At 65.6% G+C, this 57,671-nt stretch carries 51 protein-coding genes and 2 tRNA genes (1 of these 53 running past the window's edge); 28 read left to right on the top strand and 25 right to left on the bottom strand.

The genetic code is table 11. The annotated features are described in order from the left end of the window. Positions 1-157 precede the first annotated feature (157 nt). The 3 genes from cysQ to galU all read left to right on the top strand — a co-directional run bounded on the left by cysQ (position 158) and on the right by galU (position 2,834). Positions 158-952, top strand: a complete 795-nt coding sequence (gene cysQ / locus CDV49_RS12445) for a 3'(2'),5'-bisphosphate nucleotidase CysQ (RefSeq protein WP_088215756.1) — start codon at positions 158-160, stop codon at positions 950-952. Between the two features lie 7 nt (positions 953-959). Further along, positions 960-1,772, top strand: coding sequence for a 3-deoxy-manno-octulosonate cytidylyltransferase (locus CDV49_RS12450; RefSeq protein ID WP_088215757.1), 813 nt, complete (start codon positions 960-962; stop codon positions 1,770-1,772). A gap of 168 nt (positions 1,773-1,940) precedes the next feature. Next, positions 1,941-2,834 (top strand): UTP--glucose-1-phosphate uridylyltransferase GalU, encoded by an 894-nt coding sequence (gene galU, locus CDV49_RS12455; RefSeq protein WP_088215758.1) that lies wholly within the window; start codon positions 1,941-1,943, stop codon positions 2,832-2,834. A 151-nt stretch (positions 2,835-2,985) separates the two neighbouring features. Here the strand turns inward: galU and CDV49_RS12460 are convergent, their stop codons facing one another. The 9 genes from CDV49_RS12460 to CDV49_RS12500 all read right to left on the bottom strand — a co-directional run bounded on the left by CDV49_RS12460 (position 2,986) and on the right by CDV49_RS12500 (position 9,149). Then, entirely contained in the window at positions 2,986-3,450 is a 465-nt protein-coding gene (locus tag CDV49_RS12460) for a PTS sugar transporter subunit IIA (protein ID WP_035742686.1), read from the bottom strand. Positions 3,451-3,486: 36 nt separating this feature from the next. Next, entirely contained in the window at positions 3,487-4,062 is a 576-nt protein-coding gene (gene hpf, locus CDV49_RS12465; protein ID WP_088215759.1) for a ribosome hibernation-promoting factor, HPF/YfiA family, read from the bottom strand. 11 nt (positions 4,063-4,073) lie between these two features. Continuing rightward, entirely contained in the window at positions 4,074-5,435 is a 1,362-nt protein-coding gene (locus CDV49_RS12470) for an RNA polymerase factor sigma-54 (protein ID WP_256947336.1), read from the bottom strand. A gap of 16 nt (positions 5,436-5,451) precedes the next feature. Next, positions 5,452-6,210, bottom strand: a complete 759-nt coding sequence (lptB, locus tag CDV49_RS12475) for an LPS export ABC transporter ATP-binding protein (protein ID WP_088215855.1) — start codon at positions 6,208-6,210, stop codon at positions 5,452-5,454. A 5-nt stretch (positions 6,211-6,215) separates the two neighbouring features. Next, the gene (lptA, locus tag CDV49_RS12480; protein WP_088215761.1) at positions 6,216-6,776 is read right to left on the bottom strand and encodes a lipopolysaccharide transport periplasmic protein LptA; all 561 of its coding nucleotides are present in this window, start codon (positions 6,774-6,776) and stop codon (positions 6,216-6,218) included. Beyond that, complete coding sequence (lptC, locus tag CDV49_RS12485; RefSeq protein WP_088215762.1) at positions 6,773-7,441, bottom strand: LPS export ABC transporter periplasmic protein LptC; 669 nt, start codon at positions 7,439-7,441, stop codon at positions 6,773-6,775. The genes lptA and lptC overlap by 4 nt, the downstream gene beginning before the upstream one ends. A gap of 4 nt (positions 7,442-7,445) precedes the next feature. Further along, entirely contained in the window at positions 7,446-8,408 is a 963-nt protein-coding gene (locus tag CDV49_RS12490) for a KpsF/GutQ family sugar-phosphate isomerase (protein WP_088215763.1), read from the bottom strand. A gap of 16 nt (positions 8,409-8,424) precedes the next feature. Next, on the bottom strand, positions 8,425-9,036 hold the full coding sequence (locus CDV49_RS12495; RefSeq protein ID WP_088215764.1) for a ribonuclease D: 612 nt from the start codon (positions 9,034-9,036) through the stop codon (positions 8,425-8,427). Positions 9,037-9,064: 28 nt separating this feature from the next. Continuing rightward, positions 9,065-9,149 (bottom strand) — tRNA-Leu (locus CDV49_RS12500). A gap of 172 nt (positions 9,150-9,321) precedes the next feature. On the opposite strand from CDV49_RS12500, the gene CDV49_RS12505 reads away from it, so the two are divergent. From CDV49_RS12505 to CDV49_RS12550, 10 genes are all read left to right on the top strand, one after another. Next, positions 9,322-10,308, top strand: coding sequence for a complex I NDUFA9 subunit family protein (locus CDV49_RS12505; RefSeq protein ID WP_088215765.1), 987 nt, complete (start codon positions 9,322-9,324; stop codon positions 10,306-10,308). A 43-nt stretch (positions 10,309-10,351) separates the two neighbouring features. Next, a complete protein-coding gene (locus CDV49_RS12510) occupies positions 10,352-11,155 on the top strand; it encodes an undecaprenyl-diphosphate phosphatase (RefSeq protein ID WP_088215766.1) in 804 nt (267 codons plus the stop codon). A gap of 156 nt (positions 11,156-11,311) precedes the next feature. Continuing rightward, the gene (locus CDV49_RS12515) at positions 11,312-12,748 is read left to right on the top strand and encodes an NAD(P)-dependent oxidoreductase (protein ID WP_088215767.1); all 1,437 of its coding nucleotides are present in this window, start codon (positions 11,312-11,314) and stop codon (positions 12,746-12,748) included. Further along, the gene (locus CDV49_RS12520) at positions 12,745-13,212 is read left to right on the top strand and encodes a GFA family protein (RefSeq protein ID WP_256947328.1); all 468 of its coding nucleotides are present in this window, start codon (positions 12,745-12,747) and stop codon (positions 13,210-13,212) included. The genes CDV49_RS12515 and CDV49_RS12520 overlap by 4 nt, the downstream gene beginning before the upstream one ends. 3 nt (positions 13,213-13,215) lie before the next feature. Beyond that, a complete protein-coding gene (gltB, locus tag CDV49_RS12525) occupies positions 13,216-17,751 on the top strand; it encodes a glutamate synthase large subunit (RefSeq protein ID WP_088215769.1) in 4,536 nt (1,511 codons plus the stop codon). Positions 17,752-18,207: 456 nt separating this feature from the next. Next, a complete protein-coding gene (locus CDV49_RS12530) occupies positions 18,208-18,531 on the top strand; it encodes a hypothetical protein (RefSeq protein ID WP_143413168.1) in 324 nt (107 codons plus the stop codon). Then, a complete protein-coding gene (locus CDV49_RS12535; protein WP_088215771.1) occupies positions 18,528-19,625 on the top strand; it encodes a helicase RepA family protein in 1,098 nt (365 codons plus the stop codon). The genes CDV49_RS12530 and CDV49_RS12535 overlap by 4 nt, the downstream gene beginning before the upstream one ends. A gap of 619 nt (positions 19,626-20,244) precedes the next feature. Then, positions 20,245-20,505, top strand: coding sequence for a hypothetical protein (locus CDV49_RS12540; protein WP_088215772.1), 261 nt, complete (start codon positions 20,245-20,247; stop codon positions 20,503-20,505). Between the two features lie 174 nt (positions 20,506-20,679). Beyond that, positions 20,680-21,354 (top strand): HK97 family phage prohead protease, encoded by a 675-nt coding sequence (locus CDV49_RS12545; protein ID WP_088215773.1) that lies wholly within the window; start codon positions 20,680-20,682, stop codon positions 21,352-21,354. Continuing rightward, positions 21,351-22,535, top strand: coding sequence for a phage major capsid protein (locus CDV49_RS12550; protein WP_088215774.1), 1,185 nt, complete (start codon positions 21,351-21,353; stop codon positions 22,533-22,535). The genes CDV49_RS12545 and CDV49_RS12550 overlap by 4 nt, the downstream gene beginning before the upstream one ends. Before the next feature lie 557 nt (positions 22,536-23,092). Here the strand turns inward: CDV49_RS12550 and CDV49_RS12555 are convergent. Both CDV49_RS12555 and CDV49_RS12560 read right to left on the bottom strand, forming a co-directional pair. Continuing rightward, a complete protein-coding gene (locus CDV49_RS12555; protein ID WP_088215775.1) occupies positions 23,093-23,845 on the bottom strand; it encodes a DUF3800 domain-containing protein in 753 nt (250 codons plus the stop codon). Further along, on the bottom strand, positions 23,845-24,075 hold the full coding sequence (locus tag CDV49_RS12560; protein WP_218821965.1) for a helix-turn-helix domain-containing protein: 231 nt from the start codon (positions 24,073-24,075) through the stop codon (positions 23,845-23,847). The genes CDV49_RS12555 and CDV49_RS12560 overlap by 1 nt, the downstream gene beginning before the upstream one ends. An 86-nt stretch (positions 24,076-24,161) precedes the next feature. Here CDV49_RS12560 and CDV49_RS12565 point away from each other — a divergent pair, with 86 nt between their 5' ends. The 6 genes from CDV49_RS12565 to CDV49_RS12590 all read left to right on the top strand — a co-directional run bounded on the left by CDV49_RS12565 (position 24,162) and on the right by CDV49_RS12590 (position 27,448). Next, on the top strand, positions 24,162-24,356 hold the full coding sequence (locus tag CDV49_RS12565) for a hypothetical protein (protein WP_088215777.1): 195 nt from the start codon (positions 24,162-24,164) through the stop codon (positions 24,354-24,356). 45 nt (positions 24,357-24,401) lie between these two features. Continuing rightward, complete coding sequence (locus tag CDV49_RS12570) at positions 24,402-25,205, top strand: hypothetical protein (RefSeq protein ID WP_088215778.1); 804 nt, start codon at positions 24,402-24,404, stop codon at positions 25,203-25,205. A gap of 152 nt (positions 25,206-25,357) precedes the next feature. Beyond that, complete coding sequence (locus CDV49_RS12575; RefSeq protein WP_088215779.1) at positions 25,358-25,951, top strand: helix-turn-helix domain-containing protein; 594 nt, start codon at positions 25,358-25,360, stop codon at positions 25,949-25,951. Further along, the gene (locus CDV49_RS12580) at positions 25,941-26,138 is read left to right on the top strand and encodes a hypothetical protein (protein ID WP_088215780.1); all 198 of its coding nucleotides are present in this window, start codon (positions 25,941-25,943) and stop codon (positions 26,136-26,138) included. Before CDV49_RS12575 ends, CDV49_RS12580 begins: the two co-directional genes overlap by 11 nt. A 60-nt stretch (positions 26,139-26,198) precedes the next feature. After that, entirely contained in the window at positions 26,199-26,378 is a 180-nt protein-coding gene (locus tag CDV49_RS12585; RefSeq protein WP_088215781.1) for a hypothetical protein, read from the top strand. Between the two features lie 290 nt (positions 26,379-26,668). Next, positions 26,669-27,448, top strand: a complete 780-nt coding sequence (locus CDV49_RS12590; RefSeq protein ID WP_256947329.1) for a tyrosine-type recombinase/integrase — start codon at positions 26,669-26,671, stop codon at positions 27,446-27,448. Positions 27,449-27,468: 20 nt separating this feature from the next. Here CDV49_RS12590 and CDV49_RS12595 read toward each other — a convergent pair. Then, positions 27,469-27,543, bottom strand: a tRNA-Glu gene (locus CDV49_RS12595). 165 nt (positions 27,544-27,708) lie between these two features. Between CDV49_RS12595 and CDV49_RS12600 the strand changes: the two genes are divergently transcribed. Together CDV49_RS12600 and CDV49_RS12605 are read left to right on the top strand one after the other, a co-directional pair. Continuing rightward, the gene (locus tag CDV49_RS12600; RefSeq protein ID WP_088215856.1) at positions 27,709-30,138 is read left to right on the top strand and encodes an ATP-dependent helicase; all 2,430 of its coding nucleotides are present in this window, start codon (positions 27,709-27,711) and stop codon (positions 30,136-30,138) included. Between the two features lie 39 nt (positions 30,139-30,177). Further along, positions 30,178-30,861: a M48 family metallopeptidase gene (locus tag CDV49_RS12605; RefSeq protein WP_088215783.1), complete on the top strand. Its 684-nt coding sequence runs from the start codon at positions 30,178-30,180 to the stop codon at positions 30,859-30,861. A 604-nt stretch (positions 30,862-31,465) separates the two neighbouring features. Here CDV49_RS12605 and CDV49_RS12610 read toward each other — a convergent pair. The 3 genes from CDV49_RS12610 to CDV49_RS20495 form a co-directional block, all read right to left on the bottom strand. Then, entirely contained in the window at positions 31,466-32,011 is a 546-nt protein-coding gene (locus CDV49_RS12610; RefSeq protein WP_088215784.1) for an RSP_2648 family PIN domain-containing protein, read from the bottom strand. Positions 32,012-32,037: 26 nt separating this feature from the next. Continuing rightward, on the bottom strand, positions 32,038-33,225 hold the full coding sequence (locus CDV49_RS12615) for an RSP_2647 family RNA methyltransferase (RefSeq protein ID WP_088215785.1): 1,188 nt from the start codon (positions 33,223-33,225) through the stop codon (positions 32,038-32,040). A gap of 126 nt (positions 33,226-33,351) precedes the next feature. Next, positions 33,352-33,519, bottom strand: coding sequence for an RSP_7527 family protein (locus tag CDV49_RS20495; protein WP_179209195.1), 168 nt, complete (start codon positions 33,517-33,519; stop codon positions 33,352-33,354). Positions 33,520-33,740: 221 nt separating this feature from the next. Between CDV49_RS20495 and edd the strand changes: the two genes are divergently transcribed. Beyond that, positions 33,741-35,549: a phosphogluconate dehydratase gene (gene edd / locus CDV49_RS12620; protein WP_088215786.1), complete on the top strand. Its 1,809-nt coding sequence runs from the start codon at positions 33,741-33,743 to the stop codon at positions 35,547-35,549. Between the two features lie 24 nt (positions 35,550-35,573). On the opposite strand, the gene dusA is transcribed toward edd, so the two are convergent. Further along, positions 35,574-36,539: a tRNA dihydrouridine(20/20a) synthase DusA gene (gene dusA / locus CDV49_RS12625; protein WP_256947337.1), complete on the bottom strand. Its 966-nt coding sequence runs from the start codon at positions 36,537-36,539 to the stop codon at positions 35,574-35,576. A gap of 218 nt (positions 36,540-36,757) precedes the next feature. On the opposite strand from dusA, the gene CDV49_RS12630 reads away from it, so the two are divergent. Beyond that, a complete protein-coding gene (locus tag CDV49_RS12630; protein WP_088215788.1) occupies positions 36,758-37,051 on the top strand; it encodes a hypothetical protein in 294 nt (97 codons plus the stop codon). A 711-nt stretch (positions 37,052-37,762) separates the two neighbouring features. Here the strand turns inward: CDV49_RS12630 and ychF are convergent. Continuing rightward, complete coding sequence (ychF, locus tag CDV49_RS12635) at positions 37,763-38,860, bottom strand: redox-regulated ATPase YchF (protein ID WP_088215789.1); 1,098 nt, start codon at positions 38,858-38,860, stop codon at positions 37,763-37,765. A gap of 103 nt (positions 38,861-38,963) precedes the next feature. On the opposite strand from ychF, the gene CDV49_RS12640 reads away from it, so the two are divergent. Both CDV49_RS12640 and trpA read left to right on the top strand, forming a co-directional pair. Then, a complete protein-coding gene (locus tag CDV49_RS12640) occupies positions 38,964-39,422 on the top strand; it encodes a VOC family protein (protein WP_088215790.1) in 459 nt (152 codons plus the stop codon). Between the two features lie 133 nt (positions 39,423-39,555). Next, on the top strand, positions 39,556-40,347 hold the full coding sequence (trpA, locus tag CDV49_RS12645; protein ID WP_088215857.1) for a tryptophan synthase subunit alpha: 792 nt from the start codon (positions 39,556-39,558) through the stop codon (positions 40,345-40,347). 845 nt (positions 40,348-41,192) lie between these two features. Here trpA and carB read toward each other — a convergent pair. After that, the gene (gene carB, locus CDV49_RS12650) at positions 41,193-44,522 is read right to left on the bottom strand and encodes a carbamoyl-phosphate synthase large subunit (protein ID WP_088215791.1); all 3,330 of its coding nucleotides are present in this window, start codon (positions 44,520-44,522) and stop codon (positions 41,193-41,195) included. A 160-nt stretch (positions 44,523-44,682) separates the two neighbouring features. Here carB and CDV49_RS12655 point away from each other — a divergent pair, with 160 nt between their 5' ends. Continuing rightward, complete coding sequence (locus CDV49_RS12655; protein WP_179209196.1) at positions 44,683-45,348, top strand: CPBP family glutamic-type intramembrane protease; 666 nt, start codon at positions 44,683-44,685, stop codon at positions 45,346-45,348. Positions 45,349-45,350: 2 nt separating this feature from the next. On the opposite strand, the gene CDV49_RS12660 is transcribed toward CDV49_RS12655, so the two are convergent. Then, positions 45,351-46,595 (bottom strand): SAM-dependent methyltransferase, encoded by a 1,245-nt coding sequence (locus CDV49_RS12660; protein WP_088215793.1) that lies wholly within the window; start codon positions 46,593-46,595, stop codon positions 45,351-45,353. Positions 46,596-46,742: 147 nt separating this feature from the next. On the opposite strand from CDV49_RS12660, the gene aspS reads away from it, so the two are divergent. After that, complete coding sequence (gene aspS / locus CDV49_RS12665) at positions 46,743-48,515, top strand: aspartate--tRNA ligase (protein WP_088215794.1); 1,773 nt, start codon at positions 46,743-46,745, stop codon at positions 48,513-48,515. Further along, a complete protein-coding gene (locus tag CDV49_RS12670) occupies positions 48,512-49,306 on the top strand; it encodes a BglII/BstYI family type II restriction endonuclease (RefSeq protein ID WP_256947330.1) in 795 nt (264 codons plus the stop codon). Before aspS ends, CDV49_RS12670 begins: the two co-directional genes overlap by 4 nt. A gap of 504 nt (positions 49,307-49,810) precedes the next feature. Here CDV49_RS12670 and CDV49_RS20245 read toward each other — a convergent pair. The 6 genes from CDV49_RS20245 to CDV49_RS12700 all read right to left on the bottom strand — a co-directional run. Next, positions 49,811-50,191, bottom strand: a complete 381-nt coding sequence (locus CDV49_RS20245) for a hypothetical protein (protein ID WP_143413169.1) — start codon at positions 50,189-50,191, stop codon at positions 49,811-49,813. Between the two features lie 406 nt (positions 50,192-50,597). Continuing rightward, positions 50,598-51,230, bottom strand: a complete 633-nt coding sequence (locus CDV49_RS12680; protein ID WP_035708349.1) for an MT-A70 family methyltransferase — start codon at positions 51,228-51,230, stop codon at positions 50,598-50,600. Positions 51,231-51,316: 86 nt separating this feature from the next. Next, complete coding sequence (locus CDV49_RS12685; RefSeq protein WP_179209197.1) at positions 51,317-52,690, bottom strand: sigma-54-dependent transcriptional regulator; 1,374 nt, start codon at positions 52,688-52,690, stop codon at positions 51,317-51,319. Beyond that, entirely contained in the window at positions 52,687-54,195 is a 1,509-nt protein-coding gene (locus CDV49_RS12690) for an ATP-binding protein (RefSeq protein WP_088215797.1), read from the bottom strand. The genes CDV49_RS12685 and CDV49_RS12690 overlap by 4 nt, the downstream gene beginning before the upstream one ends. Before the next feature lie 93 nt (positions 54,196-54,288). Next, the gene (locus CDV49_RS12695) at positions 54,289-56,178 is read right to left on the bottom strand and encodes a propionyl-CoA synthetase (protein ID WP_088215798.1); all 1,890 of its coding nucleotides are present in this window, start codon (positions 56,176-56,178) and stop codon (positions 54,289-54,291) included. Positions 56,179-56,251: 73 nt separating this feature from the next. After that, on the bottom strand, positions 56,252-57,671 hold the 3' portion of the coding sequence (locus tag CDV49_RS12700) for an NADP-dependent malic enzyme (protein ID WP_088215799.1). The gene runs 860 nt beyond the window's last position; the window shows 1,420 of its 2,280 coding nt (coding positions 861-2,280); its start codon lies off the right edge, out of view — the gene reads right to left on this strand; the stop codon is at positions 56,252-56,254.

Below are 57,671 nucleotides of genomic sequence, written 5' to 3' on the forward strand. Positions count from 1 at the left end.
CGGTTTGCTCCCGCGACACTGACCCTATGAGGGGGCAGGGCGCGCTGCCGTGTCTCCTTGTGTTTGCTGGCGTTTTTTCGCAGGACTTCGTCATCTGCCTGCTTGCCCCGCATGGCTCCGCGGCGCTATCAGACGCGGAGCGGAGGAGTGAGACGCCATGGACTTCGACCTGATCGAGCGTGTCTTTCGCGACCTTGCCCTTGCGGCGGGGCGGGAGATCCTCGCGATCTATGACAGCGGGACGCTCGGCACACGGGCCAAGGCCGACGAGAGTCCGGTAACGCTGGCCGATCTCGCCGCCGACCGTGTGATCTCCGAAGGGCTGCGCGCTGCCTTCCCGGAGCTGCCGCTGGTGACGGAGGAGCAGGCCGCGACCCACGCAGCGCAGGCGCGGACCTTCCTCATCGTCGATCCGCTGGACGGGACAAAGGAATTCGTGCGCAGGCGGGCGGATTTCACCGTGAACATCGCTCTGGTGGAGGAGGGCCGGCCCGTTCGCGGCGTGGTCTATGCCCCGGCGCGGGAGCGGCTCTTCTACACCGACGCCGCAGGCCGCGCGGTGGAGGAGAAGGGGCCGTTCGGCCCGCGCCCTGGCCCGCTCCGCCGGCTGCAGGTGCGCAGGCCCGACAATGACGCGCTGATCGTCGTCGCCTCCAAGTCCCACAGGGATGCGGCGACGGAGGAGTATATCGCGCGCTACAGGGTTGCCGCGTCGGAGGCCGCGGGGTCTTCGCTGAAATTCTGCCTCGTCGCGGCGGGGGAGGCGGATCTCTATCCGCGGCTCGGCCCGACGATGGAATGGGATACGGCGGCGGGGGATGCCGTTCTCCGTGCCGCGGGGGGGGAGGTGGCGCGTCTCGACGACCTCTCTCCGCTGACATATGGCAAGCCGGCGTTTCGCAATCCGACCTTTGTCGCCTACGCTCCGGGCGTCGCCCTCCTTCCAGCCTGAGGTGTCCATGAAGACGCTCATCGTCATTCCAGCCCGCTACGCCTCCACCCGCTATCCGGGAAAGCCGCTTGTCCCGCTGACTGGGCCGGACGGGGTGCCCCGCACGCTGATCCAGCGGTCATGGGAGGCGGCAATCGCTGTGGGCGGCATCGACCGGGTGGTGGTCGCCACGGATGACGACCGGATCAGCGCAGCGGCGGAGGCCTTCGGAGCGGAGGTCGTGATGACCCCCGATACCTGCCGGAACGGCACCGAACGCTGCGCTGCGGCACATGCGGCGCTGGGCGGTGGCTACGACATCGTCGTCAACCTGCAGGGGGATGCGCCGCTCACACCCCATTGGTTTGTGGAAGACCTGATCGCCGGTCTGAAACAGGCGCCGGAGGCGGAGATCGCGACACCGGTCCTGCGCTGCGATGGCGCGATGCTGGAAGGGCTGCTGGCCGATCGCCGCGCGGGCCGGGTGGGCGGCACGACCGCGGTCTTTGGCGCGGGGGGGAGGGGGCTCTACTTCTCCAAGGAGGTGATTCCCTTTACCTCTCAAGCCTATGAGCCGCAGGACGCGACTCCGGTCTTTCACCATGTGGGCGTCTATGCCTATCGGCCTGAGGCGCTGGCGGCCTATCCCGGCTGGGAGATCGGCGCGCTGGAGACGCTCGAAGGGCTGGAGCAGCTCCGGTTTCTGGAGAACGGCCGTGCGGTGCTTTGCGTCGAGGTGGCGGCGCGCGGGATGGAGTTCTGGGAGCTCAACAACCCGGAGGATGTTGCCAAGATAGAAGCGATGCTGGCCCGGCGGACGGGAGTTGTCCGTGCAGGATAGGCAACATCTTGCCTAAATTGTCAGCAACTTTTGTGGCAAAGCGGCGTTTGGATGCTACTATCTTTCCGCGCATGCATAACTGCGTCGTCCCGTCACAGAATGCGCTATAGTGTTGGTGTAGTCGCGTCGGAATTGGCCGGCGCTGAACGCCACAGTTCGGAGACCCGAATGAAGACCAAGGTTACCAAGGCCATTTTCCCCGTCGCGGGCTTGGGAACGCGGTTCCTCCCCGCGACCAAATCCGTGCCGAAGGAGATCATGACCCTCGTTGATCGTCCGCTGATCCAGTATGCGATCGACGAGGCGCGGGCCGCGGGGATTGAAGAGTTCATTTTTGTCACCTCCAAGGGCAAGAGCGCGCTCGAGGACTACTTCGACAACGCGCCCGAGCTTGAGAATTCGCTCCGCAAGTCGGGCAAGACCGACCTGCTGGAAATCCTTCAGTCCACCTACATGGATTCCGGTGAGATCGCCTATATCCGCCAGCACAAGGCGCTCGGCCTCGGCCATGCGGTGTGGTGCGCGCGCAACCTCGTCGGCGATGAACCCTTCGCGGTTATCCTGCCCGATGACGTGATCGCGGCGGAGCGGCCCTGCCTGCAGCAGATGGTGGAAGCCTATGCCGAAACCGGCGGCAACATCGTCGCGGCGATGGAAGTGCTGCCTGAAAAGGCATCCTCCTACGGCGTGCTCGACATCGCCGATGACATGGGCTCGCTGGTAAGGGCGAAGGGCATGGTGGAGAAGCCTAAGAAGGGGGAGGCTCCGTCGAACCTCGCCGTGATCGGCCGCTACATCCTGCAACCCAAGGTCATGCAGCATCTCAACGAGAAGAAGGAAGGCGCGGGCGGGGAAATTCAGCTCACCGATGCCATTGCCCGCGAGATCACCGAATCCGGCAACGTCTATGGTTTCCGCTTCCGTGGCCAGCGGTTCGATTGCGGCTCCAAGGCGGGCTTCCTTCAGGCCACCGTCGCATTCGGGCTGGCCCGGGAAGAGCTGCATGACGAATTCGCCGATTATCTGAACGAGATCGTTCCGGTCCAGAAGGCGGCACAGTAAGCGGCGGGGTTGCCGCACCGATCTGTCGCGGCTCCCGAAACCTTCCCGGCACCGGACCCGGGAGCCCAAAACAAAAGGCCGCTCGGAAAGAGCGGCCTTTTCATTGTTTCCAGCGAGTTTGCACTGAGGCGCGGGCCTCTTCCCCGAGGCGTCAGCCGGCTGCGACCGGGCGTGCTTCGGTCAGGATCGCGTGCAGCTTGGCCGGATCCACATTGGCGCGGAGCTTGGCGCAGATCTGCGGGTCGCGCATCGTGCGGGATACCAGGGCCAGCGCCTTCAGATGCTCGACCCCGCTGTCCTTCGGGGCAAAGAGCGCGAAGATCAGGTCCACAGGCTGCCGGTCCACCGCGTCGAAATCCAGCGGTTTCTCCAGCCGGACGAAAGCGCCGACCACCCTGTCCACCCCGTCGAGCCGGGCATGGGGCAGGGCAATGCCGTGACCCACGCCCGTCGGGCCAAGGCTTTCCCGCTCCTGCAACGCGTCGGTCGCAGACGCGGCGTCCAGATCATAGGCCGCCGCGGCGATTTCGCCGAGTTCCTGAAACAAGCGCTTCTTGCTTGTCAGATGACCGATGACCTTGACGGCCCCGGGCTTGAGAAGGCTCGATATATCCATGGAGCTCTTTCGTCCGGCGCCGCCGGTCAGGCAGCGCTACCTCGTGTTACGCGGGTCGATCCAGCCGATATTCCCGTCATCGCGACGATATACAACGTTCACGCCGCCGTGTCCTTCATTTCGAAAGACCAGAAGAGACGATCCCGCCAGTTCCATCTGCATCACCGCCTCGCCCACGGATACGGAGGGTATGCGCGCCTCCATCTCCGCGATGATCATCGGTTGCAGCGTATCGGGTTCGACATCCTCGGGTCCGTCACTCGCGGCGAGGATATACGAGGAACCCCCGTCAAAGACAACCGGCTGCGCGCGGTTCCTCTGATGCGCCTTCAGGCGGCGGCGATAACGGCGAAGCTGCTTTTCCATCTTCTCCGTGCAGGCTGCGCAGGCGGCATAGATTTCCGTCGCCGTTCCCTTGGCCTGAATGGACAGGCCGCTGGGAAGGTGGAGCGTCGCCTCGCAGGCGAACTCATAGGAATTGCGGGAGAATGTGACGAGGGCATCCGTCGGCTCCTGCGCATATTTGAGCGCAAGGGCGTCGATCTCCGTCCGCACATGCGTCTGGAGTGCTTCGCCGATGTCGAGCTGCTTGCCGCTGATCTGATAGCGCATGGTCTCTCCTTTCAGGCTCCAGAGGGAAACCCGCGCGCGCCGCGCCGGTTCATTTCCCCGTGGTCGTTACCCCGGTCCCCGTCACTCTCCTCCATCCGGGTCAGGCGCACCGAACGGCGGCGCTGCGCTGAGGACGGTATCCGCATGCTCTCGCGGTATTTGGCGACGGTTCGCCGGGAAATGTCAACGCCGCGACCCCGGAGAAGGTCGCACAGCATGGCGTCGGAAAGGGGGGTCTGGGGCGGTTCTGCGGCGATCAGACGCAGGAGGTGCTGCCGGACGGCGGCGCTCGACACAGATGTGCTTTCAGCGCCCTCCGTGGCGGGAAGCGCGCTGGAGAAGAACATGGAGAGCGGCAGCAACCGGCCTCCGAAGATCAGCGACTTGGCGGTGATCGCCCGCCCGAGCGTGGAGGGGTGCAGGGCCAGTTCTTCCGCCAGCGTCGTCCGTGTAAGGGGCCGGAGCGCGTCGGGACCGGAATGAAAGAAGTCGGCCTGCCGGGCAAGGATCGCTTTCCCGATGCGGAGCAGCGTGGCCTGCCGCCACTCCACCGCGGCGATCAGCGCGCGCGCCTGCGCGAGCCGCGCCTCGACGCTCTCCCCGCCGCGAAGCGCCTGCACAAGCCGCGCGTCGAGCGACAGGGTGAACGACCGTGCCCGCTCCACGAGAAGGCTTCCGTCGTTCTGGCGCACGATGCGCAGGTCCGGCAGTGCAGGCCCCGAAGGCGCTGGCGACGCTTCCCCGACCGGGGCGTTCGGCAGGCGCCGCAGAAGGGCACGGATCCGTTTCAGGAGCGGCGGGGGCAGATCGGGGAGGGACGGGAGCGCGCGTCGCTGGCGGAGACGTCCCGCAGGCGTGGCGACAAGCGCGGCTATGCGATGGGCGGTCGGCTGGTCGATTCCGTCTTCTTCCAGCCGCGCGGCGAGGAATTCCGCGAAACTGCGGGAGCCGACCCCTGTCGGCTCACAGGTCTTCAGCACGGTCACCGCTGCTTCGGCGAGGTCTGCGGATTGTCCGGCCGCTGCCAGCAGGGCTCTGGCCTCTCCCTCCAGATAGCCGTCCGGCCCGACATGGGCGGCCAGCGTCAATGCCGCGCGCGAGAGTGTCGGGGGCAGCGCCTTCATGCTGATCTGCGCCGTCAGCTCTTCCGTCAAAGGGCGTACCGCCGCCACGGTGCCGAGCGCGAGATCATAGAGGGCGCCACCGCTTTCCTGCCGGCGGGCGCGGAACCTCAGGAAGGGGTTCTCTGCCGCTTCCGCTGCCAGCGTCTCCATCAGCCCCAGAGCGGGCAGCGCGAGCAGGCCGATCGACTGACGCAGTGCCGGCGTCAGCGCGAGCCGTTGCTGGTGTTTCAGGCCGAGCCTGGGTGTCACGGCCAAGTCTGCCCCCTCAGCTGTAGGTGAAGGCCTCCCCGAGATAGACGCGTCGCACGTCGGGGTTGCTGACCACCTCTGCCGCCGTGCCGCTCATCAGCACGGTTCCATCATGGAGGATATAGGCGCGATCGACGATTTCCAGTGTCTCGCGTACGTTATGGTCGGTGATGAGCACGCCGATGCCCCGCGCGCTCAGATCCTTCACCAGATCCCGGATATCGGAAATGGAGATCGGATCGACCCCAGCGAAGGGTTCGTCCAGCAGCAGGTAACGGGGATTGGCCGCGAGGCTCCGCGCGATCTCCACCCGCCGACGCTCCCCACCCGACAGGGCGAGCGCGGGCGAATTGCGCAGATGGGTGATGGAGAATTCCGAGAGCAGCTCCTCCAGCCGTTCGCGGCGGCGGTGGCGGTGCTTCTCCGAGATCTCCAGAATGGCGAGGATGTTGTCCTCCACCGACAGGCCGCGGAAGATCGACATCTCCTGCGGCAGATAACCGATGCCAAGCCGCGCGCGGCGATACATCGGCAGGCCGGAGGCATCCCGCCCGTCGATGATGACCTCGCCCCCGTCGGCCATGACCAGACCGGCGATGGCGTAGAAACAGGTGGTCTTGCCGGAGCCGTTCGGACCGAGCAGCCCGACCACCTCCCCGCGGGCGAGGTGGAGGGAAACATCGCGGATGATCGTGCGCTTGCCATAGCTCTTGCGCAGGCCACGCACGACAAGTCCGCTGGGCGAGGCCGGCTGCGGCGGTGTGGGGCGGGGCATCCGCATCAGCGGTTGCTCCGGCCGGATGAGGGGCGGGATGGGGTGCCGGGCGGGTTGCCGGACTGGATGACGGTGCGGACGCGCCCCTCCATCCGGCCCGTGCCGCTGCCCACATTGACGACGAGACGCTGGCCGGTGATCGTGCTTCCCGCCTGCGTGACGACGACGCTGCCGGTCATGACGATCTGGTCCTCAGCCATGGTATAGACGGCCTCCGCCCCCTGAACGCCAAGGTCGCCGGAGGCGATGAGCACGTTGCCGGTCGCGTGGATGGTGGAAATACCGCCCTCCGCCCCGTCCGCTCCCGCGGCATAGGTCGCCTCCACCCGGTCGGCGCTCATCCGCGTGGTGCCCTGCGTCACCACCACATCGCCGGTAAAGACCGCAGTGCCCTTGGCCTGATCCACCTCGAGCTGGTTGGAGGTGATCTCCACCGGCTGGCCCGGATCCTGCTTCATCTCGTTGAACTGGAGGCCCACGCCCTGCGCGAGGACGGGCTGGCTCAGGAGAGGGGCGAGCGGGAGGAGCAGTAACGCGCCGAGAGCCGCGCGCAGGACAAGGGTCATGGGGTCTTCCTCTCCTCGGGAGCCTTTGGCTGATACACTATCCGCACGCCTTCGGTGAAAACCAGCCGGTAGTTTTCGCCTCCGCCGTCTCCCCCGGTTTTCTGGCGGAAGACCTGCATCGCCCCGGCCTGCAGCGTGCCGAGCGGGCCGCGCCCGTCCACGGGGCCGGTGGCGTCGAGCTGGCCCACGTCAAGAAGCGCCGTGACGGTGGGGGCATGCATCTCGTATCCGTCGGACCGGTTGACATCCACGCCGCCGCTCAGCCGGAGGGTCTTGGCGCCTGTATCGACGATCCCCGTCGGGGCGGTCACGACAGTCTCCGCGCCGCCCGGTTCCTCCAGCCGCGCGAGCACGTTTTCCGCTGTCGCATGGCCCGGATCCTCCCGGTCGGGCCGGGCGGTATAGGCGGCGATGGTGACCATCGTGCCGTCGGAGGTCATCCCGGCATAGGTCGGATTGGTGATCCGCTGATCGCGGATCAGCGCCTCCACATCCAGATTGGCCTCTGCAAAGGGAATGCCGGAATTCGGGTCGATCCGGTGGGAGATCAGGAAGATGGTCGACAGGATGCCGAGCGCCACGAGAGGCAGGATGACCTTCGCCCAGGCGACGAAGCGGGAATAGGTGATCCTGCGGGTCGCGCGGGCGGCGGCGGCCTCTGTCATTGCCTCACACCACGCCCGCGCGGAGGCAGTCCTGAATGTGGATGAGGCCCACCGGGTTGCGGCTGCCCTCCGGCTCCACTACGAAGAGCACGGTGATGCGCCGGTCCTGCATCACCGCCAGCGCGCGCTCCGCCAGCGCGTCGGGGCCGATGGTGCGGGGGGCAGGGGTCATCACCTGGTCCGCGCGCCTGTCCAGCAGTCCGGCCATGTGGCGGCGCAGGTCGCCGTCGGTGATAATGCCGGCGAGGGTGCCGTCCGCCTCCGTCACCCCGGTGACGCCGAAGCCGAGCCGGCTCATCGTCAGGAGTGCATCCGACATGGGCGCGTCGCGCGGGACGAGCGGGAGATCGGTGTGCATGAGGTCGCGCACCTTCAGCAGCCGCGCGCCGAGCTTGCCGCCGGGATGGAAGACGCGGAAATTCTCCGCCGTGAAATGCCGGTGTTCCATCAGCGCGATGGCAAGGGCATCTCCCAGTGCCAGCGTCATGGTGGTGGAGGTGGTGGGCACCAGCCCTTCGCCGCCCGCCTCCGGCGCGGGAGGAAGCAGAAGCGCCACGTCGGATTGCCGCAGCAGCGTGGACTCCGCCCGGCTCGCCACCCCGATCAGCGGAATGTCGAAGCGGCGGGTATGGGCGAGGATATCGGCCAGTTCCGGCGTCTCGCCGGAGTTGGACAGCACGAGCGCCACATCCTCCCGCGTGATCATGCCGAGGTCGCCGTGGCTGGCCTCCGCCGGATGGACGAAATGCGCCGGCGTGCCGGTGGAGGCAAGCGTCGCGGCGATCTTCCGCGCGACATGGCCGGATTTCCCCATGCCGGAGACGATCACCCGCCCGCGGGTGGCGAGTATCGTCTCCACCGCCCGCGCGAAACTGCTCCCGAGCGTATCCGCGAGCAGGACAAGCGCCTCCGCTTCGCGCAGGATCACGCGGCGGCCCGTCTGGATGAAAGTGTCGGCCTCCGTCATCTGTTGTCCTGCGAGGTCAGTGCGAGAACAGGTCGGGCTCCGCCCAGCCCTTCAGGTCGAGGATGGCGCGGGTCGGCAGGAAGTCAAAACAGGCCCGTGCCAGCTCCGTCCGGTCTTCCCGCGCGAGCCGACGGTCCAGTTCTTCCCGCAGGCGGTGCAGGTAAAGCACGTCCGATGCGGCATATTCGAGCTGCGCCTGCGTCAGTGTTTCGGCGCCCCAGTCGGACGTCTGCTGTTGCTTGGAGATGTCCACGCCCACCAGCTCGCTCACCAGATACTTCAGCCCGTGCCGGTCGGTGAAGGTGCGGATGAGCTTGGAGGCGATCTTGGTGCAGTACACCGGCGCCGTCAGCGTGCCGAACGCATTGTAGAGCGCAGCAATGTCGAACCGCCCGAAATGAAAGAGCTTCAGGACGTTCGGATCGGCCAGCATGCGCTGAAGGTTCGGGGCGCTGGTCTGCCCCTTGCCGATCTGCACCAGATGCGCCTCGCCGTTCCCCGCGGACAGCTGAACGAGGCACAGCCGATCCCGCCGGGGGTCAAGCCCCATCGTCTCCGTATCAATGGCCACGACCGGACCGAGATCAACTCCGTCCGGCAGGTCACCCTGATGAAGATGGATCGCCACGTTCTCACCTTTCCTCGCGGGGAGGGGGTGGTGCCCAGGAGAGGACTCGAACCTCCACGCCTTGCGGCACACGGACCTGAACCGTGCGCGTCTACCAATTCCGCCACCTGGGCCGGTGTCGTGGAGGGCGATGTATCGGGGCTGCGGGGGAGTGTCAACGGCCCTCGTGCGAATTTTTCGTTTCCCGTTCAGATTGCGCGGCGGTGCAGCATCCGGGGCGCGTTTGCGGCTTGTCCGGGGTGCGGTGCGGGAGTAATCAGGGGCAAGACGATGTCGGAGGCAGTCATGCAGAAGCTGGTCACGATCTATGGCGGATCCGGGTTTGTCGGGCGCTACATCGCGCAGCGGCTCGCGGCTGACGGCTGGCGCATCCGCGTGGCCGTGCGCCGCCCGAACGAGGCGCTGTTCCTGCGCTCCTATGGCTATGTGGGTCAGGTGGAGCCGGTGTTCTGCAATATCCGTGACGCCGCTTCCGTGAAGGCGGCGATGACCGGGGCGGAGGCCGTGGTCAACTGCGTCGGCATCCTGAACCGCGATGGCGCGAATACTTTCGACGCCGTGCAGGTCGAGGGCGCGGAGCGTATCGCGCGGCTTGCCGCCAAGGGCGGCGTGGCCCGTCTCGTGCACATCTCCGCGCTCGGCGCCGGGGAGGGGGGCAGCGACTATGCCCGTACGAAGGCGGAAGGCGAGGCGCGGGTGCTCGCGGCCTTCCCGGATGCGGTGATCCTGCGCCCGTCGATCATCTTCGGCAACGAGGACGCGTTCTTCAACCGCTTCGCCGCCATGTCCCGGCTTGGGCCGATCCTGCCGCTGGTGGGGGCGGAGACACGATTCCAGCCGGTCTATGTCGATGATGTGGCGCAGGCCGCCGTCATGGGTGTGACCGGGGCGGCGAAGCCGGGGGTCTATGAACTCGGCGGGCCGGAGACGGATACGCTCCGCAACATCATGAAGAAGATGCTCGGCGTGATCCACCGGCGCCGCGCCATCCTGAACATGCCTTTCTGGCTTGCGGGAGTCGTGGGGGGAGGGCTGGATCTGGGCCAGACCGTCACGGGCGGCCTGCTTGCCAATAATACCCTGACGCGGGATCAGGTCCGCAGCCTCCGCCACGACAACGTTGTGTCGGGGGAGACGATGACCTTTGAAGATCTCGGCATAACCCCCGCGCATTTCGAGGCGGTGCTTCCCGATTACCTGTGGCGCTACCGTCCGTCCGGCCAATACGACGCTATCAAGAGCAGCGCCCGTAACCTGCGTAAGACATCCTGACCGCGGGAGGGCCACAACAGGGCCGTGAAGGCCCGGAGGGACCGTGGAGCATAATACGATCGTCGCCCTGATTCTGGGCGTTCTCGAGGGGCTGACCGAGTTCATCCCCGTATCCTCGACCGGCCATCTCCTGCTTGCCGGGCATTTCCTGAATTTCCATTCCGCAGGGCGCAGTTTCGAGGTGGTGATCCAGCTTGGCGCGATCCTGGCGTTGCTGTCGGTCTATGCCGGGCGGCTGTGGCAGGTGTTCAGGGCGGCCCCGCATGACGCGGGCGCCCGGCGCACGATCCTTTCGGTGCTCATCGCCTTTCTTCCCGCCGCGGTCATCGGCGTCATGGCGCATGGCTTCATCAAGGATGTGCTGTTCGAGACGCCGATGCTGATCGCGATCATGCTGATCCTTGGCGGTTTCGTACTTCTCTGGGTGGATCGGATGAAAGTTCCGGTGCGCTATGACGACGCCGAGCGTCTGCCGGTTCACACGTCGCTGGCGATCGGGTTCTTCCAGTGTCTCGCGATGATCCCCGGAGTATCACGCTCCGGCGCGACGATCGTGGGGGCGGTGCTGCTCGGCACGTCGAAGCGCGCGGCGGCGGAGTTCTCCTTCTTCCTGTCGATGCCGACGATGATCGGCGCGGTGGCCTACGATCTCTACAAGAACCGCGATGTGCTCGATTCCTCGGCATGGAGCGAAATTGCCATCGGTTTTGTGGCGGCTTTCGTGGCGGCGCTGATCGTGGTGCGATGGTTGCTCGGCTATGTGAGCCGGCATGGCTATTCTCTGTTCGGGTGGTGGCGAATCATCGTCGGCAGCGTGGCCCTGATCGCACTTCTGATCTGGGGATAGCTGTTAGGTATGCTCTGCTGACCTATTTTGCTGCCCGAGAACCAAAATAGTTTGGCTCGCAGGGATGAAAAACGAAAATAGGTCAGTCATGCTGACTTTTATATGATCGCGAGCGGTCATATAAGGCCCGAGCCAGGATTTCGTGAGGGCCCAGCTATGGCGAAGCAGCAGATGCTCCAGTTCGTGACCGTCGGCAAGGAAATGCCGTCGAAACGTCCGCCCGAACTCCGGGCCAAGGACTTCCACGAGATTTACGGGGAGTTCTCGGACCCGAAGGCGGCGGAGCAATCCGGCCGCTGCTCGCAATGCGGCGTGCCCTATTGCCAGGCGCATTGCCCGCTCTCCAACAACATTCCCGACTGGCTCCGCATGACCGCCGAAGGGCGTCTGCAGGAGGCCTACGATCTCAGCCAGGCGACCAACACCTTCCCGGAGATCTGCGGCCGCATCTGCCCGCAGGACCGTCTGTGCGAGGGCAACTGCGTCATCGAACAGTCGGGCCACGGCACCGTCACCATCGGCTCCGTGGAGAAATACATCACCGATACCGCCTGGGAGCAGGGCTGGGTGAAGCCGATCCGTCCCGCCGTCGAGCGGGAGGAAAGCGTGGGTGTCGTCGGTGCGGGGCCTGCCGGGCTTGCCGCGGCGGACCGCCTGCGGCGCATGGGCTTCAAGGTCACGGTCTATGACAAATACGACCGTGCGGGCGGGCTGATGACCTATGGCATCCCCGGCTTCAAGCTGGAGAAGCCGGTCGTCATGCGGCGCTACGAGCAGCTCCTCGATGGCGGGGTGGAATTCGTGATGAACTGCCGCATCGGCGACGCGATGGATTTCGCGGCGCTGCGCGGCAAGCATGACGCCCTGCTGATCGCCACCGGCGTTTACAAGGCGCGCGACATCAAGGCGCCGGGCGTGGGTCTCAAGGGGATCGTGCAGGCGCTCGACTATCTCACCGCGTCCAACCGCCAGTCCTTCGGCGACATCGTGCCGGAGATCGAGTCGGGCGAGCTGAACGCCGATGGCAAGCGCGTGGTGGTGATCGGCGGCGGCGACACCGCGATGGACTGCGTGCGCACGGCGATCCGTCAGGGCGCGACCAGCGTCAAATGCCTCTATCGCCGGGACCGCGCGAACATGCCCGGTTCCCAGCGGGAGACGCAGAACGCGGAGGAGGAGGGCGTCGAGTTCGTCTGGCTCACCGCTCCGAAGGGCTTCGTGGGCGACGGCGCCGTCTCCGGCGTCATGGTGCAGCGCATGCGCCTCGGGCCGCCGGATGCGACCGGGCGGCAGATGCCGGAACTCATCGAAGGCGCGGATTACGTCGAGGATGCCGATATCGTCATCACCGCGCTCGGCTTCGAGCCGGAGGAGATCCCGACGCTCTGGAACGTGCCGGAACTGGAGGTCACGCGCTGGGGAACGGTGAAGGCCGATTTCCGCACCCATGCCACCAACCTTCCCGGTGTCTATGCCGCGGGGGATATCGTGCGGGGGGCGAGCCTTGTCGTCTGGGCGATCCGGGACGGGCGCGAGGCGGCGGATTCCATCGCCGATTACCTCAGCCAGCCGGCACGGGTGGCCGCCGAATGAGCGCCGCTGCCGGAGCCGCCGCGATGGGCGGCGTGCGCACCGGGCGCTGTCTCTGCGGCGGCGTGCAGATCTCCATCCGCAACGCGCCGGTCGCGATGGGCGCCTGCCATTGCGAGAACTGCCGCCGCTGGACGGGATCGGCGCTCATCGCGCTGACGGTGGCGCCTGCGGATATCGCCATCGTGGGGTCCGACAGGGTGACGGCCTACCGGTCCTCCGACTGGGCGACGCGGTCGTTCTGTTCGGTCTGCGGCTCCACCCTCTGGTACCGGCTCACCGTGCCCACGCCGGAGGAGGGGAGCTACGAGATCCCCGTCGGACTGCTCGATAATCCGCACGGCCTGCCGCTGACCAGCGAGATCTACATCGACCGGAAGCCCGACGGCTACGTGCTCGCGGGCGCCACCAGACAACAGACCGCCGCCGAGTTCGAGGCGTTCATCCAAGCCTCCATGAAGGAGTGAGCCATGACCAAGTATGATGCCGCCTGGGTCGCAGCCGAGGAAGCCAAGCGCAAGTGGATGGCGGAGAACTCGCTCTACCGCGAGGAGGATGAACATGCCTCCTGCGGCGTGGGGCTCGTCGTCTCTGTGGAGGGCAAACCCACCCGCCGCGTCGTGCAGGCGGGGATCGACGCCCTGAAGGCCGTCTGGCACCGGGGCGCGGTGGATGCGGACGGCAAGACCGGTGACGGCGCGGGCATCCATGTGCAGATCCCCGTGCCCTTCTTCTACGACCAGATCCGCCGCACCGGCCATGAGCCGGACATGTCGAAGCTGGTCGCTGTCGGGCAGGTGTTCCTGCCGCGGACCGATTTCGGCGCGCAGGAACGCTGCCGGACCATCGTGGAGACCGAAGTGCTCCGCATGGGGCACTATATCTATGGCTGGCGGCACGTGCCGGTGAACACCGCCGTTCTGGGCGAGAAGGCCAACGCCACCCGGCCCGAGATCGAGCAGATCCTGATCCGCTGCGAGAAGGACATCGACGAGGAAACCTTCGAGCGCGAGCTCTACGTGATCCGCCGCCGGATCGAGAAGGCCGCCATCGCCGCGCAGATCTACGGCGTCTATCTCTGTTCGCTGTCCTGCCGGTCGATCATCTACAAGGGCATGATGCTGGCCGAACAGGTCGCGGAATTCTATCCCGACCTGAAGGACGAGCGGTTCGAGAGCGCCTTCGCCATCTATCACCAGCGCTATTCCACCAACACCTTCCCGCAATGGTGGCTGGCCCAGCCGTTCCGCATGCTCGCCCATAACGGCGAGATCAACACCCTCAAGGGCAACGTCAACTGGATGCGGAGCCACGAGATCCGCATGGCCTCCTCCGCCTTTGGCGAGATGGCCGAGGATATCAAGCCGATCATTCCCGCCGGCACCTCCGATTCGGGGGCGCTGGATGCGGTGTTCGAGCTCATGGTGCGCGGCGGGCGCAATGCGCCGATGGTCAAGACCATGCTGGTGCCGGAGGCCTGGTCCAAGGCCACGACCGACATGCCGCAGGCCTGGGCCGACATGTATGCCTATTCCAACGCGGTGATGGAGCCGTGGGACGGCCCGGCGGCGCTCGCCATGACGGACGGCCGCTGGGTATGCGGCGGGCTCGACCGCAACGGTCTGCGTCCCATGCGCTATGTGGTGACGGGCGACGGCCTGCTGATCGCGGGGTCCGAAGCCGGCATGGTGCCGGTGGACGAGGCCACCGTGGTGGAGAAAGGCGCGCTCGGCCCCGGCCAGATCATCGCGGTCGATATGGGCGAGGGCAGGCTCTACCACGACCGGGAGATCAAGGACAAACTCGCCGCTTCCGCCCCGTTCGGGGAATGGGTGGATAAGGTGACCGCGCTCAACGACATCATGCGCGATCTGCCGGAGCAGGCGCTTCATTCCGGCGCGGACTTGCGCCGCCGCCAGATCGCCGCCGGCTATACGCTGGAGGAGCTGGAGCAGATCCTTGCCCCCATGGCGGAGGACGGCAAGGAGGCGCTGGCCTCCATGGGCGATGACACGCCGCCCGCGGTGCTGTCGAAGATCTACCGCCCGCTCTCGCACTTCTTCCGGCAGAACTTCAGCCAGGTGACCAACCCGCCCATCGACTCGCTCCGCGAGGAGCGGGTGATGTCGCTGAAGACCCGGTTCGGCAACCTGAAGAACGTGCTGGATCAGGACAGCTCGCAGACCGAGATCATCGTGCTGGAAAGCCCGTTCATCGCGAACGGGGAGTTCGCGGAACTGCTGCGCCAGTTCGGCCAGAACGTCGGCGTCATCGACTGCACCTTCCCGCGCGACGGCGGCACGGAGGCGCTGAAGCTCGCGCTCGACCGTATCCGTTCGGAGGCGGAGGATGCGGTGCGGTCCGGCGCGTCGCATATCGTGCTGACGGATGAGCATCAGGGCGTGGACAGGATCGGCATGCCGATGATCCTCGCCACTTCGGCGGTCCATTCCTGGTTGACCCGCAAGGGCCTGCGGACCTTCTGCTCCATCAACGTCCGCGCGGCGGAATGCATCGACCCGCATTACTTCGCGGTGCTGATCGGCGCCGGTGCGACGACGGTGAACCCCTATCTGGCGGAGGATTCCATCGCCGACCGGATCGAGCGCGGTTTGCTCGACACCACGCTGATGGAGGCGATGCGCAACTACCGCCATGCCATCGACCTCGGCCTGCTGAAGATCATGGCGAAGATGGGGATCTCCGTCATTTCCTCCTATCGCGGCGGCCTGAACTTCGAGGCGGTGGGCCTGTCCCGCGCGATGGTGGCGGAATACTTCCCCGGCATGAACAGCCGCATCTCCGGCATCGGCCTACACGGCATCCAGATGAAAGTGGAGGAAATCCACGCCAAGGGCTTCCTCGGCGGGGCCGACGTGCTGCCCATCGGCGGCTTCTACAAGGCGCGCCGCTCGGGCGAGAAGCACGCCTGGGAAGCGCAGACCATGCACCTGCTGCAAGCCGCCTGCGACCGGGCGTCCTATGAGCTGTGGAAGCAGTATTCCGCGGCCATGCGCTCCAACCCGCCGATCCATATCCGCGATCTGCTCGACATCAAGCCGCTGGGCAAGCCGGTGGCGATCGAGGAAGTGGAGAGCATCACCTCCATCCGCAAGCGGTTCGTCACACCGGGCATGTCGCTGGGCGCCCTGGGCCCGGAGGCACACAAGACGCTGAACATCGCCATGAACCGGATCGGCGCGAAATCCGACTCGGGCGAGGGCGGCGAGGATCCGGCGCATTTCCTGCCCGACGCGAACGGGGACAACCCGTCGGCCAAGATCAAGCAGGTGGCCTCCGGCCGATTCGGCGTGACCGCCGAATACCTCAACAACTGCGAAGAGCTTGAGATCAAGGTCGCGCAGGGGGCGAAGCCGGGGGAGGGCGGCCAGCTTCCCGGCATGAAGGTGACGGAACTGATCGCACGGCTCCGGCACTCGACCAAGGGCGTCACGCTCATCTCGCCGCCGCCGCACCACGACATCTATTCCATCGAGGATCTGGCGCAGCTCATCTACGACCTGAAGCAGATCAACCCGCGCGCCAAGGTCACGGTGAAGCTCGTCTCCGCCAGCGGCGTCGGCACCATCGCGGCGGGCGTGGCCAAGGCCAAGGCGGATGTCATCCTGATCTCCGGCCACAATGGCGGCACCGGGGCATCCCCGGCCACCTCCATCAAGTTCGCGGGGCTTCCCTGGGAGATGGGGCTGACCGAGGCGCATCAGGTCCTCGCCATGAACAACCTGCGGGAGCGGGTGACGCTGCGCACGGATGGCGGCCTGCGCACGGGGCGCGACATCGTCATCGCCGCGATGATGGGGGCCGAGGAATACGGCATCGGTACCGCCGCGCTGATCGCCATGGGCTGCATCATGGTGCGCCAGTGCCAGTCGAACACCTGCCCGGTCGGCGTCTGCACGCAGGACGAGCGGCTGCGGGCGAAGTTCACCGGCACCGCGGACAAGGTGGTGAACCTCATCACCTTCTATGCGCAGGAGGTGCGGGAGATTCTCGCCTCTCTCGGCGCGCGGTCGCTGGACGAGGTGATCGGGCGGGCCGACCTGCTGACGCAGGTGAGCCGTGGCTCCGCCTATCTGGACGATCTGGACCTCAATCCGCTGCTGATCTCCGTCGATGACACGCACAAGTTCGTCTATGACCGGACGAAGCCGCGCAACTACGTGCCCGACACGCTGGATGCGGAGATCGTCGCCGATGGCGCGCGGTTCTTCGAGGAGGGGGAGAAGATGCAGCTCTCCTATGCCGTTCGGAACACCCACCGCACCATCGGCACCCGCGCGTCGAGCCATATCGTGCGGAAGTTCGGGATGCGGAACAACCTGCAACCCGACCATCTGACGGTGAAGCTGACCGGCTCCGCGGGCCAGTCGCTCGGCGCCTTCGCCGCGCCGGGGCTGAAGATCGAAGTGTCGGGCGATGCCAACGATTATGTCGGCAAGGGCCTGTCGGGCGGCATCGTCGTGGTCAAGCCCGCCATGGGTTCTCCGCTGGAGGCCGCAAAGAACACGATCATCGGCAACACCGTGCTTTACGGGGCGACGGATGGCTATCTCTTTGCGGCAGGTCGGGCAGGCGAGCGCTTCGCCGTCCGCAACTCCGGCGCGAAGGTGGTGATCGAGGGTTGCGGCACCAACGGCTGCGAATACATGACCGGCGGGGTTGCGGTGATCCTCGGCTCCATCGGCGCGAACTTTGCCGCGGGGATGACGGGGGGCATGGCCTATCTCTATGATCCCGAAGGCGTGGCCGGTGCCTTCATCAACGCGGAAACCGTCGTTACCGCCCCGGTGGAGGTCGCTCACTGGGAGGAGGAGCTGCGCGCCCTCGTCCAGCGCCACGTGGATGAAACCGGAAGCCGCAAGGCCGCCGATATCCTTCAGCACTGGAAGCTGGAACTGGGCAACTTCGTTCAGGTGTGCCCGAAGGAGATGCTCGTGCACCTCCCCTATCCCATCCGCCTCGCCGAAGGCGCCGCGCGCGCCTGACCAGAGGCCTGTTTCGGAAGATCAAAGGGGGCGGCGGCGCCCCCTTTTCCATTTGGCTTTCACCCTCCCGTCCCTACACCCCCGTGCGGATCGCCGGTCGGGAAAAGTCAGTCGGTGAAAGCCGGAGGCCTCCTGCCCAGACCCTGAAGGGTAGAAACGCACAACAACCGCCTCCGATCTTCTCGGAGCGGTGTCTCGTCTTCGCGATACGGAGAAAAAGTGGCAGCCCGTAGGGTTGTCGATTTTTCCTTTGAGAACAACGGCGGAAACTGTCCAACTCGGGGATCCGCCCCCCTTGATAAGCAAGACAAAAATCGGGATTTGTCCAACGCTCTGGCGGGGCCTGAACCCCTCCCGGCTGCGTCTGGTTCCTATGACCTGACCTCCCGCGAACGAGGGAAGATCGCCCAATCGCGGCGGTCGGAGCGGATGATCCGAGAGCGGCAGGCGACGGCGTTGGCTTTTGCCATCCGGGACACGCATCCCGATGATGCGCGCCAGCTGCTGACCGCCGCCCTCATCGATCTTTCCGCCGGTATGCCCCGCGTGCCCTTCGAGGACGTGCGCGAGGATGCGCGCTGGTGGTCGGGGATGGCGACACCGGCCGAACTGTTGGCCTACCTGTCCGCTGCCCTCCGGGAACTCGGTGGCAAGGCGCTGCATCGCAACCACCGTAAGCAGCTCTTCGCCGCGCTCTGGGAGAGCTTCGAGGAGGAGGATCGGCAGGCCTTCATCGCCCGAGTCGATCCGACCGGCCAGTTCCGGAGGAAGGCGCAATGAGCAACGATTTTGACAAGGTGACGCCGCTCCGGGGTGATCCTGCCAAGCTGAAGCCGCGGGCGCAGGCGCTCCTAGGCAACATCCGCCATGCGCGCGACGTCCAGCCGAAACTCGAACGGCGCTACCTCATCAAGGACGTTCTCTATGAGGCAACGCTCTCCATGGTCTACGCCCCGTCTAACGCCGGGAAGAGCTTCTTCGCCATCGACATCGCGCATCACATTTCCAAGGGCCGGAAATGGTTCGGGCGGCGCGTGAAGGCGGGCCGGGTGCTCTACATTGCGGCCGAGGGCGGTCCTGCATTTGATAACCGCGTCTCGGCGCTGGACGAGCCAGAAATGTGGGTCCTGAACAGCGCGATGACGCTCACCGGCCGGGATTCGCAAGGCGGGCCGATGGTGGAGGTGGTGCAGCACTTGGGGGCGGTGGGCGGCGAGCCTTTCGCGCTGATCGTCATCGACACGATGGCGCGGGTGATGGGCGGCAGCGACGAGAACGCCGCGCCCGACATTGCCGACCTGGTGAGGAACATGGATATGATCCGTCGCGCGACCGGCGCGCATGTCATGCTGGTGCACCACACCGGCAAGGATCAGAGCCGCGGCGCGCGGGGGCATTCCTCGCTGCGCGCGGCGATCGATACGGAAATCGAGCTGAGCCGCGATGACTTCGGTCTGATCACGGCGAAGCTCACCAAGCAGCGGGACGGAGCGACCGGCGGTGAGTTCTCCTTTACGCTGCGTCAGGTGGAGTTGGGCCGCGATCAGGATGGCGATCCGGTCACGACCTGCCTTGTCGAGCCGGCGGTGCCGTCAGAGGACGGACGCGCGGTGGTGACGGAAGCGGCGCGCAAGGCCCTGTCCGTTCTCGACAAGGCGTTGGCGGCGGAGGGCGAGATCGTCCGCAAGCCGCAATATCCCGGCGGGCGCTGCATCCCGCTGGAACGCTGGCGTGAGACCTGCCTCGAACCCGGCGTGATCTCGGATGCCGAGAGCCGGGAGGCCCGGAGCCGCACCTTCCTGAAGTGCCGGGAGCAGCTGGTAGAACGCAAGCTGATCATGGTGCGCGATGACCTCGTATGGAGGGTGGAATGACCCGGCCCGGCACCTCAGGGCCGGTTCGGGCCGGTCGGGCCGATGCATCGGCCCTACACGTCCGGGCCGGTCAGGGCCGATCCGGGCCGATTTGCGTCAACCATCTGAAATACAATGATATTGATCTCTTCCGCTTCGGGCCGGGTCAGGGCCGGCCCCAGATGCAAGGCGTTATGTGGTCCGGCCCGAGGGAGGGAGAGGGGAAACCCCCCTTTAGGGGGGTTCCCCTCCCCGTCCGGGACACGCCCGGCCCGGGATTGGCGGGCCGGTTGCCAAGCCGCGAGGGGAAGCACGGGTTTTCCTTCGATGGGTCAGGGATGCCGCGATGGCATTCGGCTGCCGGCAGCACCCCGGGGGGTGGGTCGAAAGTCTGGGAAGCGCTTCAGCCGGGACCCGCGTCCCCCTCATTCGCAGGTTTTTTTTCGCGGAGGCGTGTTTTTGGCGGGGGTGAGAGAGGGGCAAGGGTGCACTGTCGGGAGGGTCTTCAATAAAATGAAGTAAAATCAGTATATTATGATCCGTTCTCCGCTGTTCAACTGTGAGAACCGGGCCGGAACTCTGCATATTTTTCGCGGCAACAGGATTTGTGAGCCGGTGCCGAAATCGAGGAGAAAACGAGATGAAGGACACGACGAAACAGCCCGGCCCTCAGGTGCTGAAGGCTTGTGATGAGGTGGTAGAGACTGCGGCGCGGGCCATGGTGGGTCTCGGCGCTTCGCCTGAGATGGCGATCGACCGGATGCTGACCTACTGCGGCGCGAGCGTCGCCTCCTGGCACGGTTCCAGCGAGGCGGCCGACCTGTTCCGGCGCCTGGCCGACAACATCGAAGCCGGGATCTTCGCGCATCTCGACCGCACCGCCAAGCACGTGCGCCAATGACCCTTGTGCCGTTCAGCGGCGGTGCTATGGTGGCGGACGGATTGATTGGCGGCTGCACTGGTATCCGGGCAGCGAACCGACTCTCCGCCTTCGACAGCACCGGCAACCACACCGGGCGCGAGGTTCACGGCAGGCGATTTCCGCCTGTGGTTTTCCATGTCTGAGGCGGGACACATGAACCCCAAGTTTCAGAACGACCTCCGGCTCGCTCCGGCCTTCTCCTTCGAGGTGAAGGCAGAACCCACGGGCCATATCTCGGGCTACGCCAGCACCTTCGGCGGTGAGCCCGATCGCCACGGCGACGTGGTATCGAAAGGCGCCTTCGCCCGGACGCTCGATGAGCACCGGGCGCAGGGCACGCTCCCGGCCATGCTGTGGAGCCATCAGATCGAGAGTCCGATCGGCAAATGGCTGACGATCGAGGAAGACCCGGCGGGCCTTTTCGTCGTCGGGCAGATCAACCTCAAGACGGCGATGGGCCGGGAGGCTTTCGAACACATCCAGGCGGGCGACGTTGGCGCCTTCTCCATCGGCTACGTGGTGCCCGAGGGTGGGCGGCGCTATGTTGGCAAGGGCGTCTTCGCGCTCGACGAAGTGGAGCTTGCGGAAATCTCTATCGTCTCCGTGCCGGCCAATCGGCGCGCCCGGATCACCTCCGCCAAGCATATCGGCTCGAAGGCGGAGGCGATCAGCTTCCTGCGCGAAGCAGGCCTGCCGAAGGCGGCAGCCGCGCGCTTCGCCGCCGGTGGCTTCCCGGCCCTCTCCCAACCCGAAATCGACCATGACCGCGCGCTGAAGCTCGTCCAGCGGATCGAGCGCGCAACCCTCTCTCTCAGGAGTACCAAATGACCAAGCACTTTCCCCTGACGCCCGGCATTCGGGCAGCGATCGCCGCCGGCCAGCACCTGCGCCGCAAGGATGCCGCCGATCCGCTCGAACTGATCATGCAGAAGTTCGGTGACCATGCGGACGAGATTCAGCGCCAGCTGAAGAGCAATAACCAAGCCGTCGCGGGCGTGCGCGCCCAGATGGACGACATGGAGCAGAAGATGGCCCGCGGTGGCGGTGGCATGCCGTCCGCACCGGACAGCTGGGGTGAACAGTTCACCAAGGCCGATGGGCTGAAGGCCTTCTCCGACGAGGCACACACCCGACCGGGCCGCCTCAGGGTCGAGGTCAAGGCGATCACCAATGGCAGCGGCAGCGCCGGGGCCCTCGGCTGGTCCACGCTGGATCCCGAGGTTCCCCTTCTGGGACGGCGCCGGCTGACGATCCGGAACCTGATCCCCACGGTTCAGGTCTCCAGCAACCTGGTCGAGTACGCCCGCCAGGTGACGCGGCCGATCGGAGCGGCGACAGTGGCGGAGGGTGCGCAGAAGCCGGAAAGCTCGATGACCTTCGAAGGCGTGGCGCTGCCCACGCAGGTCATCGCGCACTGGGTCACGGCTTCCCGGCAGGTGCTCGATGACATCCCCTATCTTCGCAGCCTGATCGACAGCGAACTGCGCTACGGTCTGGGCGAGGTCGAGGAAGGGCAGCTGCTCAACGGCAACGGCACCTCCCCGAACCTGCTGGGCATCATCCCGCAGGCTACGCCCTTCTCTTCGCCGATCGCGCTCGCCGACATGACGCTGATCGACCAGGTGGGCGCCGCAGTGCTTCAGAACGCGCTGGCCGACTTCCCGGCCGATGGCATTGTCATGCACCCGTCCGACTGGATGCGCATTCGCCTGCTCAAGGACGCTTCTGGTTGGTATCTGATCGGCGACCCGACCGGGAATGACGTCCAGCGGCTCTTCGGGCTGCCTGTGGTGGCCACGAAGGCCATGCCGGCGGGCAACTTCCTTGTCGGCAACTTCCAGGTCGGCGCGACGATCTACGACCGCTGGGCGCCGATTGTGGAGGTTTCGACGCAGCACGCGGACTACTTCACCCGCAACCTGGTCGCGATCCTCGCGGAAGAGCGGCTGGCCTTCGCTGTGAAGCAGCCCACGGCCTTCACCTACGGCGCCTTCGACTATCCCGAGTAAGGCGCAGGGCGGGCCTCTCAGGCCCGCTCATGACGAGACAGGCAGGATGCGCCTGCGGGTCACTCCGGCTCTCGAAGCATCCCCGTCAGGCGGTGAGTGGGCAAACCCCGTCAGGCTGCGGCCTGGAGGAACTCTCGGGAGTGCAGAGAGGCCCGGCGTGATGAGTGTCGGGCCTTGGGCGTCTCGAGGGCTGACATGTATGCGGAGTTGGGACACCTGGCGTCCAGGAGATGGGTGCCGGGTTCTGAGGTGACGTCACCTTGTGCGTAGGTCGAATTCTCAAGCTCTCTTCCTTTCTCACTAAGCCCCTCAAGCCCAATAAGAACCAACAAAAGCAAGATGATGATCGATCAGTATTTTGAGGCGCAAGATATGGGGCGCGGGTGGGTTCGAAAGGCTGCGAAGACTGGGAAAGCGACAGCTCCGAGGCGCATCTTGACAAGTATTTTCAAAAGTGACTCACCGAATTCTTGCCTGAGTCACTAGCCTACGCTATATGCGTATTGCGCACGGGAGCCTGACATCTATGGCGTCGGGGCTACGGCCCCGCCCGGCGTCTAACTCCTCAGAAGATCGCGTCGGAACTTGTCCTTTGGATGATGGACGATACCATGGCCCTGAATGGTTCCATCACGCTTTCGCCTGATTCGCGGCTTGAGGATAGCGGCCAGTTCCCCATCTGTAGTTGAATAGGCGCGATGGATGGCACCGGCCACGTAATCTGCAAGCTGAATGCCAATCGAGTGGCACGAATCCTGCAGGAATAGCCCCTCAATAAACCGATTGTAACCTGAAATCACCTTGCCGGTCCCGCCGGTGAGGTTGTCGTGATGCGCGCGAAACAGCCGGTCATTGTCCCGCCCGCGATGGTCTGCGATGGTGATGCCAAGGCTCTTGTTGTCCTGCAAAAAATACTGAAACCGCTCGGAAAGCGGCTTGTAGGCGAAGTGGTAAAGCTCCTGCTGGTTCTTCACCGAGGCATATTCGAACGCAGCACCAATATCCGTGACGCATGCGATGATGGTCATTGGCGACTTCGCGATGACATGGGCGAAGCTACGGCTCAGTGCTTTGCGTTCCTCGGCACTTTTTCCGAGCATAGGGTTTTCAGCTGACGAGTTGTGTGGCGAGAAATATCGCCACTTCAGTTCACCCTTTAGCCTGTGCGAGGTGCAGAAGCCTCGCACATGATCAGCAATCCCGCGCCAGTCTGTGTCACGGATGATTACAGCGCCCAATGTGAAGTAAGGGCGCTCGGGGTTCGGTCGGGAGGGCGGGGTGCCGCTTTCGTCGATGAAGCAGAAATGCATCAGACTTTCCTCAGCCTCACTCCCGCACCGCCACCGTTCTCTGGGATGAACTGGACGCCTGCGGCTTCGAGAGCAGCCTGCAGCTTCCGCAGTGTCTCCGCCTGACCTCCCGACTGCCCATTTTCGAACCGACTGATGGTCATCGTGGAGACGCCGGACAGTTCTGCGACCTCACGCACACCCAAGCGAAGGGCGGCACGGGCCATACGGCATTGATCGGCTGTTATCATGGTATGCAAAACCGTTGACAGGGTATTCAGACTGTGTTTTGGATACAGCGTAGTAGAAACCGGATTACCTGTAAACGGAGCTCAGAATGCCGAACCTCATTTCGGCAGCCGTCCCCGGCTTGCCTTCTGCCACCCTTGCCGAGATTCACGACTTGCTGACCCTCGCGCTCGACGCGACGGAGAAGGAATTCGGCTACACCGACACCGAACGCGAGGCCCGCAGCTACACCCGCCGCGCCCGCGCCCGGATCACCAGCCTGCTGGCACCCCGCGCGATCTGACGCGCGCCCGGCTTTCTCCGACATAGCTCAAGAACGGAGCCTGTGATGAAGAACCCGATTTCCGGGACCGATCCCGGTATGCCTTCGCGCCGCGCCATCCTGAAGGGCGTCGCCGTTGCCCCGATCATCGCCCTGCCGACTGCGGCGCTGCCATTCGCTCCGCCGCCTGCCGCCCCGCAGCCTGCCGTTGCGGAGAATCCGAAGCTGCTGGCGCTGGGGGAGGAGTTGCCGCGCGTGGAGGCAGCCTATCGCGAGGCCGTCGCTGCCTGGGATGTGATGTGGCGGGAATGGGAGCCGAAATGGCCGCTCGCGCCCGATGTCTGCACCGGTCAGCGCGCGTCGTATGGGTCCGACATCGAGCGCGACCTCAGGGGCGCGGGTCTGTTCAGGGAAGGGCAAGACGAGCCCCTGCGTGTCATGTCGCTGGCGTATATGGAGTGGAACAGGGAGAGATGCCTCGAGAAGCTCGCAAAGAATGACCGGCGCAAGCGGAAGGTGTCGGCAAAGACAGTCGCCTACTGGCAGTCTGAAGTGGAGCGCATGGATCGCGCGATGCTGCTTCTGCCTGGCTACCTGGAGGAGTGCGACAGGATCAGGCGGGCCTCCGACTTTCAGACCATCAACGAGGCGCGGAATGTGGCGTCCGAAGGCGTGTTCACCTTTGCGCAAAAGGTGCTGTCCGAGCCATCCACCACGATTGCCGGAATTCGGGTCAAAGCCGAGGCGATAGCCGTGATCGGCCGCATGCGCCGCTGGGATGCCAGCATATGGAGCATGCGCTACGCCGCCGGGCCACCGGCAGAGAGCATGATCGTGATGCTGGGGAACGCGATGCTCGAGGTGGTGTGAGCGCGGGGGGCCGCGGTGGGAGATTGTTCCGGCATAGGGAGCTAGTCAGGAATTGCGTGATTCCAGGCTCAGTATAAACTTTCGATAAGTTTATCCTTCCCGGCCAGATGAATTTATTGTAAGTTCATTTAGCCATACAGGGGGATCAGTCAGTGCCGGAACTTTTTTCGCGAACTTTCACGGTGACAGAGGTTGCCGAGGCTCTAGGGGTCGACTCGAAGGATGTGCAGAATTACGCGGCCCGCGGTCTCATCGTGGGCCACAAGGGGGAAGCGCCGGCCGGCAAGGGCCGTGCGCGCGCGTTCACGTTTTTCAATGTGATGGAGATCGCGGTTGCGATCTCGCTCAAGAACTTCCTCACCATTCCGCCGATGAACGCTTTCATGATCGCGGGCCGGTTTGCCCACGGCGGCCAGGGGTTGCCGATCGAGCGGAAACCGGCGCTGCCGTTCCATCACCGTCACGGCCGCACCATTCTGGTGTTCACGGCCGATCAGGACGGGGAAATCATCTGGCGCCCAGGGGCCGACATCTTCGCTGAGGCCCGGCACGCTCTGAACGGTGCGTTGAGCTTCGGCACGGTGGACGTGAGCACGCTCTTTGAGCGTGTCGTTACGAGGCTCGGTTTCGATCCTCGTGCGGTGCTGGATGCGGCCTATCCGGGGAGCTGGGCTGACCATGCTGCTTACCAAGAAGGTCCGCTTCCCGTTTCCTTTCGACCGGATGACGTTTTTTGTGACCGATGAAATCCTGCGCGATACGGAGGCGCATACGGTCTACAAGCGGAGCCTCTTCTTGGCCGACGATGCCAGCCCGAACGGCATGAAGCTCGTGCTGCAGGAAGAGTTGGTCGATGATGGCTCTCTGTTTCTCAAACGCCGTCGTTCGCTTTGTCCGGCTCACCAGTTTGACCGTGCCAAGGGGCCTGTCTGAGGTCCCTCAATTGCAACCTTAGCCGATCAAGTGACGACTGGCGAAAATCCGGAACATTCCATGTCCTACCCTCGTGCCGCCCTCAAGCAGTCCGACCTGACCCGCTACGCGAAGGCGATGCAGGCGGCGGGCATTGCGGAGTGGCGGGTGGAGGTTCTGCCGAATGGCAAGCATGTCATCATCGCGGGGAAGGTGGATGAAGCTTTCGCCGGGCCGGATCCGGATGAGTTGCTGAAATGACCCGGAGAAAGAACCCTTATCCTGGCGTCCGAAAGAACATCGTGAAGGGCCGTATCTACTGGCGGTTCGAGGCTGGCGATTATCGGTGCAACATACCGGGTCCCTACGGCACCGCTGAGTTCAAAACGGCTTAAGAGGCCGCGCTGGCGGGGGTGAAGGCCCCCCGAAGCACCGCTGATCCTGACACGCTCGCCTGGCTTGTTGAGCAATACCTTAGCAGCTTGAAATTCCAGAACCTCTCTCCGTCGAGAAAGCGCAGTATCCGGGGCGAACTGGACTGGCTCCGGGAGATGGCCGGCAAGTACCACTATGTGCGTTTGCAGGTGCGCCACGTCGAAGCGTTGATGGCGAAGAAGACCGGCCCCGTTGCGGCGAATACAGTGAAGAAGAACCTGTCGATGCTCTTCAACTTTGCGGCCAAGAAACTTGGCTACACCGGGCCGAACCCGGCCCGCCATGCAGAGAAGATGAAGACCAATCCGGATGGCTATCACACCTGGACGGATGCGGAGGTAGATCGTTTCCTCGCGCGGCACGCTGTGGGAACGAAGGCGCGGCTGGTCCTCCTGCTGGCGCTGAATACCGGCATGTCGCGGCAGGACCTCTGCCGGGTAGGTTGGCAGCATGTGACGCATAAGGAAGGTCGCGCCCGGATCGCTTACAAGCGCGCGAAGACCTCGGTTGCGGCCGACCTGCCGATTCTGCCGGAGTTGGCGGAGGAGTTAGACAAACTTCCCTCTGACCGGATGCTGTTCATCACTCAGGACGCACGGCCGATCGGCTACAAGCCCGAGACGCTGGGCAATTGGTTTCGGGACCGTTGCGGGGAGGCCGACGTGCCTGGATCGCTCCATGGTCTGCGGAAAGCGGGGGCCACGCGCCTCGCGGATGCGGGGGCCACGAACTGGGAGATCGCCTCTTATCTCGCACATGCCGACACGAAACAGGCGGACACCTACACGAAGAAGGCGGACCGATCACGGTTGGCAGATAGCGGGTTCGCGAAGCTTGGGAGCGTGTCCAATTTCCCTGAAAAGTTGGACAGAAAGGCCGGAAAAGCCGATGAATAACAATAACTTACAGGAAAAAGTGGCAGCCCGTAGGGGAGTCGAACCCCTCTTTTCAGGTTGAAAACCTGACGTCCTAACCGATAGACGAACGGGCCACGTTTGGCGTGGGGCGGTATCTAGGGGAGGCGGCGGGGAGGCGCAAGAGGAAAAACGCAGGGAATGGAGAGATTTCTGCCGCGCAATCGCGGAACGTCGTGCGGCATGAACAGAAGGAGAACGTATCTCTTGGCGCGCGTGGACGCTTGCGCTATATCGGACCGATGAGCGAATGGGATGACGAAGCCGAGGCGTTTGAGAACGCCGCCGAAGGTCGGGGGGCCAAGGTGCCGCTCTCCCGCCGGGCGATGGCCATGCGCCCGGCGCCTTACCTCAACGATCTCAACCCCGCCCAGCGGGAGGCGGTGGAGACGCTGGACGGGCCTGTGCTGATGCTCGCGGGGGCGGGCACCGGCAAGACGAAGGCGCTCACCGCCCGCATCGTGCACATCCTGAACACCGGCCGCGCCCGGCCCGATGAAATCCTCGCCGTCACCTTCACCAACAAGGCCGCGCGGGAAATGCGGGAGCGGGTGGGCCGGCTGCTGGGCGGCGTGGGGGAGGGGATGCCCTGGCTTGGCACCTTCCACGCGATCTCGGTGCGGCTGCTCAGACGCCATGCGGAGCTGGTGGGGCTGAAGTCGAACTTCACTATCCTCGACACGGACGATCAGGTGCGCCTGCTCAAGCAGCTCATCCTTGCGGCAGGGATCGACGAGAAACGCTGGCCGGCGCGGCAGCTTGCGGGAGTGGTGGAGGGCTGGAAGAACCGCGCCCTGACACCGGACCGCGTTCCGGCTGCGGATGCGGGGGCCTTCAACCGCCGGGGGGTGGAGCTTTATTCCGCCTATCAGGACCGGCTGAAGGTTCTGAACGCCGTGGATTTCGGCGACCTGCTCATGCATGTCGTGACGATCTTTCAAAGCTATCCCGATGTGCTGGAGGGCTATCAGCGCCGCTTCCGCTACATTCTGGTCGATGAGTATCAGGATACCAACGTCGCGCAGTATCTGTGGCTGCGGCTGCTTGCCCAGGCGCATCGCAACATCTGCTGCGTGGGGGATGACGACCAGTCGATCTATGGCTGGCGGGGCGCCGAAGTCGGCAACATCCTGCGGTTCGAAAAGGATTTTCCCGGCGCGCGGGTGATCCGGCTGGAGCAGAACTATCGCTCCACGCCGCATATCCTTTCCGCCGCCTCCGGGCTGATCGAGGCGAACGAGAGCCGGCTCGGCAAGACGCTGTGGACGGATGCGGCGGATGGCGAGAAGGTCCGCGTGATCGGCCATTGGGACGGCGAGGAGGAGGCCCGCTGGATCGGGGAGGAGATCGAGGCCCTCCTCGGCACACATCGCGCGGTGGGGCCGAAGACGCTGGACGATATGGCGATCCTTGTCCGCGCCTCGCACCAGATGCGCGCGTTCGAGGACCGGTTCCTGACCATCGGGCTGAACTACCGGGTGATCGGCGGGCCGCGCTTCTACGAGCGGTTGGAGATCCGCGATGCGATGGCCTATTTCCGCCTCGCCGTCAGCCCGGACGACGATCTGGCCTTCGAGCGGATCGTGAACACGCCGAAGCGGGGTCTGGGGGAGAAGGCGCAGGCGCTGATCCAGTCCACCGCACGGGCACGGGGGCTGACGCTCGTCCGCGCGGCGAAATATCTGGTCGATTCGGGGGAGATGCGCGGCAAGGGCGGGGCGGAGCTGCGCACCCTCGTCGCCGCCATCGGGCGCTGGCATGCGGAGGCGCTGGCCCCGGCGGAGCTGCCCGACGACGCTGTGGTGGAGCCGCTGCGCGAAGGCGCGGGGCGCTCGCGCTCGCATGTAGAACTGGCGGAGATCATTCTGGACGAATCCGGCTATACGGCGATGTGGCAGAACGAAAAGACGCCCGAAGCCCCCGGACGGCTGGAGAACCTCAAGGAACTTGTGAAGGCGCTGGAGAGCTTCGACGGGCTTCAGGGCTTCCTCGAACACGTCGCGCTCATCATGGACAACGAGCAGGAGGAGGGGACGCCCAAGGTCTTCATCATGACGCTCCATGCCGCCAAGGGGCTGGAGTTTCCGGTGGTCTTTCTGCCGGGGTGGGAGGACGGGCTGTTCCCCTCGCAGCGCGCGATGGATGAGAGCGGCCTGAAGGGCCTGGAGGAGGAGCGGCGGCTGGCCTATGTCGGCATCACCCGCGCGCGGGAGCTGTGCACGATCTCCTTCGCCTCCAACCGGCGGGTCTATGGCCAGTGGCAGTCGCAGATGCCCTCCCGCTTCATCGACGATCTGCCGGAGGAGGATGTGGAGGTGCTGACCCCCCCCGGCCTTTACGGCGGCGGCTATGGTGCTGCGGGCTTTGCGGCGATGGAGGCGAAGGCGGCCTCCGCCGATGTCTACAACTCCCCCGGCTGGCGGCGCATGCAGGAACGTTCGACGCGACGCCCCATGGCGCAGCCCCGGGAATCACGGGGGCCGGTCATCGATCTGGATGCCGTGCCGCCTTTCGCCCTGGGCGACAGGGTGTTCCACCAGAAGTTCGGCTACGGCGCCGTGACCGCGGTAGAGGGCGACAAGGCCCATGTGGAGTTCGACAAGGCGGGGGAGAAGAACGTGATGTCGGCCTATCTCGTCCGGGCCGATCAGGCCGACGACGTGCCGTTCTGACGCGTTGCCGGGCATGGTTTCTGTGCCCATATTGGTCTGATGATCAAACTTCTGCCCCTTCTGCTGATGCTGGCCTATGGCTTCGTGACCTACCGCCTGTCGGTCTGGCGGTCGCGGCGGGAGCTGGACGCGCGGTCCAGCCCGCTCCGTGACCCCGATCTCGGCCGCTTCACCGACCGGATGGCGCGGGCGCTGGACCTGAAGTCGATCCCCGTACATCTTTACGATGTGCCGGTGGTCAACGGGCTGGCAGCGCCCGACGGGCGGATCTTCATCACCCGCGGGTTTTATGACAAGTTCCGGGCCGGAAAGGTTTCGGCGGAGGAGATGGCCAGCGTCATTGCCCATGAACTCGGCCATGTCGCACTTGGCCACGCCCGGCGGCGGATGATCGACTTTACCGGCCAAAACGCGATCCGCCTCGCGCTTGCGCCCATTTTGGGGCGGTTTCTGCCGGGCTTGGGGGTGGTGCTGGCGAACGGGCTGGCCTCGCTGGTCGCCGCGCGGCTGTCGCGGCAGGACGAGTATGAGGCGGATGCCTGGGCGGCGGCGCTGCTGACCCGTTCGGGCATCGGCACGGCGCCGCAGAAGGCGCTGTTCACTAAGCTGGACAAGCTGGCAGGCGGGCGCGCGCCGGTCGCCTGGCTGTCCAGCCACCCAGCCAGCCCGGACCGGGTCAGCGCCATCGAGGCGCTGGAGAAACGCTGGGTGCCACCGGCCTGACAGGAGCGGGGGCGGCAGGACAGGGCCGGTAGGCTGCGCAAAAGGTTTGGCTGACCCTTAACAGGCTGCTGAGAAAAGGTTTTTGGCCTGTGTTGGATCGGAAATCGTTCGCAATCTGACAAGATCCAGCCGGAAATCTATAGACTTCCGGGCGTTTCCGGGCCGATTTCCGGCACATAGGCATGACACTTCGGACTTTTTCAGCAACCTCTTAACAGGCTGCTGGAAAAAAGCCTCTACCTCTGCGCTGGAGCGAAAATCGTTCGCAATCTGGGGAAGTTCAGCCTGAAATCCACGCATTTCTGGTGATTCCGGGGCTGATTTTCCGATTTCCAGAGCATGGACATGACCCTTCAGAGCTTTTGTAGCAGCCTGTGGGCAGGGTGCTGGAAAGCATTCCGAGGGTGCTCCGGGGCGGAAGCCTTCTCGACATGGTTGAAAATGTCCCCGAAAATCGCAGGTTTTGGCTCGTGACCGGACCGTTTTTTGTTCAAAGCAAGTTCGGGTGGCCCACGACTTTTTCAGCGGCCTGTTAGAGCGGTGCCAAAAGCCTCCTGCGCCGCCGGAATTTGCCGGTGGACATATCCATTTCGGCACCCCGCTTTCAGGTCAGCGCCTTGCCCAGCCGGGGCAGCCGGGCCCGGCGGAGAAGGGCGCGCAGCGGCTGCTCTCGCCCGGAGATCTCCTCCGTCCGCCCCTGCACCGCCCGGACGACCCTTTCGACGTCCGCAGGATGGCGGAGCCACAGATCCATCAGGAAATCATCCGGCGCTTCGGCGCGAAGCAGATGTATCTCCAGCTCGCGGCGCGGAAAGTCCTTGAGGTTCTGGGTGAGGATCACCTCCGCCCCGCCCGCCTTGGCAGCGGCAAGAACGTGGATGTCGTCGGGATCGGGCAGGTAAAGTCCCCCCGTATCCCCTATCGTATCGCCCGCCGCGACCTCCGCCTCCGGCCAGCGGGCGTGGAGGAGCGCGATTTCCCCCCGCGCCACCACCTCCTGTCCGGGGCCGAGGCGGCGCGCGGCCAGAGCCCATTCCTCCAGTATCCGCGTCGACCAGAGCGGGGTGAACATCCCTTCCGCCGCCACCCCGGTCACGATTTCCCGCAACACCGTGGGGTAGAGGACATTGGCGTCGATCAGTACCCGCATCGCCGGCTCCGTTGGTTCAGGTCCGGTCAGTCGAGCCGGAAGAACAGCGCCTTCAGATAGCCCGACTCCGCCAGTTGCGGCATCAGCGGATGGTCCGGCCCGGCAAAGCCCGTGTGCAGCAGTTGCGCCCGCCGTCCGCTCCGCCCGATGCCCCGCACATTGGCCCCCCGGAAGGCGGCGAGATCGGCGGCATGCGAGCAGGAGCACAGCCCCAGATAGCCGCCGGGCGCCACCAGCGGCGCGGCGAGACGGGCCACGCGTTCATAGGCCCGCAGACCTGCCTCCAGCGCCTGCTTGGAAGGCGCGAAAGCCGGCGGATCGCAGACGACGAGGTCGAATTGCGCCCCCTCGGCCGCCAGCGCTTCCAGCGTGGCGAAGGCATCGCCCTGACGGGTGGCGAAGCGTACCTCCGCCCCCATGGCAACGGCGCCGTCCTTGGCCAGCTTCAACGCCGGGGCGGAACTGTCCACCGCAAGCGCCCGCTCCGCCCCGCCCGCAAGGGCTGCCAGCGAAAAGCCCCCGACATGGGAAAACACGTCCAGCACCCGCGCGCCCTTCGCCAGACGCTGGGCAAAGGCGTGGTTGGGGCGCTGGTCGAAGAACAGCCCGGTCTTCTGCCCGCCGAGCAGGTCGGCCATATAGGTCGCGCCGTTCATGGGCACCGGAACGGGCGCCTCCATCGCGCCCCGCAGCACCGTCAGCTCCTCCGGCAGCCCCTCCAGCGTCCGGGCCCGGCCCATGCCGTTGCGGATGATGGTGGTCACGCCCGTGACCTTTGCCAGCGCGGCGGAAAGCGGCCCGATCAGCGTCTCCGACCAGGCGGCGTTCGGCTGGATCACGGCGGCATCGCCGAAACGGTCGATCACCACGCCCGGCAGGCCATCCGCCTCTGCATGGACGAGCCGGTAGTAGGGCGCGTCGAACAGCGTCTCGCGGAGCGCGAGCGCCCGCTGGAGACGGGCCGCGAACCATGCCTCGTCGATAACCGCCGCCGGATCCCGGTCGATCATCCGGCAGACGATGCGCGAATTGGAATTGACCGTGACAAGGCCCAGCACCCGCCGTTCTCCGTCCTCCAGCACGGCGAGCGCACCGGGTTCCAGCCCCTTGGTGCGGCGGTCGGTGACCAGTTCGTCGGCATAGACCCAAGGAAAGCCGTGGCGGATGGCGCGGGCTTCGGCCTTCGGTTTGAGTCTGACGGTCGGGTAGGTCATGGGTTCTCCAGGTGAGTTCTCGGCGCGTCTGGGGACGGTTCGGCACAGGCCCCTCGGCATCAGGCCCCCCGGACATGCGAAAGCCCCGGAGTCTGCCGGGGCTTTTCCGTCCTCAGACGGGTTTCGTCAATGCGCGTGGTGCGCGGAACCTTGCCGGTGCAGCGGATGGGCGAGCCATGCAAACACTTTCGGCATCAGGCGGGCGATGGTCTGGGCGCGCAATTCGGACGCTTCGCGGACGATCTCGGGGACGGATTTCGGTTCGCCACGGATCTCGGTCTCAAGCAGTTTCATCGGCCTTCTCCCGTGTGGATGGTTGCGGATCGCCCTTATATAGGTCAGCAAATCTGACTTAGCTACCGCAGAAAATGTGGGCCGGATATGCAATCCGCGCATGATCCGGGAACGACATGCCACTGCGGGAGGGAATTTCCGCGCAACGGGCGCTCCGGCATGGAATTGTTAGCGTATGACAGCCATGTTAGTGCTGCGAAGATGACGGAAGGAGCAGCGCCATGCCACTCGATGCGACACTTGCCGACGTTACCGAACGCATCCGCAAGCGGAGCAGGGAGGCGCGTTCATCCTATCTCGACCGTATCAGGCGGGCCCGTGAGGCGGGACCGGCGCGGGGGCATCTGGCCTGCGGCAATCAGGCCCATGCCTATGCCGCCGCGACCCCGGGCGACAAGGCGGAGCTTGCCGCAGACAAGGCGCCCAACATCGGCATCATCACCGCCTATAACGACATGCTGTCGTCCCACCAGCCCTACGAGCGCTTCCCCGATGTGATCCGTGCCGCAGCGCGGCGCATCGGAGCCACGGCGCAGGTCGCGGGCGGGGTGCCTGCCATGTGCGACGGGGTGACGCAGGGCCGCGCGGGGATGGAGCTGTCGCTGTTCTCCCGCGACGTGATCGCGCTGGCTGCCGCGGTCGGGCTGTCGCATGACACGTTCGACGCGGCGCTTTACCTCGGTGTCTGCGACAAGATCGTTCCCGGGCTGGTCATCGCGGCGGCAAGCTTCGGCCACATTCCCGCGGTGTTCCTGCCCTCCGGCCCGATGACGTCCGGCCTGCCCAATTCGGAAAAGGCCAAGGTGCGGGAGCTGTTCGCCGCCGGAAAGGTCGGGCGGGAGGAACTGATGCGGGCAGAGATGGAAAGCTATCACGGCCCCGGAACCTGCACCTTCTATGGCACGGCAAATTCCAACCAGATGCTGATGGAGTTCATGGGCCTGCAACTGCCGGGCTCCAGTTTCGTCAACCCGAACACACCGCTGCGGGAGGCGCTGACCGTCGCGGGGGTGGAACGCGCGGCGGCGATCACCGCGCTCGGCAATGGTTATACGCCGGTCGCGGAAATTCTGGATGAGCGGACTTTCGTGAACGGCATCGTCGGCCTGATGGCGACGGGCGGGTCCACAAACCATGTCCTGCATCTTCCCGCGATGGCGCGGGCGGCGGGGGTCATTCTGGATCTGGAGGATTTCGACAGCCTCTCCGCCATTACGCCGCTGATGGCGCGCGTCTATCCGAACGGACTGGCCGACGTGAACCATTTCCATGCGGCGGGCGGTCTGGGTTACATGATCGGGGAGCTGCTGGAGGCGGGGCTGCTGCATCCCGATACCCGGACGGTCGCGGGGGAGGGGCTCGGCCTCTACACGCAGGAACCTGTGCTGGAAGAGGGCGGCCTCGGCTGGCGGCAGGGATCGGGCGAATCGCTGAACCCGCAGATCCTGCGGGGCGCCGCCGATCCGTTCCAGCAGCAGGGTGGCCTCCGGCAGCTGCACGGCAATCTGGGGCGCGGGGTCATCAAGGTTTCCGCCGTGGCGGAGGAGCGTCGCTTCATCGAGGCGCCGGCCCGCGTCTTCGCCAATCAGGAGGATGTGAAGGCAGCCTTCAGGGCAGGCGAATTCACGGCTGATACGATCGTCGTCGTCCGGTTTCAGGGCCCGCGCGCGAATGGCATGCCGGAGCTTCACAGCCTGACGCCGATCCTCGCCGTGCTGCAGGACAAGGGTCTGCGCGTGGCACTGGTCACGGATGGTCGGATGTCGGGCGCATCGGGCAAGGTGCCCGCCGCAATCCATGTCAGCCCGGAGGCCGCCGAGGGTGGCCCGCTGGCGCGCGTCCGGGATGGCGATGTGCTGCGGCTCGATGCGGTGGGGGGGACGCTGGAAAACCTGCATCCCGATTTTCTCCTGCGCGACCCGGTGGTCGAGGATCTCTCCGCCCATCACTCCGGCATGGGACGGGAATTGTTCGATGCCTTCCGGCGGAACGTCGGTTCCTCCGTCCACGGCGCGGCGGTGGTGATCTGAAGGCAGAGAGCCGCGCGTTGCGGCTCAGGCGGCGGCGAGAATTTCCTCCAGCGCACGATCCAGCGCATCGAGACCCGCATCGGGGCGGGAGCCGGCTTCCGACAGGCTCCGCCGCCAGGACCGCGCGCCGGGGCGCCCCGCGAACAGGCCGAGCATGTGCCGCGTAATGGCGCCGAGCCTGCCGCCGATGGCAAGGTGGCGCGCGATATAGGGTCGCATCGCCGCGACCACGGCCTCCGGGCTGCGGTCGGCGGCAGCACTTGCGAACATCAGCCGGTCGGCGGGGAGCAGGATTTCCCCCGGATCGTGATAGGCCGCGCGCCCGATCATCACACCGTCCAGCCCCTGATCCAGCAGCTCCCGCGCCGTGGTGAGGCTGCTGATTCCGCCGTTGATGACGATGGTGAGGTCGGGGAAGGCCTGCTTCATCGACAGCACCAGCGGATAGTCGAGCGGCGGGATCTCCCGGTTCTCCTTGGGGCTCAGGCCCTTCAGCCATGCCTTCCGCGCGTGGACGATGACGCGGCGGATACCCGCGCCCCGCACCGTCTCCAGAAAGGCGGGAAGCACCTCCTGTGGCACCTGGTCATCGACGCCGATGCGGCACTTCACCGTCACCTCCGCGCCCGCCGCCGCCTCGCGCATCGCGGCCAGACAGTCGCCGACCAGCGCAGGATCCCGCATCAGCACGGCCCCGAAGCAGCCCGATTGAACGCGGTCCGAGGGGCAGCCGACGTTCAGGTTGATCTCGCGGTAGCCGTGACCGGCGCAGATCCGCGCCGCTGCGGCCAGCTCCTCCGGCTCGGACCCGCCCAGCTGCACGGCGACAGGGTGTTCCGACGGATCGTGGTCCAGAAGCCGTAGCGCCCCGCCGCGCACCAGCGCCGCCGCCACGACCATTTCCGTGTAGAGCAGCGTATGGCGGCTCATCTGCCGGTGCAGGTAGCGGCAATGCCGGTCGGTCAGGTCGATCATCGGGGCCACCGACAGGCGGTAGGGGGGGGGGCACGGCGTTCATGTGTCGTCCTTTCATCCCCGGCGATGTAGGACGCCGGTGTTCATGTCGAAAGACCGCGAAGCGCAGCGACATGCCATCATTCGGCGTTTTCCGCAACAGGGCGGAGTCCTGCCCGCGCTGCGCTCCGCCCCTTGAGCCTTTGCGAGGATCGGCCCACAAGAGACGCAGGAGCACTGGAGGGGAGTATCCCATGCATCGCCTGATCATCGCCTTTGCCGCCGCCTGTCTGCTCGGCTCGCCCGCCATGGCCCGCATGTCGGGTTTTTACGAAAGCGCGGCGGTCATCCACGCCATTCTCGGGAATGGACAGGTGGCGGACGGGCTGGGCCAGCAACCGATCGAGAGCATCACCCGCACCCGGGACGGCTATTCGGTGCAGAGCCAGAATTGCTCCGTCGGCGTGGTGGTGGTGACCCGCAGGGCCGACCGTCCCGGACCCGCCGACTTCTCCCTGCGCGTTCAGAGAGGGCGCTGCCGCAGGTAAGCGCCAAGGCGCCCGTCAACAGGGGCCGTTTCTCCGTCGCGAAGGTTTCGCCTTCCGCAGGAGCGACGGCCGGGCCGCGCTCCGCCGGTGAATTATGCTGACGGGGCCATCGCTGGCAGGAGGAGAAGGGGCGAAAGCGCCACGGCTCCGAAACTGCGCCCGGCTCTTTCGCAAGGCCAGCGGGCAGCGGAATGGCGGGGTCGTTTGTCGAAGCGGCTCCGCCAGAAAGCGCTCTCCTCAGGCAAGCTCTCCTCGGAAAGCGCCCTGCGGCGAAAGGCTCCCTGTGAGGGAAAGCGAAGCTGGACGTTTCGCGCAGGAGCGGCGGCTGGGCCGCGCGTCCCGGGCAACCTCAGCCGGTGAGTATGGGGACGGGGCCATCGCTGGCAGGAGCAGAGGCGAAAACGCCATGGCTCCGAAACTGCGCCCGGCTCTTTCGCAAGGCCAAGGTGTAGCGCAATAGCGGGGTCGAATGGCGGGGCCGGTTGTCGAAGCGGCTCCACCGGAAAGCTCTCCTCAGAAAAGCTCTCATCGGAAAGTGCCCTGCGCCGAAAGGCTCCCTGCGGCCAAAGGCGAAGCTGGACGTTTCGCGCAGGCCCCGGTCGGTGGCTCCAAGAGCCAAGCCGTCCGGGGCTTTCACGCTGACCGGCGGGCCGCGGAGGCGGGAAGCGCTGCTCCTTCATCGCCAGTCTGCATCGCTTCTGTGCGGTGATGTCAGGCGTTGAACAGGAAGTGGAGCACGTCGCCGTCCTGCACCTCGTAGGTCTTGCCCTCCACGCGGAACTTGCCGTTCTCGCGTGCGCCTGCCTCGCCGTTGCCTGCGACATAATCATCGTAGCCCACGGTTTCCGCGCGGATGAAGCCCTTTTCGAAATCCCCATGGATGACGCCCGCCGCCTGCGGCGCGAGCATCCCCTGAGTGATCGTCCAGGCACGGGCTTCCTTCGGGCCGACGGTGAAATAGGTGCGCAGACCCAGCAGATCGTAGGCCGCGCGGATCAGACGGTCCAGTCCCGGCTCCTCCAGCCCCAGTTCGGAGAGGAACATCTCCGCTTCCTCCGGGTCGAGCTGGCTGATCTCCTCCTCGATCCGGGCGGAGATGACGACGGTCGCGGCCCCTTCGGCCCGCGCCTTCTCCGCCACCTTCTCCGTCAGCGCGTTGCCTGTCGCGGCTTCGGATTCCGCCACGTTGCAAACGTAGAGCACGGGTTTCGCGGTCAGAAGCTGAAGCTGATCCCAGAGCCTGCGATCCTCCTCCGACACGGTGACGGTCCGCGCCGGCTGGCCCGCGTTCAGCACATCGAGCGCCACGCGCAGCAGGCGGTCCTGATCCTTCGCCTCCTTGTCCCCGCCCTTCAACTTGCGCTGAAGGTTGGCGAGGCGGCGCTCGATCGATTCCATGTCGGCGATCATCAGTTCCGTCTCGATCGTCTCCGCATCGGCGACCGGATCGACGCGCCCCTCTACATGGGTGATGTCGCCATCCTCGAAACAGCGGAGCACATGGGCGATGGCGTCCACTTCGCGGATGTTGGCAAGAAACTGGTTGCCCAGGCCCTCGCCCTTGGACGCGCCGCGCACGAGGCCCGCGATATCGACGAAGGTGATCCGCGTCGGGATGATCTGTTTCGACCCCGCGATGGCGGCCAGCCGGTCGAGCCGCTTGTCCGGCACGGCCACCTCGCCCACGTTCGGCTCGATGGTGCAGAAGGGGAAGTTCGCCGCCTGCGCCGCTGCGGTGCGGGTCAGCGCGTTGAACAGGGTGGACTTGCCGACATTCGGCAGCCCGACGATACCCATCCTGAAGCCCATGGCTCTGCCCTCCTGGCCCGAAATTCCGCTGTGCTGTGTCTGCGTCTCTCTAGGGGGGCGGCGCACTCTCTGCAAGTATTGTCCGCCCGGCACGGGGCGCTAGATGCGGCGGGAGAAGGTCGAAGGGCAGCAGAAGGGCGCAGGCGGCATGGGTTTCGTTCCCTACCTCTACTTTCAGGGCAACTGCGCCGAGGCGCTCGACTGGTATGCCGGCATCTTCGGCGGCACCGTTTCGCTGCTGCGCTACAAGGACGCGCCGGACCTGCCGCCGGAGATGGCCGGGTCGGAACTCGTGGTGAACGGGGTGCTGGACGTGGGCGGCGCGGTGCTCATGGCGTCCGATTTTCCGCCGGGCATGGACGGGCGGCCGCAAACCGCCGTCTCCGTCAGCTATGCCGCCGACAGCGATGCGGAGGGAGAAGCGCTTTTCGAGCGTCTGTCGGAGGGGGGGACGCTGGTTTTCCGCTGGAACACGGCCTATTGGGCAAGGGGTGCGGTCGGCATGGTGCGGGACAGGTTCGGCACCCATTGGGTGATCTCCGGCCCGCTGCGGCCCTTCTAGCCCAGTCCCGGCCCTGCCGCCTGCGGTCTCCGGCGCTTCCGCTTGCGGCCCCGTGGTCCTGTCGATGTGGCGAAGCACGCTTGCCTTCGCGGCCTGCTTCCGGCACATCGGAACCGACCAGCCGGAGGAAACGATGAGCCGCATCGACGCGAAATTCGCCGCCCTGAAAGCAGAGGGTCGCAAGGCCTTCGTCTCCTACATCATGGCGGGCGACCCGGATGTGGACACCTCTCTTGCGGTCATGAAGGGCCTCCCCGCCGCGGGGGTGGATGTGATCGAACTGGGCCATCCCTTCACCGATCCGATGGCCGACGGGCCGACGATCCAGCGCGCCGGTCAAAGGGCGCTGGAGGGCGGGCAGACGCTTGACCGGACGCTCCACATGGTGCGCGAATTCCGCAAGGGCGACGACACCACCCCGATCGTGATGATGGGCTATTACAACCCGATCTATTCCCGCGGTGTCGCGCGGTTTCTGGCGGAGGCGAAAGAGGCGGGCATCGACGGGCTGATCGTCGTGGACCTGCCGCCGGAGGAGGATGCGGAGCTTTGCCTGCCCGCGCAGGCGCAGGGCATCAACTTCATCCGTCTCGCCACCCCGACCACGGATGAGGCGCGGCTGGGCACGGTGCTGCAGAACACCTCGGGCTTCGTCTATTATGTCTCCGTCACCGGGATCACCGGCGCGCAGGCCGCGCAGGCCGCCTCCGTCGCGCCGGAAGTCGTGCGGATCAAGGCGGCGACGGATCTGCCGGTGATCGTCGGTTTCGGCATCACCACGCCCGAAGCGGCGCGGGACATCGCCTCCGTGGCCGATGGCGCGGTCGTCGGCTCCGCCATCGTCAACCTGATCGGGCAGGGTAAGCCGGTGGAGGAAGTGCTGGCCCAGGTCTCAAAACTCTCCGCGGGCGCCCACGCTGCCTGAACGGTCGCGCTAGCTTGCGGGCGCGTGGGTCATCGCCCTGGCGTCGGGCGATCACGGGCGGGTCCTTGGGCGCGCGGCGCTCGATCGAGGCGCGCCCGGCTTGAGGTAGCGACGGGCGCGTGAACCTGCTGTGAAGCGCCATTGCCCCGTCGTACCGCCCGCCGGGAGCTGATGATCCGGGCGGCGCGGTCAGGACCGTCGCCGCGCCCTATGAGCTTCGCTCTGCCGCCACAGGCGGTTCGGTGCCTGCCGAAAGGACGGGGCAGTCGCTATCCTCCCGCAGGCCCGGCTCCGAATTCCCCGGCTTGTTCCGCCGACGCTTGCAGAGCGAGACGGCGATTTCTGCCGGGTGTCGGCGGACAGTCCTTGCTGGGGGCAGGTTTTGCTTCGGCTCGCGGTGCTTCTGATCCATCTCCTCCTTACGGGCTTCGCCCTGCCGCCAAAGGCGGTTCGGTTCCTGCCGAAAGGACGGGGCAATCGCTATCTCCCGCAGGCCCGGTTCCGAATTCCCCGCCTGTTCCACCGATGCCTCCAGAGCGGGACGGCGATTTCTGGCGGGCGTCGGCGGACAGGTCGGTCCTTGCTGGAGGCAGCTTTCGCGGCGGTGCGGCTTTGCTGATCCGTTGTTTTGGAGCGTGGGTTTTGGAGCGTTGGCGGGGCTGTTCAGGTGACCCGGCGCGAAGGGGACAGGCTCCCTGTAAGAGCCGCACCACGCCCGTGACGGCTGAGCAGCCAACCCTCTCGCCGTCGATGCGTGACCTTTCGGACGGCAGCGCGCTATGGGTGGCAGCGCGTCACTTCACCTACCGCCATGAAAAAGCCCCGCCGAGGCGGGGCTTTCCGGGTCATTGGAGCGAGCGGACCGTCAACTCCCCCTGCAGGCGGGATTTCATCGCGGACACGGCGGCGATGGCGCCGGCCGCGGTGGTGAAATAGGGGATCTTATCGTAAAGCGCGACCCGCCGGATGTCGCGGCTGTCGGCGATGGACTGTGCCCCTTCCGTCGTGTTGAACACCAGCGCGATACGGCCGTTCTTCAGGTCGTCGACGATGTTCGGGCGGCCCTCATAGACCTTGCGGGCCAGTTCCGACACGACGCCATGCGTCTCCAGAAACGCGCGCGTGCCGCCCGTCGCCACCAGCGTGAAGCCGAGTGCGGCAAGATCGCGCGCCGCCTCCGCCATCTCCGCCGTCTTGTCGGCATCCTTGATGGAGATGAACACGCGCCCCTCGGTCGGCAGCACCGTGCCCGCGCCGAGCTGCGCCTTCAGGAAGGCGCGGGGGAAGTCGCGGTCCCAGCCCATCACCTCGCCGGTGGAGCGCATCTCCGGGCCGAGCAGGGTGTCCACGCCGGGGAAGCGGGCGAAGGGCAGCACCACCTCCTTGACGGAGAACCACGGCGTCAGCGGATCGGCCAGCGTCATGGGGTCGGCGAGCGGCAGCGGATCGTCCGGCCCCACGCCTTCGGGGTAGGCCGCGCGCATCGGGAAAGCGGTGAGCTTCTCCCCCGCCATGATCCGCGCGGCGATGGAGGCGATGGCCGAATCGGTGGCCTTGGCCACGAAGGGCACGGTCCGCGAGGCGCGCGGGTTCACCTCCAGCACGTAGATCTCGCCGTCCTTGATGGCGAACTGCACGTTCATCAGCCCGACGACGTTCAGCCCCTTTGCCATCATCACCGTCTGCTGCTTCAGCTCAGCCACCGTCTCCGCATCCAGCGAATAGGGCGGGAGCGAGCAGGCGGAATCGCCCGAATGGACGCCCGCTTCCTCGATATGCTGCATGATCCCGCAGACATGGACATCCGTCCCGTCGCAGAGCGCATCGACATCTACCTCGATCGCGCCGGAGAGATAGCTGTCCAGCAACACCGGGTTTTTGCCCGACACCTGCACGGCTTCACGGATGTAGCGGTCGAGATGGGCGTCGTCGCGCACGATCTCCATCGCGCGGCCGCCGAGCACGTAAGAGGGGCGGATCACCAGCGGGTAGCCCACGCGATGCGCGATCTCGAACGCCTGTTCCCGGCTGGACGCGATGCCGTTGACCGGCTGCCGTAGGCCGAGCTCGTTCAGGAGCTTCTGGAACCGCTCCCGGTCTTCGGCAAGGTCGATGGCATCCGGCGTGGTGCCGAGGATCGGGATGCCTTCCTCATAAAGCGCGTTGGCCAGTTTGAGCGGCGTCTGCCCGCCGAACTGCACGATCACCCCGTGCAAGGTGCCGTTCTCCTGCTCCACCCGCAGGATTTCCAGCACATGCTCCAGGGTCAGCGGCTCGAAATACAGCCGGTCGGAAGTGTCGTAGTCGGTGGAGACCGTCTCCGGGTTGCAGTTGACCATGATGGTCTCGTACCCGGCCTTCGTCAGCGCGAAACAGGCATGGCAGCAGCAGTAGTCGAACTCGATGCCCTGACCGATCCGGTTCGGGCCGCCGCCGAGGATCACCACCTTTTTCCGGTCGGAGGGACGGGCCTCATCCTCCACCTCGCCCATCACGGGCATCTCGTAGGTGGAGTACATGTAGGGGGTCTGGGCCTCGAACTCGGCGCCGCAGGTGTCGATGCGCTTGAACACCGGCATGACGCCGAGGGCGCGGCGCGCCTTGCGGATCTCGCTCTCCATCTTGCCGGTCAGCCGGGCGAGGCGCGCGTCGGTGAAGCCGAGCATCTTTGCCCGCCGCATCGCGGCCTCCGTCGCAGGCAGGCCGGAGGCGAGGATCTCGCCCTCCGCCTCGACGATCTCCCGGATGCGGGCCAGGAACCACGGGTCGAAGGCGGTGGCGTCCTGGATCTCGCCGTCCGAAAGCCCGTGGCGCATGGCCTGCGCGATGAGGCGGAGCCGGTCGGGCGTGCGGGCGGAGATCGCCTTGATGATCGCGGCCTTCTCCGGCGCGTCGGGGATCGTGATCTCGTCGAAACCGGTGAGGCCGGTTTCCATGGAGGCCAGTGCCTTCTGCAGCGATTCGTGGATCGTCCGGCCGATGGCCATGACCTCACCCACCGATTTCATCGCGGTCGTCAGTTCGGGTTTTGAGCCGGGGAATTTCTCGAAGGCGAAGCGCGGGATCTTGGTGACGACATAGTCGATGGTCGGCTCGAAGGAGGCGGGCGTGACCTTGGTGATGTCGTTGTCCAGCTCGTCCAGCGTATAGCCGACCGCCAGCTTCGCCGCGATCTTGGCGATGGGGAAGCCCGTGGCCTTCGACGCCAGCGCCGAGGACCGCGACACCCGCGGGTTCATCTCGATCACCACCATGCGCCCGTCGGCGGGGTTGATCGCCCATTGCACGTTGGAGCCGCCGGTTTCCACCCCGATCTCGCGCAGAACGGCGATCGAGCCGTTGCGCATGATCTGGTATTCCTTGTCGGTCAGCGTGAGGGCCGGGGCGACGGTGACCGAATCGCCCGTGTGGACGCCCATCGGGTCGATGTTCTCGATGGAGCAGACGATGATCGCGTTGTCCGCCTTGTCGCGGACCACCTCCATCTCATACTCTTTCCAGCCAAGCAGGCTCTCGTCCACCAGCACCTGCGCGACCGGCGAGGCTTCCAGGCCGGAGCGCACGATGGCCTCGTAATCGTCACGGTTGTAGGCCACGCCGCCGCCCGTGCCGCCCAGGGTGAAGGCGGGCCGGATGATCGCGGGCAGGCCGATGTGTTCCAGATCGTCCAGCGCCTGCCGCACGCCGGTGTTGATGTCGTATCTGCCGTTCGGAAGCTTGGGCGCCGCAACGATTGTGGCCTTGGGATTCTCCAGCCCGATCCGGTCCATCGCCTCGCGGAACAGCTTGCGATCCTCCGCCATTTCAATGGCTTCACGGTTCGCGCCGATCAGCTCGACGTTGAATTTCTCCAGCACACCCATGTCGGCAAGCGCCAGCGCGGTGTTCAGGCCGGTCTGTCCGCCCATCGTGGGCAGGAGCGCGTCGGGGCGTTCCTTCTCGATGATGCGGGCGACAACCTCGGGTGTGATCGGCTCGATATAGGTGGCGTCGGCCATCTCCGGGTCGGTCATGATCGTGGCGGGGTTGGAGTTCACCAGGATGACCCGGTAACCTTCCTCGCGCAGCGCCTTGCACGCCTGAACGCCCGAGTAATCGAACTCGCAGGCCTGACCGATGATGATGGGGCCTGCCCCGATGATCATGATCGACTGGATGTCGGTTCTTTTCGGCATGATCGGGACCCCACGGCTGCGCAAATTGTCGGCGTTATAGTCGGCGCCGGACCGGGCGCAACCCCTTGCGCGACAGGGCCGGGCGCGAAGCGGGCCAAAGCGGTCATGGAACTGAAATGCTTCGCGGGTGATGGAGAGGGGAGCAAAACAGGTCCGCGCCATGTCCGATCCCCAGTTCCACACCGCCGGAGCAAGGCCGCTCCGGGCCCTCCGGGCGGAGTTCCTGTGCTTCTATCTGGCGGTTCCGCTGGTCTTCGCGCTGGCCGTGACACCGCGGCTGCTCTTTCCCATGCTGTTCGCCCTGATGATCGGCGGTGTCGCGCTCCTGCATGTCACGCCGGGGTTCCGCTGGCGGGAACTTCTGCGGGGCCGGGTGGACCTGCGGCTGGTCGCGGTCTTTCTCCTGCTGTCGGCGCTCGTGCTGACGGCATTCGTGTTCTGGCTGACGCCGGGGAGCTTCCTGCAGCTTCCCCGCCGCCAGCCCGGCCTGATGCTGGCAATCGCGATCTTCTATCCGCTGCTCTCGGCGCTGCCGCAGGAGGTGCTGTTCCGTGCGCTCTACTTCCGCCGCTACCGGCCGCTTCTGCCGCGCGGCATATGGGGGATGCTTCTCAATGCGGCGGTCTTTGCCTGGGCACACCTGCTTTACTGGAACTGGGTCGCGGTTGCTGTGACGTTCCTGGGCGGCATCGCCTTTGCCTACGGCTACAAGCGCGGCGGCGGTTTCGGCACGGCGGTGCTCATGCACGCCGCGGCCGGGCTGTTGCTGTTCGCGCTGGGGCTCGGGCGGTATTTCTATTCGGGCGCGGTGATCCGCCCGTTCTGAGGTCACGGCCCGTGCTGTTCCACCGGTGGATTGCGAACGGGCAGGGCAGGGGCATTCGCGCCGTAAAGGTAATCCCGCGTCACGGGGACGGATTCCTGACGACGGGCGATCTGGAACTGGAAGACGCACTGGTGATTGTAGCGGAAGGTCAGCTCGGAGCCGATCAGGTAGAAGCGCCACATCCGGCAGAACCGCTCGTCATAGATTTCCCGCACCCTGTCCATGTTGACCAGAAAGCGTTCGTGCCAATGACGCAGAGTCTCTGCGTAATGCAGCCGCCAGACTTCTACATCCGTGGGGTAGAGGTTCTCCTTCTCCACCGCCGCCATGGTTTCCGACATGGCCGGAATGGAACCGCCCGGGAAGATGTATTTCGTCACCCAGCGGCTGGTCGTGCCCGGCGGATCGGTGCGGCCGATCGTGTGGATCAGCGCCACCCCGTCATCGGTCAGGAAGTTGTTCACATGCCGGAAATATTCGCGGTAGTGCGGCAGCCCGACATGTTCGAACATACCGACGGAGACCACCCGGTCGAATTTCTCGGTCACGTTGCGGTAATCGGTCAGCCGGAACTCCACCTGCCCCTCCAGCCCCGCCGCGCGGGCCCGCTCCGTCGCGACCTTGTGCTGCTCCTGCGAGAGCGTAACACCCACCACGCGCGCGCCATAGTCCCGCGCCAGGGTCAGCGCCATCCCGCCCCAGCCGCAGCCGATATCCAGCACCCGCATGCCGGGCCGGAGCAGCAGCTTGCGGGCGATATGGGCCTTCTTCTGGCTCTGCGCCTGTTCCAGCGTATCGTCCAGCGAGCGGAAATAGGCGCAGGAATACTGGCGGTCGGCATCGAGAAACAGCGAGTAAAGCTCCTCCGACAGATCGTAGTGATGCGCCACATTCGCCTGCGCCCGCCCTATGGGGTTGAATGTCTCCACCCGGCGCAGCAGGCGGCGGAAGCGATCCAGCAGGGAAAAATGCCTGTGCGCAATTGCCGCATTGCGAATCCCCAGCGTGAGGAAGCCATATAGGTCGTCGTCATCTATGGTGAGGCGACCGTCCATATAGGCTTCGCCGATGGCGAGATCGAAGGACGACAGGATCTTGCGCGGCAGCGCAGGGTCTGCAAGGCGGATTGTGACGGGCGTTCCTGTGCCGTCGCCATAGCGGTTTACGCTGCCATCCGGCATATGGATGATCGCGGTGCCCTCCTTCATGAGGGATCGGATCATCCGGTCGAGAAGCCTGTTCCACATCGTGTCACCCTCTTCACGTATAATCAGAACTACGTTACGCCCCGTTTTTCCGTTCTGTCCAGATAAGGTGGCGCGGCGTCACTTGACTTCGAGAGCCGCTCGGGGTGTATCGACGCCACTTTCCGAACGCCTCCGAAGGGGATCGTCATGCACGTCTATCGCAGCCATACCTGCGGCCAGCTGACCCGCGCCGATGCGGGAGCCGAGGTCCGTCTCTCCGGTTGGGTGCACCGGGTGCGCGATCACGGCGGAGTTCTGTTCATCGACCTGCGGGATCACTACGGCATCACCCAGGTGATCGCCGATGGCGACAGCCCCGCCTTTGCCGCGCTGGAAAAGGTCCGTGCGGAATACGTGATCCGCATCGACGGGCGCGTGAAGGAACGGGACGCGAGTCTCGTGAACGCCAAGATCCCGACGGGCGAGATCGAGGTCTATGCCATCGACATGGAAGTGCTCGGCCCGTCGGACGAACTGCCGCTGCCGGTCTTCGGCGAGCAGGACTACCCGGAGGAGACCCGCCTCACCTACCGCTTCCTCGACCTGCGGCGCGAGGGGCTCCACGCCAACATGATGCTCCGCTCCAACGTGGTGCGCTGGATCCGGCAGAAGATGTGGGCGCAGGGCTTCAACGAATTCCAGACGCCGATCATCACCGCGTCCAGCCCTGAGGGCGCGCGCGACTTTCTCGTGCCGTCGCGGCTGCATCCGGGCAAGTTCTATGCGCTGCCCCAGGCGCCGCAGCAGTTCAAGCAGCTCATCATGGTGGCGGGCTTCGACCGCTACTTCCAGATCGCGCCCTGCTTCCGCGACGAGGATCCGCGTGCCGACCGCAGCCCGACCGACTTCTACCAGCTCGACATGGAGATGTCCTTCGTGGAGCAGGAGGACGTGTTCGCCGCCGTGCAACCTGTCATCCAGGGGCTGTTCGAGGAATTCGGCAACGGGCGTCACGTGTCCGGCGACTGGCCGCGCATCGCCTATCGCGACGCGCTGCTGTGGTATGGTTCCGACAAGCCGGACCTGCGCAACCCGATCCGCATGGAAATCGTCTCCGAGCATTTCGCCGGCTCCGGCTTCGGCATCTTCGCCAAGCTGCTGGAGAACGAGGGGACGCAGATCCGTGCGATTCCCGCCCCCACGGGCGGCAGCCGCGCGTTCTGCGACCGGATGAACGCCTTCGTGCAGAAGGAAGGTCTGCCCGGCATGGGCTACATCTTCTGGCGTGAGGAAGGCGAGGCCATCGTGGGCGCCGGTCCCATCGCCAAGAACATCGGGCCGGAGCGGACGGAAGCCATCCGCCTGCAACTCGGCCTGAAGGCGGGCGATGCGGCCTTCTTCCTCGGCGGCAAGCCGGAAGCGTTCGAGGCCGTCGCCGGCAAGGCCCGCAACGAGATCGGGCGCGAACTGGGGCTGACCCGGACCGACCGGTTCGAATTCGCCTGGATCGTCGATTTCCCGATGTACGAGAAGACGGACGAGGGCGGGATCGACTTCTCCCACAACCCGTTCTCCATGCCGCAGGGCGGGATGGAGGCGCTTCAGGGCGATCCGCTGGCCGTCCACGCCTATCAGTATGACCTTGCCTGCAACGGCTATGAACTCATCTCCGGCGGTATCCGCAACCACGAGCCGGAGATCATGTTCAAGGCCTTCGAGATTGCGGGCTATGGCCGGGACGAGGTGGAGAAGCGCTTCGGCGGCATGGTCAAGGCGTTCCACTACGGCGCGCCGCCCCACGGTGGCTGTGCCGCGGGGATCGACCGGATCGTGATGCTTCTGGCGGATGAGCAGAACATCCGCGAGGTCATCATGTTCCCGATGAACCAGCGGGCCGAGGACCTGATGATGAATGCGCCCTCCGACCCGACACCGACCCAGCTCCGGGAGCTGCGTCTCAGGGTGGTGCCCAAGGAGTGAGTATCGCCGCCCTCCGCAAGGCGGGCTTCGATGTGATGGCCCGCAACCACGCCGAAGCGATCCTCGGCGTGGATTTCCCCCGAGAGACCTCCGAACTCATCGAAGCGCTGCTGAACGTCCGGCTCGACCCCGGCGAACTGATCGCCAGCGGCGGGGGGGAGGCGCCCTCCACCCAGCGGATGCGGCGGCATCTGGACGAATGCGGCTGGCGCAAGCACAACTTCCGCATCCAGACGACGCTGGACGGCAAGCCGCTGGGCGACGGGACCAGCCATGAGATAGACCACGTACGGCTGGCCGGGGCAGGCACGCTGGCGCTGGAGATCGAGTGGAACAACAAGGATCCCTTCTTCGACCGTGATCTTGAGAACTTCCACCGGCTGCATGCCCAATCGGTCATCTCCGTGGGCATCATCGTGACGCGGGGCCGCAGCCTGCAGGCCGCGTTGCCGGGCATCGTGCGCAGCTATCTCTCCGCCAACCGGATCGAGGATCCGGCGGCGCTGGTCGAGCACGGGATGAAGCGGCGGACGGACCGGCAGAGCGCGCTCGTCGCGCGGGCCGTTCGGGCGGGAACGCCCTTTGGCGAGGCCTTCGCGCGGATCTTCGTGGCCGACAAATACGGGCCCGCGACGACGCATTGGTCCAAGCTCTCCGACCGCGTGGCGCGCGGCGTGGGCAATCCCTGTCCGCTGCTGCTGATCGGCCTGCCCGCAAGCGTGGTGCGCCCCGTTACCATCCAGAAAGCCGACAGCCGCGAGGCGCTGCTGCAACATGGGCTGGACCTCTAGCAGGCCCCTGAAAAAGTCCTGAAGTGTCGTGCCCATGTGTCGGAAATCGGAAAATCCGCCCAAAAACGCGCGAGAGTATATGGATTTCCGGCTGGATTCCGTCAGATTGCGAACGATTTCCGCTCCAACACAGGCCAAAAAGCTGCCCTGAGGCGGAGGTCTTCCCACGTGGCCGGAGGTTGTCCCGGCAACCGCGGGTTTTGCTCCTGACCGGACCGGTTTCCGGTTTTCGACGTAGATTGGGGCCGATGCCCGGCTTTCTTGGCAGGCCGCCAGACCCTCGCGCGATCGCATCTGAACGGGCGCGGTTCGGCGGGCGATCATGTCGGAGGCTGGTCGGCGGACCGCAGACCCGGATCGCGTGACTGTATCCTTGATCCTTGCGGATGACCGCGATTTCGCGTCTCCGCACCGGATGCTCTAGTGGGATTATGGTGTTTGCGTGGCGAGGGATCGCTTGCCCCGGATAGCCGGGGCAGAACATATCCGGCAGGGCCATGTTTCTCACTGCGATAGGGGCTGTGACGGGGCGGGCAGTAGGAGAAGTCCGAAGAACCATGAGGCGCCGCTGTCCTGCCCGGAAAGCGCGCCGCCCAGCGTCACCAACAAGCTGATGAAAAAGTTCTGAAGCATCATGCCGATGCTTTGGAAAATCGGGGTAATCGGTGTCGAAATGACCCTGAACGGGGAGATTTCCGGCTGGATCTCGCTGGAGTGCGAACGATTCCGCTCCAACGCAGACCTGAATGCCCTTTTCCAGCAGCCTTTTAAGGGGGATGAGGGGCGCGGACGACAAGGGGTCTGACCGTCCAATTCCCGCTGCGTCTCCGGCGACGATTCCGCAGTTGATCCTCGCATCACGGGCCGCAGGTCCTCGAATGTCATCAACCGGCGGTCCTGGTCCTCAAGGTTTTGCCGTTCAGGACGCAGGGCCCCGTGTCACCGCAGAAGACATCGGGAAACCATGGGGACGAAAATCGGGGCGGAAGCTCCAGAGGCGCTGGACCGGCTTCGGTCTGATTGCGGGGGTGTTGAGGGGAATGTGCCGAAGCGGCCTTCCACTCCGCAGGCTCCCGGTCAGACGGCCGCTGACCGGATGCCGTCAAGGAGGATCCGGAATCGCAAGCTTCAATTGCCGGCTGCGCACCCTGCGCGCTGCCGTCCCTGTCGCTATTTCTCAGCGACACATCCCTGCAGCGCGACGAGCAGATTGGGAACATTTCCCCTGCCGCCGATTGCCCCCTGAGGGCTTCATCAGGGAACGCAATTGCGGGGTTCAGAGGAGCGCCGGTTACTCCGCCGCGAGGGAAGAGTTGTAGGCGTAGGTTGCCCAGTCCGGCTTGTAATCCTCCGTGGCCTGATTGCCCCAGACCGTCCAGCCAGGCCGCACACCCCGCCCGAAAAGTTCCAGATAAGGGCCCCAGGAGCAGTTCTCGATCAGCTCGTATTGCTCATCGGGCTTGCGCGAGTGCTCGCGCTTGCGCGTGGAAAGGAAATTGACCTGCCGCCGCCCTGCGGCAAGCGTCCGGGCATTCTTGCCGCGCGTCCCGAACAGGATCACTTCCGTGACGTTGCGGAAATAGAAGCCCACACCCCGTCCGTCGGAACCGCCGTCCTTGCGCTCCTTGTGCCAGATGAGGTTCGATTTGTATTCGAAACCCCAAGCCTGAAGCACCTGAAGCCCGTCGGGCAGCAGAGCGTTGGGCACCCAGAGGTAGCAATGCGCACGGTCTTCGAGGTGGTCGGCCACCGGAAGCGCGCAAATATCCTCAAGCGTCAGCGTGGGATAGCGGGAGAGGCGCCGATGCTCCGGCGCCACCTTTCCGGTGCGGTTGGCAAAACGCCAGGGCGGATCGGCCAGAACGCAGGAAAAGCGTTGCTCGCCAAGGAAGTTCCGAAGGTCTTGTGAGGGATCGCGCGACATGTCCAGCATATTGATGATCCGTCCCTGCTTCGGCAACCGGAATCCTTCCGGCGAGGCGTGAACATTATGCGAACCAGCGCAGGGGATCAACCGACGCGGAACGGTTTTCCCCACAGTTCGATCTTTCGGTAGAGCGTTGAGGGCGAGACATCGAGCGCGCGCGCCGCCTTGGGTATGGAGCCGCCGTGGCGGAAGATGGCGGCCTCGATCACCATCCGCTCGGCCTCCGCCAATGTGCAATCGGCAAGCGCTTCGAGCGCGTCGCGCCGCAGCGGCTCTGAAACGGCGTTCGGAGCATCGTTGAACCCCTGCGGCAGCATGCGGGCAGTTACGACGGGCCCGTCATGCAGCACGACGATATTGCGCATCACGTTGAGGAGTTGTCGCACATTCCCGGGCCAGGGCGAGGCGCGGAATATCCGCAGGACATCCTCGTCGAGGGCCGTGAAGCTGCGCCCCTCCTCCCGCGACAGGCGTTGCAGCAGGGTGCCCGCGATTTCCGCGATATCCTGCTCCCGTTCACGCAGCGGCGGCATATGAAGGGGGATCACGTGCAGGCGGTAGTAGAGATCCTCGCGGAAACGACCCTGACGTACGGCTTCCAGCGGATCGCGGTTGGTGGCGCAGAGGATGCGGACATTGACCTTGCGCGGGCGGGATGCCCCGACCGGCTGAATGGTGGATGTCTGAAGAAACCGGAGCAGCTTGGTCTGCAGCGCGAGATCCATCTCGCAGATTTCGTCAAGAAACAGCGTGCCCCCGTCGGCCGCGGCCGCGGCTCCGGCCCGATCGGAAAGCGCCCCGGTGAAGGAGCCGCGAAGATGGCCGAACACCTCCGATTCAAGCAGGTCCGGCGGGATCGCGCCACAGTTCAGCGCGATGAACGGCCCCCCCGCGCGGCGCGAGCCTTCGTGAATCGCCATCGCTGCCAGTTCCTTGCCCGTCCCGCTTTCGCCGGTGATGAACACCGTCGCGGTCGAAGGGGCGACGGCACGGATCGTCTGGTAAATCTGCCGCATCGCAGGGGAGGAGCCGATGAACTCGCCGGGCGGCGCATTGCTGTCGGGTGTGGCGGGGAGCGGGATATGCAGGTTTTCGATGGCGGAGAGCAGCCGCTGCGCATCAAAGGGCTTCACGAGAAAATCTGTCGCCCCTGCCCGCATGGCCTCGACCGCCTTGTTGACGGAGCCGTTGGCGGTGATGACGATGACCGGCGTTTCCGCCCGGAGCACCCGCAACTCGGCCAGGAGATCTATCCCCTCCCGGTCGGGGAGCATGAGATCCAGCAGGACGGCACAGGGGCCGCTGCTGCGGAAGGCGCGCAGCCCCTCCGCCGCGGTGGCCACCGAAAGCACAGGGAGACCGGCATTTTTCAGCGCCGATTCATAGACCAGACGCAGGGAGGGCGTGTCTTCGATCAGCAGGACCGGCGCGCCAGTCTTCGGGGAACAGTCATTCACAGCGATACCCCGGACAACTGGGCTTCGTTGGCCAAAGCATGGATCAACACGTCGAGCTGGTCGAGAACTTCTTTTCCTTGCAGGGCGATAACCGCAGCATCGCTCAAATGTGCCGCACGATTGAGCTTCTCCGCGCGGCGTTGCAGGCCTTCGGCCCCGACAGCACCGGCAAGGGCGATGAGCACATGGCTATGGGTGCGGATTTCCATCGGATTGTCGTCGGCAAGCCCGGTGACCAGCCCCCGCTCCACGCCGCGCAGGTCCGCATTGAGACGCGTCAGAAGCTCCCGTCGCCCCTCCGGTCCGGCGATCTCCAGCAGCTGCTCAAACCTTTCGCGGTCAAAAGGCTCATCGCGGGGCTCGGCGGGAGGAGGCACGCCACCGGGGAGAAGCACCTCGCTGATGGCCTGAGCGAAGATGTCCAGCCCGCTGATCGGTTTCGCGAGGATACGGTCCGCCCCCGCAGCGTAGATCGCCCGCCGATTGCCCCGCAGGACATAGGCCGTGACGGCGAGAACCGGCGTCCGCCCCCGCGCATCGGGCATGGCACGCAGGGCTCGGATCACTTCTATGCCGGTGAGACGGGGCATTTCGATGTCTATGAGCGCGAGGTCGAAGGGGCGCTGATCGAGCAGGTCGAGCGCCTCAATCCCGTCGGAGGCGAGGGTGACCGTCGCCCCCATCGTCTCCAGCATCCGCGAGACGAGCATCTGGTTGGTGGCGCTGTCCTCCGCCAGCAGGACGTGACGCCCCGCAAGGTCCGGCAACTGCGCTGTCTGAACCGGTTCCGGCGTGAGCGTGGCCCAGCTGCCCCGCGGCAACAGCAGAGTCACGACACCGCCGCCGTCCTCCCGGTTGCGGACCTCCACCTCCGCGCCCAGCCGGTCGGCCATCTCACGCGTGATGTGCAGGCCGAGACCGGTGCCGGGTTTCCGGCGGTCCCCCCGACCCTGATAGCGGAAGAGACGCGCCAGCGCCTCGCTGGAAAAGCCGGGGCCGGTATCCTCCACCCGGAAGCGGATCGTATCGTCGGCAAGGCGGGAGACATCCATCGTCACGCCGCCCTGATCGGTATATTTGATCGCATTGCTGAGGATGTTGGAGAGGATCCGCTCCAGCGATATCCGCTCCAGCCCGATGGTTTCAGGCAGATCGTGCCCCACCCGAAGCTCGAACGTCAGCCCGTGTTCCTGCGCCCGCCCGGACCAGCGCATCTCCAGATCGTAGAGCAGGCGGGCGAAGCGGATGTTCGTCGGATGGACATCGGTCGAACCATCCTCCCCCGGCAGGAGGCTCAGCCCCTCCTCCAGCAGCAGCGCCATGCCTTCGCCGGCCGCGCGGATGCGCTCGAGCTGGAGGCGCGTCGCGGGATCGAGCCCGGACTGGTCGATAAGGCGGAGCGCACCGATGATGTCCGACATGGCCGCGCGGAGGTCATGCCCCAGCAGCGACAGGCGGGAGGCCCGCTCCCCCCGCGCATCAGACCCCGGCGCCAGTTCCGTCATCCTCAACCCTCCCGTAGAACGCCGTTCTGGCTGCCCGGAACCAAAGATACACCCTGTCGGTGAACAGTCGGTAAAGAGAAGCTGTGGGCCGCTTCAGGCGTTTGCATGTCCCACACCCTGGAGCGCGGACGCGATTTCGTCCAGCACCACGGGGTCGTCGATCGTCGCGGGGGCTTTCACCTGCTCTCCATCCGCGATCTTCACCATCGTGGCCCGAAGGATCTTGCCCGAGCGTGTCTTGGGCAGGCGATTCACCACGACGGCGCGGCGAAAGGCGGCGACCGGACCGATCCGCTCCCGCACGAGGGCGACGCACTCCCGCACGATCTGCTCCTCGGGGGTTCGGGTGCCCTTCTTCAGCACGAGAAAGCCCAGCGGTATCTGTCCCTTCATCTCGTCCGATGCGCCGATCACCGCGCATTCCGCCACGTCCGGGTGGCTGGCCAGCACTTCCTCCATCGCGCCGGTGGAGAGACGGTGGCCCGCGACGTTGATCACATCGTCGGTGCGGGCCATGACGTAGAGATAGCCGTCCTCATCCACCAATCCGGCATCGCCCGTCTCGTAATAGCCGGGGTAGCGGCTGAGATAGGCCTTCTGGAAACGCTCGGGCGCATTCCAGAGCGTCGGGAGCGCGCCGGGCGGCAGGGGCAGGCGGATGGCGACGGAGCCGAGCATCCCCTGCGGCACCCGCTCGCCATCCTCATCCAGAATGCACAGGTCGTAGCCGGGCATGGGCACGGAGGGCGAGCCGGGCTTCACCGGCAACTCCTCCAGCCCCAGCGGATTCGCCGCGATGGCCCAGCCGGTCTCCGTCTGCCACCAGTGGTCGATGACCGGCACATGCAGGTGATGCTGCGCCCAGCGGATCGTTTCCGGGTCGGCCCGCTCCCCGGCGAGGAACAGGGCGCGGAAACGGCGGAGGTCGTAGTCCCCGATGAGCTGGCCTTCGGGATCCTCCCGCCGGATGGCGCGGATCGCGGTCGGCGCGGTGAACATGCATTTCACCCGGTTTTCCGCGATCGTCTTCCAGTAAACCCCGGCATCGGGTGTGCCGACGGGCTTGCCCTCGAACACGATGGTCGTCGCGCCAGCGAGCAGCGGGGCATAGCAGATGTAGCTGTGTCCCACGACCCAACCCACGTCGGAGGCCGCCCAGAACACATCGCCCGGCCCGATGTCATAGATGTTCCGCATGGACCACAGAAGCGCCACCATATGCCCGCCGGAATGGCGGACCACGCCCTTCGGCTGGCCGGTCGTCCCGGACGTATAGAGGATGTAGAGCGGGTGGTTGCCTTCCACCGGCAGGCAGGGCGCAGGCTCTGCCCCATACTGGAAACTGTGCCAGGCGATGTCGCGCCCCTCCACCAGCCGGGCGATTTCCTGCTCCCGCTGGAGGATGACGCAGAACTCGGGCTTGTGGCGGGCAAGGTCGATGGCGCCGTCCAGGAGGGGTTTGTAGTGCACGATCCGCCCCGGCTCGATCCCGCAGGATGCGGCGAGGATGGCCTTGGGCTGGCAGTCGTCGATCCGGGTGGCAAGCTCGGCGGCGGCGAAGCCTCCGAACACGACGGAATGGATCGCGCCGATCCGGGCGCAGGCCAGCATCGCCTCCACCGCCTCGGGCACCATGGGCATGTAGATGATGACGCGGTCGCCCTTGCCGACACCGCGCGCCGCCAGCGCACCGGCAAGCCGTGCGACCCTGTCCTGAAGCTCGGCAAAGGTGATGCCCTTGCGCAGATGGGTCACGGGGCTTTCGTGGATCAGCGCGATGTCATCGCCGCGGCCCGCCGCGACATGCCGGTCCACCGCGTTCCAGCAGGTGTTGGACAGGCCGTCGGCGAACCATTCATGGAACGGCGCCTCGCCGGAGAGCGCGCGGGCGGGCGAGCGATCCCAGTCCACGGCGCGGGCAGCGTCGAGCCAGAATCCCTCCGGGTCATCCCGCCAGCCCGCATAGACCTCCGCATATCCCATGTCCGTCTCCTCCCGTTCCCTGGGGAGGAGACTACCGCCGCGCCTGCATCTTCCGCAACGGGTGCGAGGGCGGTCAGCCGTATTGCGCGACCGGCGTTCCGGCGAGGGCGGAGATGTTGAGCAGCCCCCGCGTGGTGATGGAGGGCGTCACCACATGCGCCCGGTTGGCGAGACCCATCAGGATCGGTCCCACCTCCAGCCCGTTGGCCCGCATCTTCAGAATGTTGCGGATGCCGCTCGCCGCATCGGCATCGGCAAACACCAGCACATTGGCCGGCCCCCGGAAGCGGGCGTTGGGGAAGATCCGGTCGCGGGTCGATTGATCCAGCGCGGCATCGACATGCATTTCCCCCTCATAGGCGAAATCGGGTTTGCGCGCGTCGAGGATCTCCATCGCCTTGCGCATCCGTATGCCGCTCGACGTGTCGAGGTTGCCGAATTGCGAATGGGAGCAGAGCGCGATCTGCGGCACCATGCCGAAGCGGCGGACATGGCGGGCGGAGGCGATGACCGTCTCCGCGATCTGCTCGGGCGTGGGTTCCGGGTTCACCTGCGTGTCGGCGATGAACAGCGGCCCTTCCTCAAGGATCATCAGCGAGAGGGCGCCGATCGGCACCCGCCCGTCGCGGCTGAGCACCTGACGGATGTATTTCAGGTGCCACAGATACTGCCCGAAGGTGCCGCAGATCATGCTGTCGGCCTCCTCGCGGTAAACCATGATCGCGGCGATGGCGGTCGTATTGGTCCGCATGATCGCGCGGGCAAGGTCCGGCGTGACGCCGTCGCGCTGCATCAGCTCATGATAGGTGCCCCAGTAATCGCGGTAGCGGGGATCGTTCTCCGGGTTCACCACCTCGAAGTCGCGACCCGGACGGATGGGCAGCCCGGCACGCTCAAGCCGCGTTTCCACCACCTCGGGCCGTCCGATGAGGATCGGCTTGTCGGTGGTTTCCTCCAGCAGCGCATTGGCGGTGCGGAGCACGCGCTCATCCTCGCCTTCCGCGAACACGATGCGTCGGGAGGCGCTGGAGGCGGCCTCGAACACCGGGCGCATGATGAGGGAGGAACGGAAGACGGAGCCGTCGAGCTTCTGCTTGTAGGTGCCGATATCGGCCACCGGGCGGGTGGCGACGCCGGTTTCCATCGCGGCGCGCGCAACGGCGGGGGCAATGACGCCCATCAGCCGCGGATCGAAGGGCTTCGGGATCAGGTAGTCCCGCCCGAAGCTCATCCGCTCCCCGGAATAGGCGGCAGCGGCCTCCGCGCTGGTGGTGGCGCGGGCGAGGGCGGCGATGCCCTCGATACAGGCGAGCTTCATCTCGTCGTTGATCTCGGTCGCGCCGACATCCAGCGCGCCCCGGAAGATGAACGGGAAGCAGAGCACGTTGTTGACCTGGTTCGGAAAGTCCGACCGGCCGGTGGCGATGATCGCGTCGGGGGCCACCGACCGGGCCAGATCGGGCGCGATCTCCGGTGTGGGGTTGGCGAGCGCG

This window comes from Haematobacter genomosp. 1 (genome assembly GCF_002196855.1).
Classification (GTDB): domain Bacteria; phylum Pseudomonadota; class Alphaproteobacteria; order Rhodobacterales; family Rhodobacteraceae; genus Haematobacter.

Coding starts and splice junctions, on each gene's coding strand:
- cysQ (WP_088215756.1), top strand. CDS start 158: ATGGACTTCGACCTGATCGAGCGTGTCTTTCGCGACCTTGCCCTTGCG.
- CDV49_RS12450 (WP_088215757.1), top strand. CDS start 960: ATGAAGACGCTCATCGTCATTCCAGCCCGCTACGCCTCCACCCGCTAT.
- galU (WP_088215758.1), top strand. CDS start 1,941: ATGAAGACCAAGGTTACCAAGGCCATTTTCCCCGTCGCGGGCTTGGGA.
- CDV49_RS12460 (WP_035742686.1), bottom strand. CDS start 3,450: ATGGATATATCGAGCCTTCTCAAGCCCGGGGCCGTCAAGGTCATCGGT.
- hpf (WP_088215759.1), bottom strand. CDS start 4,062: ATGCGCTATCAGATCAGCGGCAAGCAGCTCGACATCGGCGAAGCACTC.
- lptB (WP_088215855.1), bottom strand. CDS start 6,210: ATGCCCCGCCCCACACCGCCGCAGCCGGCCTCGCCCAGCGGACTTGTC.
- lptA (WP_088215761.1), bottom strand. CDS start 6,776: ATGACCCTTGTCCTGCGCGCGGCTCTCGGCGCGTTACTGCTCCTCCCG.
- lptC (WP_088215762.1), bottom strand. CDS start 7,441: ATGACAGAGGCCGCCGCCGCCCGCGCGACCCGCAGGATCACCTATTCC.
- CDV49_RS12490 (WP_088215763.1), bottom strand. CDS start 8,408: ATGACGGAGGCCGACACTTTCATCCAGACGGGCCGCCGCGTGATCCTG.
- CDV49_RS12505 (WP_088215765.1), top strand. CDS start 9,322: ATGCAGAAGCTGGTCACGATCTATGGCGGATCCGGGTTTGTCGGGCGC.
- CDV49_RS12515 (WP_088215767.1), top strand. CDS start 11,312: ATGGCGAAGCAGCAGATGCTCCAGTTCGTGACCGTCGGCAAGGAAATG.
- CDV49_RS12520 (WP_256947328.1), top strand. CDS start 12,745: ATGAGCGCCGCTGCCGGAGCCGCCGCGATGGGCGGCGTGCGCACCGGG.
- gltB (WP_088215769.1), top strand. CDS start 13,216: ATGACCAAGTATGATGCCGCCTGGGTCGCAGCCGAGGAAGCCAAGCGC.
- CDV49_RS12535 (WP_088215771.1), top strand. CDS start 18,528: ATGAGCAACGATTTTGACAAGGTGACGCCGCTCCGGGGTGATCCTGCC.
- CDV49_RS12540 (WP_088215772.1), top strand. CDS start 20,245: ATGAAGGACACGACGAAACAGCCCGGCCCTCAGGTGCTGAAGGCTTGT.
- CDV49_RS12545 (WP_088215773.1), top strand. CDS start 20,680: ATGAACCCCAAGTTTCAGAACGACCTCCGGCTCGCTCCGGCCTTCTCC.
- CDV49_RS12550 (WP_088215774.1), top strand. CDS start 21,351: ATGACCAAGCACTTTCCCCTGACGCCCGGCATTCGGGCAGCGATCGCC.
- CDV49_RS12555 (WP_088215775.1), bottom strand. CDS start 23,845: ATGCATTTCTGCTTCATCGACGAAAGCGGCACCCCGCCCTCCCGACCG.
- CDV49_RS12560 (WP_218821965.1), bottom strand. CDS start 24,075: ATGATAACAGCCGATCAATGCCGTATGGCCCGTGCCGCCCTTCGCTTG.
- CDV49_RS12565 (WP_088215777.1), top strand. CDS start 24,162: ATGCCGAACCTCATTTCGGCAGCCGTCCCCGGCTTGCCTTCTGCCACC.
- CDV49_RS12570 (WP_088215778.1), top strand. CDS start 24,402: ATGAAGAACCCGATTTCCGGGACCGATCCCGGTATGCCTTCGCGCCGC.
- CDV49_RS12585 (WP_088215781.1), top strand. CDS start 26,199: ATGTCCTACCCTCGTGCCGCCCTCAAGCAGTCCGACCTGACCCGCTAC.
- CDV49_RS12590 (WP_256947329.1), top strand. CDS start 26,669: ATGGCCGGCAAGTACCACTATGTGCGTTTGCAGGTGCGCCACGTCGAA.
- CDV49_RS12600 (WP_088215856.1), top strand. CDS start 27,709: ATGAGCGAATGGGATGACGAAGCCGAGGCGTTTGAGAACGCCGCCGAA.
- CDV49_RS12605 (WP_088215783.1), top strand. CDS start 30,178: ATGATCAAACTTCTGCCCCTTCTGCTGATGCTGGCCTATGGCTTCGTG.
- CDV49_RS12610 (WP_088215784.1), bottom strand. CDS start 32,011: ATGCGGGTACTGATCGACGCCAATGTCCTCTACCCCACGGTGTTGCGG.
- CDV49_RS12615 (WP_088215785.1), bottom strand. CDS start 33,225: ATGACCTACCCGACCGTCAGACTCAAACCGAAGGCCGAAGCCCGCGCC.
- CDV49_RS20495 (WP_179209195.1), bottom strand. CDS start 33,519: ATGAAACTGCTTGAGACCGAGATCCGTGGCGAACCGAAATCCGTCCCC.
- edd (WP_088215786.1), top strand. CDS start 33,741: ATGCCACTCGATGCGACACTTGCCGACGTTACCGAACGCATCCGCAAG.
- CDV49_RS12630 (WP_088215788.1), top strand. CDS start 36,758: ATGCATCGCCTGATCATCGCCTTTGCCGCCGCCTGTCTGCTCGGCTCG.
- ychF (WP_088215789.1), bottom strand. CDS start 38,860: ATGGGCTTCAGGATGGGTATCGTCGGGCTGCCGAATGTCGGCAAGTCC.
- CDV49_RS12640 (WP_088215790.1), top strand. CDS start 38,964: ATGCGGCGGGAGAAGGTCGAAGGGCAGCAGAAGGGCGCAGGCGGCATG.
- trpA (WP_088215857.1), top strand. CDS start 39,556: ATGAGCCGCATCGACGCGAAATTCGCCGCCCTGAAAGCAGAGGGTCGC.
- carB (WP_088215791.1), bottom strand. CDS start 44,522: ATGCCGAAAAGAACCGACATCCAGTCGATCATGATCATCGGGGCAGGC.
- CDV49_RS12655 (WP_179209196.1), top strand. CDS start 44,683: ATGTCCGATCCCCAGTTCCACACCGCCGGAGCAAGGCCGCTCCGGGCC.
- CDV49_RS12660 (WP_088215793.1), bottom strand. CDS start 46,595: ATGTGGAACAGGCTTCTCGACCGGATGATCCGATCCCTCATGAAGGAG.
- aspS (WP_088215794.1), top strand. CDS start 46,743: ATGCACGTCTATCGCAGCCATACCTGCGGCCAGCTGACCCGCGCCGAT.
- CDV49_RS20245 (WP_143413169.1), bottom strand. CDS start 50,191: ATGACATTCGAGGACCTGCGGCCCGTGATGCGAGGATCAACTGCGGAA.
- CDV49_RS12680 (WP_035708349.1), bottom strand. CDS start 51,230: ATGTCGCGCGATCCCTCACAAGACCTTCGGAACTTCCTTGGCGAGCAA.
- CDV49_RS12690 (WP_088215797.1), bottom strand. CDS start 54,195: ATGACGGAACTGGCGCCGGGGTCTGATGCGCGGGGGGAGCGGGCCTCC.
- CDV49_RS12695 (WP_088215798.1), bottom strand. CDS start 56,178: ATGGGATATGCGGAGGTCTATGCGGGCTGGCGGGATGACCCGGAGGGA.